Genomic DNA, 57,671 nt, shown 5'->3' on the forward strand with positions numbered 1-57,671 from the left:
CGAGATGATGTCGGCGATCTTGCGCGAGGAGGCCTGGATGTCGGCCATGGTGGTGACGACCTGGCCGACGACCTGGCCGCCCTGGGAAGCCACTCCGGCCGCGCCGATGGCCAGCTGGTTGGCCTGGCGGGCGTGGTCGGCGTTCTGCTTGACGGTGGAGGTGAGCTCCTCCATCGAGGCGGCGGTTTCTTCCAGGTTGGCGGCCTGCTGCTCGGTGCGGCGGGACAGGTCGTTGTTGCCGGAGGCGATCTCGGTGGAGGCGGTGGAGATGGCCGAGGAGGCGCCCTGGATGCGGGAGACGATGGAGGTGAGCTGGGCCACGGTGGCGTTGGCGTCGTCGCGCATGCGGGCGAACACGCCGTGGAAGTCGCCGTCCATGCGCGTGGTCAGGTCGCCGTCGGCCACCGCCTTGAGCAGGGTGGACAGCTGCCCCAGGTTACGGTCGCTGGTGGCCATCATCGCGTTCAGGCCGTCGACCATCGCCCGGAAATCATGCTGGTAGCGCGTCCGGTCACCGCGCGCGGAGAAGTCGCCGGCGGCGGCGGCATCGGCCAGCCGCCGGATCTCGGCGTTGATGGCCAGCAGGCTGGCCTTGGCCGCGTCCATCGCCTCGTGCAGCACCGCGCGGGACTGGGGCAGGCGCCGCGCATCGCGCGAGAGGTCGCCATTGGCGTACTCGCCGAGGATGGCGACGGCGTCGGCGATCGCATCCAGGTGCTCGAACATCATGGTGTTGATGCCGGCCGCAAGCTCGCCATAGACGCCGGGGAAGTCCTCGGGCATGCGGTGGCCGATGTCCGGGCCGGCATGCTGGTCGATCATGTGCCGGGTCTGCCGCGAGAACCGTTCGAGCATGTGCACCATCTCGTCGGTGGCCTTGAGCATCTGACCGACTTCGTCGCGACCGTGCTCGCCGGTGCGCACGGCCAGGTCGCCGCGCGATACGCCCTTGACCGCGGCCAGCGCGCGCCCGACCGAGTCGAGCACGGTGCCGCCGATCAGCCAGCCGATGGCCAGGTTGAGCAGGACCAGCACGCCGCCGGCCAGGGTCATGATCCCGGTGAACTGCAGCGCCTGCGCCTGGGTATCGTCCATGTACACGCCCGTGCCCACCACCCAGCCCCACGGCGCATACAGTGCCGCGTAGGAGGTCTTGCGCACCGGCTCCTTCTCGCCGGCCTTGGCCCAGGCGTAGTCGACGAAGCCGCCGCCGCCCTGCGCGGCGCGGACGAAGGCCGGGAAGATCGCCTTGCCGTCCGGGCTGAGCACGTCGGCGACCGACTGGTCCTTGAGGTCCGGGCGGGTGGGGTGCATCAGCATGCGGGGCTGTTCGTCGGTGACGAAGAAGTAGTCCACGCCCTTGGTGGCCTGCATCGCCTTCAATGTCTCCAGCGCGCCGGCCTGCGCGGTGGCCAGGTCCAGCTCGCCGCTGGCGGCGCGGTCGGCGTAACGCTGGATCACGCCCATCGCCATTTCGGTCTGCGCCTTCAGGCCGGCCTGGCGGGTCGAGTTCAGGTCCAGGTACTGCATGCGGGCGGCGACGACCGCCAGGGCGATGATGCCTGCCGCGACCACGGCGGTCTGCAGCAGGAACTTGCGCTTCATGGGGAGGTTGGAAAGCAGGCGGTGGATCGCTTGCACGGGGCTCATCGGGGACGTCCGGGTAATTCGAAGGGGGCTCTCCCGTTAGCGGCTGCGCAGGAGCGTTCTTTGGCCCGCGGGCGGTCCGCAGCGGCGAACGCGGTCACGGAAACGCCATCACCGCGGTCGAAGACGGCGGCATAAAAAAGCCCCGGCCGGAGCCGGGGCTGGAAGTACCGCGATGCACCGGGTCCTAGAACTCGGACCACTCGTTGTCGGCCAGGGCGGTGTTGCCGGCGATCCGCGAGGCGGGGACCGTGCGTGCCGCCTTGCGCACCGGCACGAACGCCGGCCTGGAGGTGGTGGTGGAGGGGGTGGGCGCAGCGGGCGCCGCGGCGGTGCCGGGGGCGTGGCCGCCCTCGATCCGGAACACGGCGATGGCCTGGGCCAGGCTGGCGGACTGTTCCTCCATGGCGCGGGCGGCGGCGGTGGCCTCCTCGACCAGGGCCGCGTTCTGCTGGGTGGTCTCGTCCATCTGCACGATGGTCTGGTTGACCTGCTCGATGCCGGCGGCCTGTTCCTGCGAGGCGGCGGAGATCTCGGCCATGATGTCGGTCACCCGCTGCACCGAGGCCACGATCTCGCCCATGGTCTTGCCGGCCTGCTCGGCCAGCGCGGCGCCATCGGCGACCTTGCCGGTGGAGTCCTCGATCAGCGACTTGATCTCCTTGGCCGCGGTGGCGCTGCGCTGGGCCAGCGAACGCACCTCGGTGGCGACCACGGCGAAGCCGCGGCCCTGTTCGCCGGCGCGCGCTGCTTCGACCGCGGCATTGAGCGCCAGGATGTTGGTCTGGAAGGCGATGCCGTCGATGACCGAGATGATGTCGGCGATCTTGCGCGAGGAGGCCTGGATGTCGGCCATGGTGGTGACGACCTGGCCGACGACCTGGCCGCCCTGGGAAGCCACTCCGGCCGCGCCGATGGCCAGCTGGTTGGCTTGGCGGGCGTGGTCGGCGTTCTGCTTGACGGTGGAGGTGAGCTCCTCCATCGAGGCGGCGGTTTCTTCCAGGTTGGCGGCCTGCTGCTCGGTGCGGCGGGACAGGTCGTTGTTGCCGGAGGCGATCTCGGTGGAGGCGGTGGAGATAGCCGAGGAGGCGCCCTGGATGCGGGAGACGATGGAGGTGAGCTGGGCCACGGTGGCATTGGCGTCGTCGCGCATGCGGGCGAACACGCCGTGGAAGTCGCCGTCCATCCGCGTGGTCAGGTCGCCGTCGGCCACCGCCTTGAGCAGGGCCGAGACTTCGTCCAGGTTGCCGTCGGTGGTTTCCATCAGCTGGTTCAGGCCCGCGACCATGGCCCGGAAGTCGTGCTGGTAGGCCTGCGCATCGCCGCGCTGGGAGAAGTCGCCGGCGGCGGCGGCCGCGGCCAGGCGGGTGATCTCGGTGTTGATCGCCGACAGGTTGCGCTTGCACAGGTCCATGGTGTCGGTGATGACCGCCTTCTCGCCGGGCAGGCGGTCCATGTCCACCGACAGGTCGCCGGCGGCGTACTGGCGCATCACCTCCACCGCGCGGGCGTTGACCTGGATGTGCTGGGCGACCAGGGCATTGGTGTCGCGGACCATGCGACCGTAGTCGCCGGGGAAGCCGCTGTCGTCGATGCGATAGCTGATCTGGCCCTCGTCGTGGCGGACGGTCATCTCGGCCTGTGCGGCGAGCACTGCCTTCAGCTGGTCCTGCATGGTGCGCATCGAGGCCAGCAGGCGGCCCGCCTCGTCGCGGCCGTCGGCGCTGATCGCATTGTCGAGGCGGCCCTGGGCGATCTCGCCGGCCACGCGCGTGGCACGCTGCAGCGGACGCGACACGGCGCGGGCGATGGTCCAGCCGAGCAGCCCGGCGAGCAGGCCGAGCAGGCCCATGCCGATCCAGATCGCGGCCACGGTGCGGGCATGCGCGCTGTCGGCGGCCGCCACCTGCGCATCCAGGCCGTCCACGTTGTACTTGATCAGCGCCTTCAGCGCGCCGGCGAACTCGCGCCGCGCCGCCCGCGACGCATCTTCGGAGATCGCCGTGGCGGTGGCGAAATCGTCGGCCGCGATCGCCTGGGCGATGTTGTCGTGCGAGCTGAAGTAGGCCGCGCGGGCTGCCTTGACCTTGTCGTAGAGGGCGAGCTCATCGGCCTTGGACTCGGCTTCGATCGCGTTGTACTCGGCCTCGGCCGCCTCGATGCTGGCGCGGGTGGTGGCCAGGCGCTTGTCGTAGTCGGCCAGCTCCTCGGCGTTGCCCTGCCGGCCCAGCTGCGCCAGTTCGTAGGTGCGGTATTCGTTGAGCAGCGAGAGCATCTCACCCAGGTGCACGACCGCTGGCATCCAGTTGCTGCTGGTCTGCTTGATCTGGTCGTGGGCGGTGTTCAGCCGGAGCAGCGAGAACAGGCCCAGGGCCACGGTCATCGCCGTGGTGGCGACGAAGGCCAGGGCCAGCTTGCGCGCGATTGGCAGGTTGTTGAACCACTTCATGTCGGTATCTCGTCTCGGTGGCGGCGCACCGCGGGGCGGGCGCGCACGGATCGATTCCGTGCATTCCGGATAGCGGCGCCGTGCACGGCGACTTGACAGGAAAATGCTGAACGTGGTCGCGCCGCCGGCATGCGTCGTTTCGCTCTCCCGCGTGCGATTGCCACCAGATAGCGGCGGATGCGCTGAAGGGCAAAGCGCGATGCGTCACCGCAGCAGAGGCGGTGGGTAGTCGTCGCCAGAGCAATCTCGAACGGGAGCCGCAGTACAGCCGGGCGTCGCCGGGAGTGGCGCGGCGGCTGGCAGTACCGGCCGGCGTATGCGGGTCTGCCGGGCTCAGGCCGCCTGCGGCAGCTGCTGGCGCAGGCGGACCAGGCCGCCGACGTCGACGATCAGCGCGACATGGCCATCGCCGAGGATGGTCGCGCCGGAAATGCCGGGCACTCGCCGGTAGTTGCGCTCTAGGTTCTTGACCACGACCTGCTGCTGGCCCACCAGCTCCTCGACCTCGACCGCCAGCTTCTGCCCGTCGCCCTCGACCACGACCACCAGCGGCTCGGGTCCGGCGTCGCGGAAGCCGTAGTGGTCGGCGAGCGAAAGCATCGGCAGGTACTCGCCGCGCACGCGCAGCACGCGGCCTTCGCCGGCCACGGTGCGGATGTCCTCGGGCTGCGGCTGCAGCGCCTCGAGCACGTGGTTGAGCGGCAGGATCAGGATCTCGCCGCCGGTCGAAACGACCATGCCGTCGAGGATGGCCAGGGTCAACGGCAGGCGGATCACCACGCGGGTGCCGCGGCCGATGCCGCTTTCCAGCTGGACCTCGCCGCCCAGCGCCTGGATGTTCCGGCGCACCACGTCCATGCCCACGCCGCGGCCGGACAGGTCGGTGACCTGGTCGGCGGTGGAGAAACCGGGCTGGAAGATCAGGTCCCACACCTGCGCGTCGGTCGGATTCTCCGGCACCTGCAGGCCGCGCTCCTGGGCCTTGGCCAGGATCCGAGCGCGATCGAGGCCGCGACCGTCGTCGGCGACTTCGATGACGATGTGCCCGCCCTGGTGCGAGGCAGCCAGGGTGATCGTGCCGGTTTCGTCCTTGCCGGCGGCGCGGCGCACGTCCGGTGCTTCCAGGCCATGGTCGATCGAGTTGCGGACCAGGTGCACGAGCGGGTCGGCGATCTTCTCGATCAGGCCCTTGTCCAGTTCGGTGCCTTCGCCGACCGTGCGCAGGCGGACCTGCTTGCCCAGGCGTGCCGAGAGGTCGCGGACCAGCCGCGGGAAGCGACGGAACACCGCGTCCACCGGCAGCATGCGCACGCCGATCACGGCTTCCTGCAGGTCGCGGGTATTGCGTTCCAGCAGCTCCAGGCCGGCGGTGAGGCGCTCGGACAGCGACGGGTCCAGCCCGCCGCTGACCTGCTTGAGCATGGCCTGGGTGATGACCAGTTCGCCGACCAGGTTGATCAGCGCGTCGACCTTGTCGACGCTCACCCGGATCGAGGATTCGGCCTCGGCGGTGGCGGCCGGCGTGGCCGGCGGCGCGCCGGTACCGGACGCCGCCGGAGTGGCCGCCACGACCGGCGCGGTGGCAACCGCGGCGGCCGCGGCGGCCGCCTGCGGCCGGATGTCCAGCTCGCAGTCGTCCACCACCCAGGCGAACACGTCGTCGATGGCGCTGCGCGGCACCTTGCCGCGCAGGCCGAGGTCCCAGGCGATGCACGCTTCGAGCGGATCGAGCTGGGTGAATCCGGGCAGGCGTTCGAGCCTGGCGTCGACCTGCAACGGGCCCAGGTGTTCGAGCTCGCGCAGGATGCGCAGCGGATCGTTGCCGCTCATGAACAGCGAGGGCGCCGGGGTGAAGGCGATGTCCCAGCCGTCCGGTTCGGGCGTGGCGGCGGCGGTGGCCTGCGCGGTGCCGGCGCCGGCGCCCAGTTCGCGTTCCAGCCGTTCATGCATGGCGGCCACCGTGGCCGGGTCTGCCGGCTTGCCATGTTCGGCTTCGGCCAGCAGGGCGCGCAGCACGTCGACCGAACCGAGCATCGCGTCGACCGCGCTGGCGGCCAGCGCGCGCTTGCCGCCACGGACCTCGTCCAGCAGGGTTTCGAGGACGTGGGTCAAACCGGCCATCTTGCCGAAGCCGAACGTCGCGGCGCCGCCCTTGATCGAGTGCGCGGCGCGGAAAACCGAGTTCACCACTTCCGGATCGACGCTGCCGCCCTCGAGCGCGAGCAGGCCGGACTCCATTGCGTCCAGGCCTTCGCGGCTCTCCTCGAAGTAGGTGGCGTGGAAACGTTGCAGGTCCATGCTCATGGCGACGCGGCTCGTGGGGGCGGGTGGCGGCGGAACTCAGCCGAGGACTTTCTGGACGGTGGCGACCAGCTGCTCGGGGTTGAACGGCTTGACCAGCCAGCCGGTGGCGCCGGCGGCCTTGCCTTCGGCCTTCTTGTCGGCCGCCGATTCGGTGGTGAGCATCAGCATCGGCGTGAAGCGGTAGTCGGGCAGGCCGCGCAGCGCCCGGATCAGCGAGATGCCGTCCATGTTCGGCATGTTCACGTCGGTGACCACCGCATTGAAGCGCTGGCCCTGGGCGCGGCCCAGCGCGACCTGGCCGTCCTCGGCTTCGTCCACCGCGAAGCCGGCGGAAGTCAGGGCGAAGGAGACCATCTGGCGCATCGACGCCGAATCGTCCACTACCAGGATGCGTGCGCTCATGCGGCTTTCTCCACAGGGTTCTTCGTTTCCCGTCCATCGACGGTCGGTTCGTTGCTTGCCAGCCCGAGCGTGCCGCCCAGGCCGAGCAGGCGCGCGGCGTCGCGCAGCGGTTCGCTGCAGCTGGCCAGTTCGGTGCTGCGCCCGTGTTCGGCGCGGCTGCGGAAGAAGGCGCAGAGCACCTGCATCGCCGCGGTGTGGACGCGGCGCACCGCGCCGCCGTCCAGCGCCACCGCCGGGTCGTCCAGGTGCGCCGCCAGGCGCTCTTTGAGGTCGGCGCTGGCCTCGATGCCGAGGTCTTCGCCGAGGGACACGGTGTTCATCGCGTCTCCGCAATCGGGTTCAGGACAGGTAGCGGCCGGCACGGGCCGGTCTTTAGCGTGCACCGGCGCGGGCCGGGTCGAGCAGGCCGGAGGCGTCGAGCAGGATCACCGGATCGCCGGACTGGCGGGCCACGCCGCGGAACAGGTCGCTGTGGATGCGGCCGGCGCGGGTGCGGTCGGGCGCTTCGATCTGCTGCTCGGTGAGGTTGACGACATCCTCGACCGCCGAGACGCGCAGCCCCAGGGTTTCGCCCTTCTCCTCCAGCACGACGTAGCGGGTCGCCGCCGTGGCCGGCTGCGGCGCCTGGCCCAGGTGCACGCCGAGGTCGAGCACCGGCACGACCTGGCCGCGCAGGTTCATGACGCCCAGCATCGCCGGTGGCGTGCCGCGCAGCGGCAGCAGCGGCGTGGGCAGCACCACTTCCTGCACCTTCAGCAGTTCCAGGCCGTAGGCCTGGCCGGCGCAGCGCAAGCGCAGCCAGCGCGAACTGCGGTCGGCGGCGCGGCGGTGCGGCAAGCCCGGCTCCTGCGCCGACAGCGCGGCGATGGCCGCCAATGCCGGAGGGGCGGGGGATGCCGCTTCCGCGGAGCGCGGCGCCATGGCGGGCGTCGCCGGGGCCGGGGCCAGGGCGACCACCGCGGTCGGGGCGCGGGCCGGAGCGGGCGGCGGACGGTCCACGAGCAGCCCGTCCAGGTATTCGTCGAGGGCCGCCACCGCGCTCATGCGGCACGCTCCATGGGTTCGGCGTCGCCAGCCAGGATCCAGTCCAGCGCCCGGCGGTAGCTCGACAGGGCCCGGCCCGGATAGCCGCCGTCCTCGCCCACCGGCTGCACCAGCAGCTCGGCGTTGCACAGCCGGGTGTCGACCGGGATCGCGTCTTCCCAGACCCGCTCGCCATGGTCGTCCTGCATCTTCCGCAGCGCTTCCTGGCCGGCGCGGGTGCGGCGGTCGTACAGCGTCGGCAGCACTGAAACCGGCAGCGGCCGACGGCGCGAGCGCTCGACCATCTCCGCGGTGCGACGCATGCCGGCCAGGCCGTGCAGCGCCAGCGGTTCGGCCTGGGTGGGAATGACCACCCGGTCGGCGGCGGCCAGTGCGTTGATCATCAGCAGGCCCAGCGTGGGCGGGCAGTCCAGCAGTACGTAGTCGTGTTGCCCGCTGTGCCGGGCCAGCGCCTGCGACAGCGCCAGGCCAAGGCCGGGCTGGTTGGCGCTGCGCCGCTCCAGCGTGGCCAACGCGGTCTGCGCGCAGACGTGCGACAGGTGCTCGATCCGGCTGGGCCGGGCCAAGTCCGCCAGCGTCTGCGGCGGGGTGGAGAACAAGTCCAGCACCCCTTCCGGCGCCGGGTCCGCGGCGACGCCGAAGGCCCGGGTCAGCGAGGCGTGCGGGTCCAGGTCGACCAGCAGCACGCGCTGGCCGCGCAGGGCCAGGCCGCGGCCCAGGGCCAGGGTAGTGGTGGTCTTGCCCACGCCGCCTTTCTGGTTGGCGATCGCCCACACTCGCATCGGTCAGGTCCTCGTCCTAGGGATTGGCGCCGACCGCCACGCTGCCGGCACCGGCGACGGGGGATGCGTCCATCGTGGATATCGGCGCGGCCGCGGCGGTCTTGACCGCATCGTCGCGGCCGGCGTCGTCCGGCGCGGCCAGCACGATGAGCACCACCCGGCGGTTGCGGTTGCGGCCTTCGTCGGTCAGGTTGTCGGCCCGCGGCCGGTATTCGCCGTAGCCGACCATCGCCAGCCGCTCGGGCGCCACGCCCTGGGCGGCGAACAGGTGCACCACGCTGGCCGCGCGCGAGGCCGACAGCTCCCAGTTGGACGGGAACTGGGCGGTGGCGATCGGCTGGTTGTCGGTGTAGCCCTCGACCCGCACCGGGTTGGGCGTGTCGTGCAGTACCGCGGCCAGCTTGGCCAGGACGCCGCGCGCCGACAGGTCCAGCGACGCCGAGCCGGTGTCGAACAGGATGTCGCTGTTGATCTCCACCTCCAGCCACAGCTCCGACCGCTTGACCGTGATCAGCCGGGCCTCCACCAGCGAGGCCAGCGCCCCTTCGATCTGCGAGGCGATGTCGCCGAGCTGCCGCTGCGCCCGCTGCACGGCGCGGGTGTCGGCCACGTCCATCGGCTGGCCGGTGCGCAGGTGCGAGGCCAGTGAAGGCAGCAGCGTGGGGTTCGGTGCGGGCGAGGGGGCCGACGGCCCCTGCTTGGCGCCGGACTTGATCGGCGAGGGCCGGTCGTAGTCCGAACCCTGCTGCTGGTGGTTGCCCACCTGCACCGGGTTGATCGTACGCGGCGCGCCGCCGAAGGCCGCGGTCAGCGCATCGGCCATGACCCGGTACTTGCCCTCGTTGAGCGAGGAGATCGCGTACATGACCACGAAGAACGCCAGCAGCAGCGTCATCAGGTCCGCGTAGGGGATCGCCCAGGCCTCGTGGTTGCCGTGTTCCTCGTGCTTCTTCTTGCGCGCCATCGCTGCCGGGCCTCAGTGCAGGAAGCCGGCGAGCTTGGACTCGATGTTGCGCGGATTCTCGCCCTGGGCGATGGCGATCAGGCCTTCGATGATCATCTCCCGTTCGCCGGTGCGGCGTGCGATCACGCTCTTGAGCTTGGACGCCATCGGCAGGAAGAACAGGTTCGCCGAGGCGATGCCGTAGATGGTCGCGGTGAACGCGGCGGCGATGCCGTGGCCGAGCTTGCTCGGGTCGGCCAGGTTCTTCATCACCGCGATCAGGCCGAACACCGCGCCGATGATGCCCAGCGTCGGCGCGTAGATGCCCATGCCTTCGAACACCTTGGCCGCGGCCAGGTCCTGGTGCTCCTGGCTGTCCAGGTCGATTTCCAGCATGTGCCGGATCTGCTCGGGCTCGACGCCGTCGACCAGCATCTGCAGCCCCTTCTTCAGGAACGCGTCGTCCTGTTCGGCCACCTGCTGCTCCAGGCCGAGCAGGCCCTGGCGGCGGGCGATGTTGCTCCACTCCAGGATCTGCGCCATCAGCGCCTCGCGGTCGGCGGCCGGCGGCTTGAGGATCCAGCCGACGATCCGCAGCGCCCGCTTGAACACCGTAGGCGGGGTATGGACGAAGATCGCCGCGACCGTGCCGACGATCACGATGACGAAGGCGGCCGACGACCACAGCGAGCTGAGGCCGGCACCCTTGAGGATGCTGCCACCGACCAGTGCGACCAGCGCCAACAACAGACCGACAAGGCTGAGGATGTCCATGGACCCGCTATCGGCATCCCCCGGGCGGGACTTGAGCCGGCGCGGGCGTTACCCTTGCCCCGGGCCGCATCCGCGGCGTGGTGCGGAGACCGGCGATGACCCTGGAATTGCGTTGCCAGTGCGGCCAGCTGCAGGGCCGGGTGGACCTGACGCGGGCGCAGGCGCGGGCGATCTGCTACTGCAGGGACTGCCAGGCCTTCGCCCGCTTCCTCGGCCAGCCCGGCCTGCTGGACGCGGCCGGCGGAACCGAGATCCTGGCCATGGCCCCCGATGGCGTGCACATCGATACCGGTGGCGAACACCTGGCCTGCATGTCGATGAGTCCACGGGGGCTGCTGCGCTGGTACGCGGCGTGCTGCCGCACGCCGCTGGCCAACACCTCGCGCGACCCCGGGCTCTATTACACCGGCCTGGTGGCCGCCTGCGTGCATGCGCGCCCGGGCGAACTCGACGCCGCGCTCGGCCCGGCCGACCGCCTGGTGGCCAATACCGGGTCGGCGACCGGCCCGGTGAAGTCGGCGCCGCTGCGCTTCCTCGTCGGCGGCGTGCGCATCTTCGTCCCGGCCATCCTTGCGCGCCTGCGTGGCCGCCGCGCAGGCGCGCCGTTCTTCGACGCCGCGGGGCAGCCGGTGCGCGAACCGCAGGTGGTCAGCCGCGAGCAGCGCGAGGCTTTGCAGCGCGGCTGAAGCCAGCGGCGGACCCTTCTGCTGCATCGCGCCCGCTTCGGGCACCGGTGCGCTCGACCCGTGATCGGGTCAGCCCGGGTCCGCGGGCGAGTGCGCCTCAGCTTGCGTCGCGGTCGTAGAGCGGGGCTTGCCCCGCTGCGCGGTGCGGGCGGCGCGGCCAGCCGGGCAAGCCCGGCTCTACATGATGCGCCCTCAACGGTGGCCGCCCGGCTCGTGCGCCCGCAGCCAGGCGGCCGCGGCACGGCCGGCGCGCAGGCCGCTGGCGAAACAGGCGGTCAGCAGGTAGCCGCCGGTCGGGGCCTCCCAGTCGAGCATCTCGCCGGCGCAGAACACGCCGGGCAGCGCGGTCGCCATCAGTCCCTCGTCCAGCGCCTCCAGGCGCACGCCACCGCCGGTGCTGATCGCCTCGGCGAGCGGCCGCGCACGCTGCAGCCGCAGCGGCAGGCGCTTGAGCGCGGCGGCCACGCGGTCCATGTCCGCCAGCGAAGCGGCATCGAGCACCTCGCGCAGCAGTGCGGCCTTGACCCCGTCGACGCCGGCCTGCCGGCGCATGTGCTCGCTGAGGCTGCGACCGTTGCGCGGCCGGCCCAGCTCGCGTCGCAAGCGCGCCAGGTCGCGGCCGGGCACCAGGTCCAGCCACAGCGTCGCCTGGCCATCGCGGGCGATGGCCTCGCGCAGCGGCACCGACAGCGCGTACACCAGGCTGCCTTCGATGCCGCTGGACGTCGCCACGCACTCGCCCTGAAGCGCATGTTCCCTGCCGTCCGCGCCGATCCAGTGCGCGATGACCGGCTTCAGCGGCGCGCCGGCATGGCGTTCGGCGAAGTGCGGGCTCCAGTCGACATCGAAGCCGCAGTTGCTCGGCAGCAGCGGGGCCACTTCCAGGCCGCGCCCGGCCAGCAGCGGCACCCAGGCGCCGTCCGACCCCAGTTGCGGCCAGCTGCCGCCACCCAGGGCCAGGACCGTCGCTGCGGGGCGCGCGCGACGCTCGCCGTCGGGCGTGTCGAATCGCAGCGTCGTGCCGTCATCGTCCCATCCCAGCCAGCGGTGCTGGACATGGAACCGCACGCCCTGGTCCTTCAGCCGGCGCACCCAGCCGCGCAGCAATGGTGCAGCCTTGCGGTCCAGCGGGAACACCCGGTCGGAGCTGCCCACGTAGGTGTCCACGCCCAGGCCGCGCGCCCATTCGCGCAGGTCGTCGGCGCCGAAATCGCGCAGCCATCCGGCCAGCGCTTGCTCGCGCGCTCCGTAGCGTCGGGCGAAGCCGGGCATCGGTTCGGCATGGGTGAGGTTGAGCCCGCCCTTGCCGGCGATCAGGAACTTGCGCCCGACCGAGCCCTTGCCCTCGAACACATCGACCTCGACCCCGGCCGCACGCGCGACCTCGGCGGCCATCAGTCCGGCCGGACCGCCGCCGATGATGGCCAGCCCGGGCAGTTCGGATGGGGATCCGGGCGCGGCCATGGCGTCAGTGCGGCTTGACGGCCAGCAGTTCGACCTCGAACACCAGCGAGGCGTTGGGCGGGATCACCCCGCCCGCGCCGCGGCGCCCGTAGCCGTAGCCGGAAGGAATCAGCAAGGTGCGCCGGCCGCCGACCCGCATGCCGGCCACGCCGTCGTCCCAGCCACGGATGACCTGGCCGGCGCCGAGCAGGAAGGTGAACGGCTCGTTGCGGTTGCGCGAGCTGTCGAACTGGGTGCCACGCCTGTCGGGGGCACGTTCGTCGTAGAGCCAGCCGGTGTAGTGCACGGTGACGTCGCTTCCGGCAGTGGCCGTCGCACCGGTGCCGACGCGTTCGTCGATGCGCTGCAGCTCGGCGACGCTGCCTCCGGGTGGGACGCTGTCCGGTCCCTCGCATGCGGCGAGCAGCAGGGTGGGAAGCAGGAGGAGCAGGGCGGCGAGGCGGCGCATCGGGGCAGGTCTGTTCGCGGGGCGGCAAGGGTAACCGATGGCGGCCCGGGCGCCGCCGGCCGCTATGATGCGCCGATGGCGAAACTGCTCTTCCACCTGCGCAACGTGCCCGACGACGAGGCCGACGACGTGCGCCAGTTGCTCACCGCGCACGGCTTCGACTGGTACGAGACCCGGCCCGGACCCTGGGGGATCTCCGGTGGCGCGCTGTGGCTGCGCGACGCCGACGCCCATGCCGACGCGCGCCGCCTGCTCGACGACTACCAGCGTCGCCGCCGCGAGCAGGCCCGCGAACTGGAGGCGCGCGAAGGCCGCCAGGGCTTCCTGGAGCTGTTGCGCGAGCGTCCGGGGTTTGTGCTGCCGCGGCTGGCGGCGATCGTGGCCCTGGTCCTGCTGGTGCTGGCCTTGCCCTGGCTGCTGCTGCGCTGACCCGACCACCGCGGCACGCGGCCGCTGCCTGCGTCGGTCGCGTCCTGGTCAGGTCTGCCGTGGAGCGCGGCCCTACAATGCCGCCATGCTCAACCTTGCCGCCTACCACTTCGCCCCGGTGGACGACCCCCGGTCCCTGGCCGACCGCCTGCATGAGGCCGCCTCCCTGGCCGGACTGAAAGGCACGATCCTGGTGGCGGGCGAGGGGATCAACCTGTTCCTGGCCGGCGAGGACGCGGCCTTGCGCGGCTTCGTCGCCGCGCTGCGCGAGGACCCCCGTTTCGCCACGCTGCAGGCCAAGTACAGCCACAGCGAGCGGGTGCCGTTCGCCCGGCTCAAGACCAAGGTCAAGCCGGAGATCATCAGTTTCCGCGACGACCGTGCCACGCCGCTGGCGGCCGGCCGTCGCGCGCCGGTGGTCGATCCGCCGACCCTGGCCCGCTGGCTGGCGCAGGGCCGGCGCGACGATGCCGGCCGGCCGGTGGTGCTGCTCGACACGCGCAACGCACAGGAGGTCGAGCACGGCACCTTCGCCGGTGCGCTGACCCTGCCGATCACCCGCTTCACCGAACTGCCCGGGGCGCTGGCCCCGCACCGCGAAGCGCTGCGCGGGACGACCGTGGTCAGCTTCTGCACCGGCGGCATCCGTTGCGAGAAGGCGGCGCTGTGGATGCACCAGGACGGCATGGACAACGTGGTCCAGCTGGACGGCGGGATCCTCGGCTATTTCGAGCAGGTCGGCGGCGCCGGCTACGACGGCCGCTGCTTCGTGTTCGACGACCGCGTGGCGCTGGATCCGCAACTGCAGCCGCTGGCGGACTGAGCGCCGGCCGGGCGCGGACCGGCGCGGCACCGCACCCGCGAAGTTTTTTCAGGGGAAGGCTTGCGCGTTCACGAAAGCCTGCATACAATTTCGCTCCTCAGCTCGTGGGGCCATAGCTCAGCTGGGAGAGCGCTTGCATGGCATGCAAGAGGTCGCCGGTTCGATCCCGGCTGGCTCCACCAACTCCTCGCCGCGTGCGGCAGGAGGGGCAACAGGTTCCAAGTCCCCATCGTCTAGAGGCCTAGGACATTACCCTTTCACGGTAGCGACCGGGGTTCGAATCCCCGTGGGGACGCCAAACGGCAGACGGGCCCGCAGAAATGCGGGCCCGTTTTCTTTGGTGGCATCCGTCCGTTCGGGCGGCTTGCCGACCGGGGCTTGCCGGCTACCAGGCGTCAGCGCTGCTGGCGATGCTGTTCGTCCTGCGGACGCTGCTGCTGGTTGTCGCCCTTCTTCTGCTGATCCGGATCCTGCCACTGCTGCTGCTGGCGATTCTGGTCCGGCTGGCCCGGGGTCTGGTTCTGGCGGTTCTGATCGTTCTGGTTCTTCTGGTTGCCCATGATCGTCATCTCCGATGGAGCGGTCGGGTGACCGCACGGACAGGCTAGGGCGATGCGGGTAAAACGCAGGTCGACCGTCCGCTAGCGTGGCGTGATGCGTTCATCCGCGCGCGGCGTGCGCTTAAGCATTCAGTCGCCACAGCCGTCATTCAGCCCGGGCCTGAACGGTGGTTCAGGCGCGTTGCTTGATCCCCAGGCTGTAGCGTCCTGCCGCACCGGCATCCTTGTGCCGGACCGTAAGCCAGTAGTGGCCGGGCTGGAGCTTGCGCACGAGCCGCGCGTTGCGGCCTCGACCCAGGTCGTCGTCCCAGGCCAGCACCGCGCCGCGGTCGCCCGGGCCGTGCAGGGTAAGCACGGTATCGGTCGGTCCTTCGGTAGTGATGATGAAGGTCGCCGCCGCGGCGACCTCGAAGTGGAAGCTGTCCACCTCGCCGGCCAGAGCCAGGTCGGTCTCCACCCGCGCCCCGCCGATCTGCAGCTCCTGCATCGCCGGCGCGTTGCGCGGGTACTGGCGCCTCATGAACTCGATATCCGTGGCCGAGAACTCGGTATTCCAGCCGATCGCGTAGGAACCGACGGTCAGCGAGTCGGGCACCGCGTACTGCATGATCGAGGCCGGATCGAAGGCGCTGTGGTTGGTGCTGTCCTCGTCGTAGACCTGGAAGATGTTGAAGTCGACGTCGTCGCGGTCCCAGCCCTGCTGCGCGTAGTAGGCGTAGACCTTGGGGCGGTCCCAGGGGATCTTGCCCGACGCCGCCGGATTCTGGTGCTCGTGGATCATGCCGAGCGCGTGGCCGAATTCGTGGCGCACCACGCGCTGGTATTCGCGCAACGGGGTGTCCGGCTCGAGCCAGCCGTAGTTCATGGTCGCCTCCGATGCCGGTACGGTCAGCGCATCGGTGCCCACCGTCGACCAGGAGAATCCTTCCTCGGCGAAGCTGATCCGGATCTGCGCCGGGCCGCTGTCGACGAATTGCAGCTGCAGGTTCGCCAGCGCCTCCCACTCCCTGGCGATGTCGCGCACGCGCGCCTGCACCTCGGGACGGCCGTCGAGGAAGCGGACCCGCAGCGTGCGCCCGTTCTGCCACAGCTTCATGCGCTCGACCGCGGCGCGGGTCCGCCCGGACCCGGCGCGCATCGGGGTGATGCGCAGGTTGTCCACGCGCTCGGTGCTGGCCGCTTCGTCGGATGCTTCGCGCGCGGTGTCGGCGTGGGTCAGGCCGGGGACATACGGCGAGCAGATCCTGCAGGTGTGGGCCATGGGAGTCCTCGATGCGACGATGAGCGAGTGCGGCGACGCGTGATGCGGATCAGGCGTCGTCGTTTCCCGTATCCGGTGCGACCCGGATCCAGCCTTCGCGCAGTTCGGCCGGGCTCTCGGGCAGCAGGGCGGCCTGGGTGGCCGCCAGGATCGCATCGGTGCGCCAGGTCGCGGGCGTGTCGCGCCAGAGGAAGTTCTGGTCCTTGCCGAACACCGACACCTTGGGCAGGCGCACCTGGCCTTCGACCGCCAGGTCGGTCTCCACCAGCACCGGCCCGGTGCGCAGCGAGGGCGCGATCGCCGCCAGCCCGGGACCGACCCAGTCGCGCGCCAGTGCCAGCTGCTTGCGCGGCAGCACGCCGGAGGTCAGCGTGGCCTTGCCCGACGGCTGCATCAGCAGGGTGAGGGTGACGCGCTGGCCGATATGCAGCTGCAGGGTATCGGCATCGTCGCTGCCGGCGATGTAGGGATGGGCCAACGGTTCGTTGGCCGGCATGCCGGCCGGCGGCGGATAGAGACCGAGCTGGCCGCGGCTGCGTCCGGACTCCGTCGCCGCCCCGGCGATGGCCTTGTCGACCAGGCGGAAACGCGAGTAGTCGTCGTCGACGAAGAAGCCGAGCACGCCGTCGTCGCTGCGGGTGACCTCGCCGATCCGCACCGGGAACGCGTAGCGCGCGGCATCGCGTTCGGCCCGCTGCCATTGCTGCGCGTGCACCGGGTCGGACAGGTCGATGTCGTCCGGCGGACGCAGTTCCAGCCGCAGCTGCGCGCGCACCACCGCGATCGGGCGTCCGACCAGCCCCGCCACGTGCTCGCTGCCCAGCGAAGCGAAGCTGTCCACCGACCACAGGGTGGTGTCGATCGCGCGCAGCATCGCCGACAGGGCGCTCTCGCGTGGCCCGTCCGGGTCCAGCGCCGCACCCTCGCGAGCGGCGGCATCGGCGGCCACCAGCGCGCTGGCCAGGTCGCCCAGGGCCTTTTGCGCCGGTGCCAGGCCGTAGTGTGGCCCGGCATCGGCCGGGCCTTCGCGGCCAGCGGCGATTTCCCACATCACGCCACCGCTGCCCGGTTCGTGGAGCAGCTCGCCTACCGGCGCGCCGCTGGCATCGAATACCTCCAGGCTTTCGTCCAGGTGGTCGGGCATGAGGAAGCCGGCGACCGGATTGACCTGCAACGCCGGTTCGATCTGGTCCACGCGCGCCTCGATGCCTTCGGCAGCGGGCGGGGTGCCTGCCTCGACCAGCCGGAACAGCCATCGCGCCGGCCGCAGCAGGCGCGGCGGCAAAGCCAGTGCGCCCGGCTCGCCCTCCAGCGAAGCGCGTGCCGGCGTACGCACGCCATCCACGGGCACCTCGAGCGTGCGACCGAACGCATCGAGCAGGCGCGCGCGGCTGAGCTTCAGCTGGCCGGCAAGCAGGGCATGCGGCGCATCCTCCGGCACCGGGTTGGCCACGCCGGCAGGCGTGGCCGGGCGGCGCAGGCCGTCGCTCGAGCGCAATCCAAGCAACTGGTGGCGCAGGCCGTCGAGCGTCGCGGTCACCACGTCCAGGCCTTCGACCGCATCAGCCAGCGTGCGATAGCTTTCCTCCAGGGCATCGTCGACCTGGCCGGCGTCGGCCCGGTCCAGCGCCTCCTCCTTCTGCAGCCAGTCGTCGATGGCCGAATGCAGCGTCTTGGCCGCGCCCGTGGTGAGGGGCGAGCGGCCGCGCACGTAAGCACTGGCGCCCTCGATCGCCATGCTGGCGTTTTCCAGGTCGACCGCGCCCAGCGACCAGGCTTGCAGGCCGGGCGGATCCAGTCCGTCGACGGCGACTTCCCACTCCAGCCACAGCGGAATCCACGGCTGCGCCCAGGTGGTGACGCCGACCGGATCCGGATCGGCGCCCTTGAACAGCGAGAAGCGGCGCATCTGGTCGGCGACCTGCTTCTGCTGCTGCCAGGCGCCAGTGCGCGCCTGCTGGCGCGCGGCCATCGCACGCGCCGGCGTGGCCCGCGCCAGCACCGGATCGAAGGCGACAGTGGCGCCGTCGTAGGTGCCGTCGCGCCCGTAGCGCAGCACCGATTCGGCCTTGAGCCGTTTCAGCAGCGCGGTGCGCCCGGTACCTGGCGGCGCGAGTGCCGCGGCGATCCACTCGTCGTGGTACGGGTCGTGCAGCAGGGCCTCGCGCGCCAGCGCCAGCACCTCCGATGGCAGCGAGCCGTTGCCGAGCGAGGGGATGAAGCGGTCGGCGGCGATCACCCCGTCGATGGAAGCGACCACGTGGCTGGGCCAGCGGCAGGTGAGCTTGCCATCGGCCGAGAAGCGGCCGTCGCTGCCGTGGCGCAGGCTGCGTCCGGCGCCGCGCACGGCCAGCATCGGCTCGGTCGGGAACGCATGGCGCGGCGCGGGCCGATCGACGACGCGCGCCTCGGTGGGTGCCAGGACGTCGCCGACGCGGGAGCGGGCCAGGTCGCCGATCAATGCCTCGCTGGCGATCATCAGCGACGGGCGCGCCTGCAGCGAGAAGTGGGTGCGGGCCTGCAGCATCGGGCCCTGCGCCGCAGCCCCGGTTTTATTCAGGCGCGTGGCGCTGTCCTTGGCGCGCTTGCGGCCCATGCCCAGTCCGCCGACGCCGCCGGTCTGCACGCGCTTGAGGTAGCGGTCGTTGCCGGCCGAACCTGCGGGCAGGGACGCGAACGCCGCGCCGTGTTCGTGCTCCTCCAGTTCCACCGCGCCGTCGGCCGCGCCGAGCCGGTCGACCTTCTGCGCGGTGAACGCGGTCAGCAGGCGATCTGCGCTGCGCCGCTCCTCCAGGCTCGCGCTGGCGGGCACCGCGAGCGCGGCGACCAGGTCGTCCTCCTGCAGGCCCAGGGAGACCTCCAGCGAACGACTGTCCGGGCGCCGGTCCAGTGCCGGTGCGCCGCGTACCGGCACGCCGTGGATCACGCCGTGCAGCAGGCTGGAACGCAGTTGCCAGGCGGGTGCGACGAAGCGCTCGACCGCATCGTTGGCGAAAATCGAGGCGGCCACGTACGGCTGCACCGCCAGCACGTTCCTGTCCACCGGCACGAAGGCGCTGGCGCTGGTCGCTTGCGCGGCGGCGCGTGCCCGCCCGGCGGACTTCTTCGTCGGCCGCGGCGTGTCCCGGCGCCCTGCGCTCGACAGGCCCAGCGCCTTGCGCAGGTCGTCCTGGGCCTGCTGGCGGCTGCGCTCCCCGGCCTCGTCGCCCCATTCGTAGAGCAGGCGCCAGCGCAGGCCCTCGAGCAGTTCATGCAGGCTGGCCCTGTCGCGCGCCGCATCGAGCGGATCGCGCGCCGCGTCGCTCCACCAACCGGCGACCAGGTAGCTGGCGCAGTCCTCTTCCACGCCCGGGCGCGCCAGTGCGTCGGCATCGTCGAGCGGATCGTGGAAGGCAAAGCGGTTGAGCACCGCGTCGTAAACGCCGGACCAGGCCACCGAGCCGCCGACGGTACCGGTCAGCGCTTCGGCGTCGATCGGCGTTCCGGCCGGCGTGGCTGCGTTGGAAGCCTGGCCGTCCTCGGTCCATTGCGCCAGCGGGACCGCGACCGCGCGATCGGCTTCCAGTACCCAGCCGGTCACCACGGGGCGATCGGCGCCGCTGGGCAGCAACAGGCGCAGCACGACCCAGCGGTCTGGCAGCGGCGGCAAGGCCAGCCGGTTGGCGCTGCCGTCACCGGCTTCCTTCAGTTCGCCGCGCAGCAGCGCGTCGGGCATGGCCCAGTGCAGGTGCACGCCAGCCGGACGCGGCTGCCCGGGATCGAACGGATCGGGCATGCCGTCCTCCACGTCCTCGACGGTCGTGCCGCCGGCGCCCGCGACCAGCATCGGCAGGCGCACCATCGGCTCGCTGCTGCCGGCGGGCACGTACAGGGCCTGCACGTCCACCGGCACCAGCAGGCGCCGCTCGCGCAACAGGTACTTGTCCCAGGTGGCGATCTCGCCCAGGTCGATGGCGGCGCGGTCGGCGGCCAGGAAGCGCTTGCTGCGCAATGCCGCGATCGTGGCGGCGTTCGGGTTGGCGGCCGCGCCGGCGGGTACGGAAGCGGCGTCCTTGCGGGTCCTGCGGCTCATCACGGACCTCCGTCGAGCTTGGACAGCAGCGTGGTTTTCCAGGTGTCCAGGGCGACGGTCACCTTGAACTTGTCCAGCGGATAGAACCGCTGCTGCTCCTGGTTGTCGGGATCGCCGAACACCTGCCGGTACGGGAAGCGCAGCATCTGCAGGGCGAACTCGTTGGATTCCAGGGTGCCGCCGGAGTTGGGCGCCTTGGCCGCCAGGCGCCTGCGCAGCTCGTGCAGGTTGATCACGCCCGGTGCGTTGGCCCGGAACGGAACGGCCACCGAGTTGGCGTCCACCAGCGAGGTGAGCGGTGGCACGCTGTCGCCGTTGTCGCAATCGCGCACGTGCAGGCGCGACTGGCTCGCGCCCTGGCTGTTGCGCGTGGTGCGCACGCCGAACTGCAGGCCCTGGCGCGGCTCCTCCACGTGCACCACCGCCGGCACGCCATCGAACAGGACCAGCAGCACCGACGGCGCCAGCCGTTCCATGCGCAGCACCTTCATCCGGTACGGGCTGGACTCGGCCAGGGTGGTGAGCTGGTTGTCGGGCATCGAGTCGACCGAATAGGCGCGTACGTGCAGGTTCGGCCAGCCGGATACCAGCCGCGAGCGCATGACGAAGCCGGTGATCGCGCCGCCTTCGGCCTTGAGCAGCTTCTCTTCCTTCGGGCGGCGGATGTTGCGCTCGGCTTCGTCGACCTCCTTGCGGATATGCGGATAGACCGCTTCGAGCTGGGCGCGGTCGGCGCTGCTGATCGTGCCCACGCTCAGCGCGCCCTGAACCAGCGCATCGGTCCACGCACGGTCCAGGTGGAAGAAGCGGACCGACTCCAGCGGCAGCAGTCCGGCGTCCGGCACCAGGTAGCTGAACGGCACGCCGTGCAGCAGGCGCAGGCGTCCAAGGAAGCGGCGCAGTTCGCCGGGGACGACATGGGTGCCATCCTCCGGGTCCTGGTCGGTGACCAGGTCGGCATACTGCGTGGCCTTGGTCGCGGCCTTGAGCACCACGTTCGCGGTGACGGCGAATTTCATGGCGTGCCCTCCGTGCCTTCATCGTCTGCCGGCTCGCCGGCCAGGGCGTCGAGCAGGTCGTCCAGCGCGTCGCGCGCGGGCGTGGCAGCAGCGGCCACGCGGCCGCGGGCGGCGCCACGCAGGACGGCCTTCTTCGGCACGGCCACTTCGAGCGTGCGTTGCAGCTCGCCGCGCAGCGCGGCCTGCAACGCCGGCAGCATGATCTTGTCCGATGGCGCGCGGCCGGGGCTGGCCAGCGGCGCCGCGGTGGAGTCCAGTGCGGCCAGCACGCCGACGCTGTCGGCCTGCTTGCGAAGGGAAGCCAGGTCCAGCCCGAGGCCCTCGGCGATGACGGCGTCGAGGTCGCCCGACACGCGCAATGGCCGGCCCGGATCGGCAACAGGACGGCGCGTGCCGAACGTGGCCACGGTGTCGCGCGCGAATCCCTCGAGCGCGTGCAGGGCGACCAGGCGTCCCAGGTCCACGCGCGTCCCGGCCAGCACCGGCAGGTCGAAGTCGACCAGCTCGGCGAGCAGTTCGCGCACGCGACCGGCGCCGAACTGCTCGCCGCGGAAGCGCAGCAAGGCCGAGACCACCGACAGCTGCGACAGGGCCATCAACCGGCCGATCTCGAATGCCGAGGCCAGGCCCAGGTCTTCGCGCCCGTCGGGAATCACCCTGCGCAACTGGTCGGCCGAATGCGCCAGCGGCGCGGCGCCGGGGCCGGCCTCGCCATTGCGCGCAGTGGGGAAGGGCACGCACGGGCCGCGATACCAGGCGCGCACCGGATCGCCGCGACGGGTACGGTGGTCCAGGCCGATGTGGCCGGTCTGCACCAGCTCGGGTGTCGATGCCGTTGCGGGCTGCTGCTGGGGCAGGGTACCGAGCAGGCCCACGTCCAGGTCCTGCATCAGGGTTTCGAAGCTGACGTCGCCAGCGGTGGTGAACGACCAGTGCGCCAGCACCGGGAAGCGCAACACCTTCTCCCGGGCGTACAGCTCGATCGGCAGGCGGAAGCCCCTGGCCATGGTGTCGCGGACCAGCCGCCTGGCGTCGGGGTCGCTGGCCGCGGCGGCCACCTGGGCGGTGACCGGCGACCATTGCCGGGTTACCGGCACTTCCTGCATCGCGGCCGCGCCATCCAGCGCGGCGCCCATCGCCGAGGCGTGGACCTTGGGTGGATTGGCCGCGGCGGCGATGGGCACCTCGCGCGAGTCGCGGTGCACCGGCTGCGGCAGCGGCAGGCCGCCGAGGACGCGCAGGTCCGGACTCTGCGCCTGCAGCTTGCCCAGCACCGACCAGTCCTGGGCCAGCTCGAACACGAAGCTGTCGGCGATGGCCTGCGGCGGCGGCAATGCATCCAGCTGGCCTTCCAGGTTGACCAGGCACGCCATGTAGCGCACCGCCTTGCCGTTGGCGTGGTCGAACACCGGCAGCCGGTTGGCCAGCACGACCGCCAGCCAGCCATCGTCGTCGCCGTTGGCCAGTTCGGTGTCGTTGACGTCCACCTCGCGCACGTGCGCCAGCAGCGGCAGGTCTTCGCGGGTCGGAAAGATCTTGCGCACCACCGTTTCGGTCACCGCCAGGTAGAGGCCCTGTTCGACGTCGCGGTCTTCGGGGTGGGAAAGCGTGGTGCCGGGCGTCACGCACTCGCCGACCGCGGTGGCGGTGGAGAGCTCGGCCTCGCCCTCGGCCACCACCACCAGCGCCAGCCAGGGCGTATCCGATGGATCCAGACCGCCGGCCGGATTGCGCTCCCACGGCAAGGTGCGGCGCTTGAGCACGACCTGCGGCAGGCGTTCGCCGAACGCGCCCTCGGCATTGGCCGGCGGGAAGCTGGACAGGATCTGGTCGGTGGGCATCGTGTAGCGCGGCGAGGACACCTGGATGTGGGTGACCTCCGGTTCCACGTCGAACGGCGTGCCGTCCTGCCGCGTCCGCAACTGGTAGCGACCGGCGGTGAGCCGTGGTATCACGTTCGAGTGCAGGATGAAATGGCCTGTCTGCGGGGGCATCAGCGTCGCGCTCCGTTCTTGGCTGTCTTGCCGGGTTTCCCGCGCCGGTTGGCGGCGGGCTTGGCTGCGGACGCCTCGCCACTCTCGAGCGGACGACCGGACTGGGCGCGGGCGGCGATGCGCGCCTGGCGGCTGCGCACCGGTCCACGCCACGCCAGCCGGCTGCTCGTGTCGGTGCCGGCCACCGGCGTTGCCGCGAACGGGGCGACCACCGCATCCAGTCCGCGCGCACCGATGCTGGCCACCGCAGAACCTGCATCGATGCCGGTGGACGCCATCACTCCGACCAGCGACCAGTCGTCGTCGCTGGCGATGGTGACGACCACCGGCCTGTCGCCGTCGGCGACGATGTCGTAGGCCAGCACGCTGCGGTTGTCCATGACCAGCAGCACCGGCGGCCGGTCGCCGATGGCATCGCGCGCTCGCACCGCGCCGTCCAGGCCCAGCAGCAGTTGCCGCGCCGCGGACGGATCGCCGGCCAACGCCGGATCGTCGAGCACCACCAGCACCATGCGCACCGGATCGACGAACGTGGTGGCCACCGTGCCGGTCCCGCGGGCCAGCTCGGCACCGCCGACCCAGCCGGCGTGGTGGCGTTCGCGATGCAACGCCAGGCGCTGTCCGCGCGCGCGGACGACGCAGCCCGGGCCAATGGCGGTGGACCAGCCGGCGTAAGGCAGTTGCATGCCGGCATGCCAACCCGACAGCCCGTGCGCGGCAACGGTGTCGACCTCGGGTGTTCCCAGGCCGATCGCGACGATCCGCTCGGTGCCCACCGGCACTTCCAGCGTCGCCGACGCCTGGCCGCTGCCGACCCGTGCATCGGCCAGCCAGCGTCCGCCGTGCGCGAGCAGGACCACGCGTGCCGGCATGCCACTGACCGCCAGGTGCGGTCGCGGCCCGGAGCCGGCGACGTCGGCGCGTGCATTGGGCAGCTGCAGGACCACGGTCTGGCCGGCGGCCAGCGATGCGCCGGCAGGCGCGGAGGCGCGCCGGCGGCGCGTGGCCTGTGCGGTCGCGGCCATGGCCGCGGCGAATCCCTCCAGCGCCGCCTGCTGCGCCGAGCCATGCCGGGCCACACTGGCCGTGGCCGCGTGCGCGATCGCGGTAGGCGGCAATGCATTGGACGCCAGCACCGTGCCGCCGCGCAGCGATTGTGCAGGCGTGTCGATCACGGTCAGGCGCGCGGCGATCGACCGGCTGCGTCCGGCATCGACCGCGGCCAGCGTCGGCGGTGCGATCCGCCAGCCCTTGGCCGAGCCCTTGACCGTCGTGCGCGCCTTCGGCGCGACCGTCAGTCCAACGGTCGCGCCATCGAGCAGGCCGACCACGACCGGCGCATCGATGAAGTGGTCATGGTCGGCCACCGCGGGCGGGTTGGCGGCATCGGGGACGACCGTGGACTGGGCAATCTCCAGCCCTTCGGTCAACGCACCCACGCGCGGCGGGGACTGGCGTTCGCCGCGCAACGCGGCCAGTGCCGTGGGCGTGGCACTGCGCGACAGGTACTGGCGTGCGATGGCGAACGCGGCGGCAGTGTCGGCCGGCTGCTGCACCAGCGCGGCGACCGACTGCGCCGCGGCCAGCTGGGCCTGGACCGCGTTGGGCCTGCGGCTGAACGGAAGTGGCTTGCGCTTGCCGATCTCCACCTGGTGGTAGGCGATCTGCGGGCCGCCGCCGGAGGGCAGGGCCTTGCACATCAGCTCCAGCTCGTTGAGCGCCTTGACCATCTCGCCCTTGGGCACCTTGCGCGCATTGGGATCCTGTTCCGGCCCCCATACGCCCAGTGGGAAGCTGCCGTAGGGGCGTGCCTTGTCGTCGAATGGGAAGCTGCGGTCGGCGCCGTCCGCGCGCCATGCCAGGGCGATGGTGGAGGTGGCCATGGCCGCGCCCATCGGCGCCACGCCCAGCCCGCCACTGGGCGGGTGCGGGGTCGACGCCTGCTGCCCGGGCTGCGGCAGGGTGCGCGCGACGCCGGTGGCCGGCACCGTGGTGGTGAAGGTCATCGAGAACTCATTGACCACCACGAACGGCCGCGACGAGGAGCCGTCCGGGGTGGAGTCTTCGCCGCGCGCAGGCAGCGCGCCGGTGTTGACCATCACCGCGTGCGGGCGCGCCTTGCCGTTGTCGGCCGCTTCCAGGTACTTGGCGACGAACGCTTCGGACCCCAGCACGTTGCGGTCGGCCTTCTCGCTGCCGCCGAACCTCACGGTCAGTTCGATCGGCCCGACCTCGAAGGTCGCGCTGCCGCGGAAGTCCGGGCCCAGCACGTGGATGCGCGCACCGATGTTGATCGAGAAGGTGACCTCGCCGAACAGCCAGGTGTCGATGGTCACGCCGGCGGCGATCCGCGCATAGGCGCTGACGTCGTAATGGAACGGATCGAAGAACACGATGCCATGCGCGCCGAACTTGACCTCGGCCCAGGCCGGGCCGAAGCGCGCTGAGACCTCGAAGTCGCCGCCGGCCATCAGCGCCTCGGAGGTCAGCGCGAAGTAGGTGCCGGCCTTGATGACGATGTTGCTGCCGATGCTCCAGCGCAGGCCCAGGCGCGGCACGACCGGGTAGCCGTCGCGGTGGAAGTCGGGGTGGTAGCCGCCCAGGGTCAGCACGAACTCGCCGGCGCGCTGTCCCTTGAACCAGATCACGTAGGCGAAGCCGCCGGTGATCTTGACGTCCTCGTACAGCAGCCAGGAGTTGTCGGTCAGCTGGCCCTGCACCCACAGCACGCCCTCGCTGCTGGAGAACCGCACCAGCAGCGCCAGCTCGATCGACACCAGCGCCGCCTGCGGGCGCGGCAGGGCCATGCGCGCCAGGCCGAGCAGGTTGATGTCCAGGCCGTCGCCGATCTGCACGCCGACCACGGCGATGCCGTCCACCAGCGCGAAGCTGTTGAACGACATGCCCGCCGCGAACCAGAACGTGCCGCGCTGCATCGGGAAGTACGAACCGAGCTGGAGCAGCTGGGTCATCGGATCGGCGGGGGAGGCGGCGATGTCCAGCGCCTGGATCAGCGGGTAGTCGCCGAACCGGGCCAGGTCGGAGGGCAGGCGCAGCTGCCGGTTGATGCCGAAGCCGCCGCCGATGCCGGTGAGGAAGAAGGCCGGCGGGCCACCGATGGGCCCGTTGACCGCGCCGATGGCGAAGAAGGCGGTGAACTTCTGCCCGTCCTGTTCGCCTTCGCCGTAGCCGCCATAGACCGTCAGTCCGTAGACGGCGAAGCGGCCCAGCAGCATGCCGAGGTACTCGACGCCTTGCGGAGTGGCCTGCTTGAGCAGGCCGCCGGCGAGGGAGACGCCGCCGATGTCGGCCGAGACGGCCAGCCCGGCCAGGTCCACCTGCCAGCTGCCCGGGTTGAAGAAGTCGTCGTTGCCGGCCAGGTAGGTGATCTGCAGGTCATCGACCGCGCAGGTCAGGCCGAACATCGATACCGACCCGTCCATCAGCAGCGAGATCCGTTCCAGCCGGCCCTGCAGCGAGGTCGCGCCGAATCCGACCTGCTCCAGGTACAACGGGCCGAAGCCGCGGCGGATGCCGATCCACCACGGACCCGCCCCGTCGCCGGCCGACAGCGACACGTTGACCGCACCGCCGTCGTGCGCCTGGATCGCCAGCGCCGGCGAGAACGCCGGCTTCGGCGGCGTCGGCCCGGTGTCGCGCATGATCCCGGCCGCGATGCCGTTGCCGCCCTGCGCGCCGGAGGCGGCAACCGCCAGCTCCGAGAACTGCAGCTGCAGGCCCCAGTCCGCCGGTGTGTCCCCATCGACATTGGCGAACACGTGCAGCGCCACCGAGCCGATGCCGATGCCCGCATCCAGCAGCGGCGCGCCGGAGCGGCCCACGCGCAGGCCGACGCCGCGCACCGCCAGCGAAGGCTTGAACGCCAGCGGACTGGTCTTCACCAGGCCCACGAACAGCCCGCCATCGTCGCCGCCGGCGCTGGACGTGATCCAGTCGGCATCGGTTTCCAGCCAAAGGCAGACATCGCCCTCGACCAGGGCGAAGCGGTCGGCGATGCCGACCTGCAGTCCGATCCGGCCGCCGTCGCGGGCGATGCCGAGGGTCAGGCCCTCGACCGTGACCTCGAACTGCGCGTCGGCGATGTTCCCGAACAGCACCTGCACGCGTTCGAGCAACGTGTCCGGGTCGAACACCCCGTCGATGAGCTGGTCCGGATCGGCGGCATCCAGCAACACGCCCTTGAGCAACGCGCGCACGTCCGCCCCGCTCGTCGTGCCGAACGGCGTGTCGAGCAGGTCCTGCACCGGCTGCTGCTGCATCGCCATCGCGGCGACCACGTCGGCGACGACATCGACGACGCGCAAGGCCACCTGCGCCGGGTCGGCCGTGGCGATCGCCTCGGCGAGCAGGCCATCGCTGGCGACGATGTCGAACCCGCCGCCATCCAGGCGCCAGCGTGCGGCGAAATGACGGGTGTCGTCGGCCGACAGTCCGACCATGACGCGCTTTCCGCCCACCGGTGCATTGCCCACGGCCAGGCTGGCGAACGGACGCAGCAGCACGCCGCCGGCATCGATGCGGGCCGGCCCGATTGCCACGGCCAGTTCGTCCAGGCCGGCGGCGCTGACCGCCAACGCCAGGCCCAGCGTTTCGATGCCTGGTACCGCGATCGCCGGCGCATTCACGCGCACGCGGCCTTCAGCCGGGCGCCAGGCCAGGGTCACGCCGGAGACGGTGACGTCCAGCTGGGCCGGTGTCGCGGTCGCCTGCACGGCAGCGGGCAGGAAGTCGTCGAGCAACGGACCGATCGCCTGCAGCGCGCTGCCGGTGAGGGTCGGGATCGCACCGGCCAGCGCGGCGGCCGGATCGGCGGCCCACGCGCGCAAGGCCTGCGTGTCGAAACGTGCCGGCGTGCCGCGGCGCAGCGCCAGCGCATCGCCGACGGTGCGCACCAGGTTGCCGGGCGTGCCGGACAGTCCGGCAAGCTCATCGAGCAGATGGGGCAGGGCGGCTTCGGCCACGCTGGACAGCCCACCCAGTCCGGCGAATGGCACCAGCGAGATGTCGCCGCCGCTTTCCGGCCGCAGCAACACGCGCAGCTCGCTGCCATCGAGTGCGACGACCAATGACTGCCGCCCGCCGATCGCACCGGACAAGCCCAGCCGCGATTCCAGTCCGACCCGCGGCGCACCGGTTGGCGTGATCGCCAGAGCCGCACCGATACCGCACGCCAGCCGACCGGTAATGGCAGGCGCGGCAGTCCAGCTCGAAGAATCCACGTTCAACGCCAGCCGTGCGCCGCTGCCATCGACCGCCACGGCCAGGGCCACGCCAGGTGCCAACGCGAGTGGTTGGCCGTTGCTGCCGGGCAAGCCGAGCAACGGCCGCAACGAATCGAACAACGCCTGGATCCGCACCGGATCGGTCGCCAGCGCGCTGCTGCTGCGCAGCCAGGCAACCGGATCGGCGAACATTCCGGCCAGCGGACGCAACGCACGCTGCGCATCGCTGGCTGCTCCAGCCAGCATGCCCAGCGTATCAAGCACCCCATCGAGCATCGGCCGCACCGCTTCGTCGGCGCGGCGCATGGTTTCCACCGCCGCCTGCGCGGCAAGACCCGGTGCCGCACGCGCGGCCATCCGTGCCAATGCCTGCGGATCGGGCGCCGGCCACAGCTCGACGATCTCTTCGCTGCCGCCGGGCAACTGCCAGTCCAGTGCGATGCGCAGCGGCGCCAGGTCCAGGTGCAGTTGCAGGCCGCCGACCATCGGCAAGGCCGCATTGCCCAGGCTCGCATGACCGGCGATGCCATCGGGGCCGGCGGACAGGTCCAGCTCCCAGTCGAATCGGCCATGGCCTTCGCCTTCGACATAGGCCCGGCGTGCGGGCAGGTCGATGCCGATGCCGCGCTGGCCCAGCAACGAGGCCACGGCGATGGCCAGTTCCACGCCTTCGCTGGCCAGGCGCTGGCGCAGCAGGCCCAGCGGGTCGTGGACGAACTGGTCGAGCGCGCCGCCGACCAGGCTGCCGGCGGCATCGAGGATGCCGAGCGCCTTGAGTACCTGCGACAACGCCAGCGAAGCCTGGCTGGCCAGGTCCTGGGTCAGGCGTTGCATGGCCGCCGACAGCAGCACGCGTGCCTCGGGCAGGATCGCGGCGACCGCATCGGCCGCATCGCCCGACCTGCCCAAGGTGAGCGCTTCCCAGGCCTGGCCGTAGATGCGCGCGTCGTGCAGGACCACGCGCGAAACCGCCTGCGCATCGCCCACCAGCGGCACGGTCAAGGCCACCGAAACCGCGCGCAGTTCGATGTCGTGCGCGCCGACGATCCAGCCGGTCGCGTCCTCGATCCGCAGGCGCACGTGCAGGGCGCGGGCCAGTTCCGGCAGCCCCTCCAGGTCGCACGCGGCCAGCTCCAGCTCGGCGCTGCCGCTGATGCGCAGCGTGCCGGCAGTATTGGTCGGCAGTGGCCAACGCAGGCCGGCGCGGATGCCGGCTGCCGCGGCTGGAGCCGATGCGGTGCGCACACCCAGTGCGGCCGACACGATCGCGGTGAGCGCACGGGTAACGTCGGCTTCGGCCACCACGCCGAAGATCGCCGCCACGCGCAGGCCGGCACGGGGATCGGGCAAGGGGTCGGCCGGCAGGCGCAGGTCGATCCCCGGATCGGCCTGCGTGGCCAGCTCCATCAGCGATTGCACCAGGCCGCGACCAAGCTTGAGGTCCGTCGAATCGGCGCTGTCAGGCGCGGGCAGCAGCCGCTGCAGCAGCCGCAGTGCATCGGCGGTGGGCTGGATCGCCAGGGCGGTGAGCGAGACCGGCGAAAGCGGCGTGCCGAGTGTGACTACATCGGTGACATGCGCGCACGCCGGGTCCTGCGCAGCCAGGCGCGCAGCATGGCCGGCGCCGGCCACGGCGACTAGTGCGACCTGGCTGTCGACCCCATCCAGCTCAAGCAGCCAGCGCTGCAGGCGCTGCGCCTGTTCGGGCGTGCCGTCGCTGCTGGCATTGCTGCCGCGGCAATCGGCGCGCGTGCCCAGGGCCACGAACCACTCACCGCTGGCCGCGGCCGGCAGCGCGAACATCGACGCATCCAGGCCCGCCCCGCACAGGTCGATGCGGCGGCCGGCCGGCGCGTCGGGCCAGGCGTCGCTGCCGATCGCCACATGCACGACGGTGGTCAGCGTCCGGCCCAGCAACGTCGGCAGGTCGATGCGCCCGTGCAGCTGCACCGACGACAGCGGCGCGGTATGCAGGCTCACGCCCGGCGGCGCGGTCGCCGGCATCACGATGCGTCCGTCGCCGCCGGCCCAGCGCTGCACCAGCGCGGTCAGCCCGCCTTCGACATCGCGGCCCTGCAGCAATGCCTGCAGGTCGGCCGACAGGACCGAGCGGGCGAGCAGGGCGGCATGCAATGCCGCAGCCGACAGCCCGTCGTCGCCGGCTTGCCACCCATCCAGCAGCTCGTCGATCGCCGGCACCACCGGCGGCATGCCGTCGGGCGCGAACCACAGCGCCAGCTCGGGCAAGGCATCGTCCAGCGCGATCCGGTACGGATCGTCCGGGCGTCCGATGCCCTGCAACGCGCCGGGCAGCGAGGGCGTGCCGGCGAACAGGTCCGCGGCCACGGCCAGTGCGCGCTCGCGCAGGTCGCCGCTCAGCAGCGACGGCAGCCAGGTGCGCAACGCGGCGGCCGGATCGTCGACGAGGTCGGCCAGGCGCAGCCGATGCGATGCCGGCGAGTCCGGCGGCGCATCCCAGCCCAGTACCGCGGCCAGTTCGGCGGGGAACCCGCCGGCCAGTCGTCCGATCTGGCCGGCGAGGGCTTCCACGCCATCCCAGTCGGCCGGCGTCAGATCGACGCTGCCATCGGCGGCGATCGCCGGCAGCGGGATCGGCCAGTGGCTGGCACTGCGATGCAACGCCAGTTCGGGCGCGTCGGCCGTCACCGACAGGCCAGCCGCAGGCGACCAGCCCACGCGTAAGCCGGCATGGCCGGCTTCCAGCGCCAGGCCATCGGCCAAGGTCAGTCGTGCCAGCGGCGATCCGCCATGCGAACGCGTGGCCAGCAGCGCGTCGACCTGCCCGAGCAGTTCGATGCCGCGCGCCGCCAGGTCGATGCGGGCCAGGCGCGCGGCGATGCGCGATTCCACCGTCGAGACCGGACCGAGCGAGGCCACGCGCGTTTCCACGCCCAGGTCGACGAACAGGACATCGCCATCGCGCCACAGCTCCAGTTGCAGCGGCCCGGCCAACGCCAGCCGCCAGGGCTGCGCGCGCGTGCCTGCACCGGTCACCGGCAGCGCGTCCTGCGCGGCATCGGCAACGGCACGGCGCAGTTCTTCGAGCACGCTGGTCGCCGCCGCGGGCACCGCCAGCAGCGAACGCCAGTAGTCGGCGACGGCGGCGAGCGGGTCGCTCAGCAGTTGCTGCGCACTGATCGCGCCCACGCCCGCCGGCGGCGCCAGTCCGGTCAGGCGACGCACCAGCGCCAGCGCGTCGCCGAGGCCTTCGAATATCTCCTCGGCGATCTCGTCCAGCGCGTCGGCGGCGATCTGCCCGGCCGCGCCCATGACCGCGTCGGGCGTGCCCAGGTCCAGGGTGCCGTAGGAGGTGCCGCGCAGGACCACGCCATCGGCGGCCAGTACGAAAGTCAGCCGGCGCGAGGCGTCCAGGGCGAAGCCCAGGCGCAGCGTTTCCGCGCGGGCTTCGGGGGTGTCCAGCAGCGGGCTGGCGGCCGTGCCTGCCGCCGCCCACAGTCCCAGCGAGGGCAGGGCGAGGGCCTGGCCGCTGACCAGGTCCACCCGCATCAGGTCCGCGCGCGCTTCCACCCGCGCCGTGCCGTCGCCCAGCAACACCGACAGCGCCGGGGTCAGGCAAGGGTTGCCGGTCGGGCCATTGTCCACGCGCAACGCCAGTTCCAGTTGCGCCGCACCGCCCAGGTCGAAGCGTGCCGCACCGCCAGACACGCTGCCGCCGAGCAGCGAAGCCAAGTGGCCAAGCCAGTCGGTGCGCGCCGCGGCATCGAGCAGGATCCCACGCACCCAGTCGGCGATGGCCAGGGCGCCACGCGCCGGCAGCGCGGTGATCGGAAAGTCCGGCACCTGGTCGCCGTCGGACAGGCCCAGCAGCCCGGCCAGCGCGGACAGCTCGGCCGAGGCACCCGCCGCATCGGCCTGCGCCTTGACCAGCGACAGGACCAGGTCGAGCAGGGCGTCATCCAGTTCGTCGGCGCCGTTGGCCGACACATGCACATCGCGCGGCGCAGGCGCGCCGGGCAGTTGCAGGCCTTCCAGCAACAGTCCGAACACCGGGCCGGCCGGATCGGAGGGCGAGGTCGGCAGTTCGATTTCCAGGCCGATGCCGCCCAGCCGCGCCTGCCCGGGCACCGGAGCTGCATCGTCGAGGGTGATCGTGCTGCCCAGGCGGATCCGACCGCCGACCGAGCCCAGCAGCAGCGGCTCGACCGTCGGTCCGCCCTGCTTCTGCGCGCGGAACAGCGGGATGGCCACGGTGGTGGCCGAGGTCGGGCCGGTGGTCGAGCAGCGCAGGCCGAGGCCAATGTGCAGGCCTTCGGCAGGCCGGTCGTCCACGGTAATGGCAACCTGCAGTGGCGGGTCGTCGAGCTCGAGCAGCGGCAGCCAGGTGACGCCGTTGTCGGTGCTGCGCTCGTCGCCGCCCATCGCCTCGTCGATGAACGCCATCAGCGCTTCGCGTTGCGCCGGGTTGGCCAGCATCGACTTGAGGGATTGTTCGGGATTGGCGAACCAGTCCTGGTTCGGATCGCCGTCCGCATCGAACAGGCCCAGTGCCTTGCCGAGCTGGCCCAGCACGCCGAATTCGTCGCTGCCCAGGCTCATGGCTTCACCGCCGGGCTCTTCGAGGTGCTGGACTTGAGCGTGCTCGAACCGGAGAAGCGGAACCGGGCCATCGGCACGATCTCGATGCCCTGCCTGCGCGCCGACAGCTCCACCGGCACCAGCAGGTTGCCGCGCTGGTCCTTGCCCACCGCGGCGGCCATGCCGCCGACCAGTTCCAGCAGGCAGTTCCAGGCAAAGGCGACCAGCGCCTCGCTCCACGCTGCAACCACCGGCTCCGGTCCGCTGGGACGGCCGGCGGTGGCCGCATACAGCCCGGCCGGTGCATTGGGCGAGCCGACCGCGAACAGCACGCCGACATTGACCTTGCCGACCTGGTCGCAGCGCACCGGCAGGGTGACCAGCAAGGTGCCATCGCCCGCCTGCACGCTGACCGCGGCGAAGTTCACCGCCAGTTCGCTGTCGCCCTGGACCCAGACCACCTCGGTACGCTTGGTGGCGCGGAAGAACCCGGCGGCGCGCCGCGCGGCCACGCGCAACAGCGGGTCCAGTCGTGCCGCGGCGATGAACACGCCGGGAAACACGTCGCCCTCGGCCATCCTGGTGCGCGTGGCCGCCTGCGGCAGGCGGCTGGCCTGGCGCTCGGCCCGGATGAAGTCGGCGAATTCGGGAGCGACGGTCTCGGTCATCCGCGGAGCCCTCCAGTGGCAAGCGGGCAGACAGGCAGACATGCGGCGCATGGCGTCGCAGGTCTTGCAGCAGGGGGAGCAAACGACAGTTGCCCTCTGTCCAACGCAGGGTCGCCGGCCGTCCGGCCAACGGCCGCATAACCATTCATTCCGGTGCTTTTGCGTCGCGCGAACGCCTTGGACCGCATGCGGTTCTTGCGGATTCCGGGCGCGCACGCCGCGCAGCGGCGCCGGCGTGCCCGATTTGCAATCGGGCGGGGCGGGGCACAGGATGGCCCGGACCGCCGCGACCGCGGCCCATGGGATGGGGTGGGGTATGGCATCCGCCGACGCGAAGATGTCCCGGTTCCAGCTCACCGCGATGGTGGTGGGCAGCATGGTCGGCGCGGGGATCTTCTCGCTGCCTCGCACGTTCGCTGGCGCCACCGGTCCACTGGGTGCGGTGATCGCCTGGATCATCGCCGGCACCGGCATGTACATGCTGGCGCGGGTGTTCCAGTTCCTGGCCGAGCGCAAGCCGCACCTGGATGCGGGCGTGTTCGCCTACGCAAAGGAGGGATACGGCGACTATCCGGGCTTCCTGTCGGCGTTCGGCTACTGGATCGGAAGTTGCATCGGCAACGTTTCCTACTGGGTGCTGATCAAGTCGACCCTGGGGGCGTTCTTCCCCGTGTTCGGCGACGGCAACACGCTGGTGGCGATCCTGGTCGCGTCCGTGGGCATCTGGCTCTTCCACTTCATGATCCTGCGCGGCATCCAGCAGGCCGCCGCGCTGAACATGATCGTGACCATCGCCAAGATCATCCCGATCCTGGTGTTCATCGCCATCCTGTTCGTCGCCTTCAAGATGGACATGTTCCGCTTCAATTTCTACGGTGGCGGACTGGAAGGCAACATCTTCGACCAGGTGCGCGCGACCATGCTGGTGACCGTGTTCGTGTTCCTGGGCATCGAGGGCGCCAGCGTCTACTCGCGCTATGCCAAGGAGCGCAAGGACGTCGGCTTCGCCACCATCGTCGGCTTCGTCGGCGTGACCTCGCTGATGGTCCTGGTCACGCTGCTGCCGTACGCGGTGCTCCAGCGCGAGGACATCGCCGGCATCCGCCAGCCGTCGATGGCCGGCGTGCTCGAGGCGGTGGTCGGCCCATGGGGCGCGGTGTTCGTCAGCGTCGGCCTGCTGATCTCGGTGCTGGGCGCCTATCTGGCCTGGGCGCTGATCTGCGCCGAAGTGATGTCGGCCGCCGCGCGCACGCGCGACATGCCGGCGATCTTCGCCCGCGAGAACAAGGCCAAGGTGCCGGCGGCGGCGATGTGGGCCACCAGCATCGTGATCCAGGTGATCGTCATCACGACGTACTGGTCGACCGATGCCTTCGCGCTGATGCTCAACCTCACCAGCTCGATGGCGCTGATCCCGTTCCTGCTGGTGGCCGGCTACGCGATGCAACTGACCACGCGCGGGGAGACCTACGAGACGAGTGCTTCGGGGATCCGCACGCGCGACATCGCCATCGCCGCGGTCGCCACCGTCTACACCGGTTACCTGGTGTACGCGGGCGGACTCAAGTTCCTGGTCCTGTCGGCCATCCTGTATGCGCCGGGCAGCCTGCTGTACGTCTGGGCGCGTCGCGAGCAGGGCAAGAAGGTGTTCGAGCGCACCTCCGACATCGTGATCCTGGCGCTGGCCACGCTCGGCGCGATCGTGGGCGTCTACTGGATCGCGACCGGCTACATCGTCCTGTAAGGCGGCATGGCCGCACCGGCCCCGCAACGAACCGCCCCGGCCGAGGCCGGGGCGGTGGTTTGCGGCTCTGGCCGGCCTCTGACGTTACAGGCGGGTGACGCGCGTGGTGACGCCGTCGGATGCGACGTTGACGCGATCGCCGGCGCGGAACTGGTCCGGGCTGCCTTCCTGCACGACCGCCACGGTGCGGCCGTTGTCCAGCTGCACGGTGACTTCCACGCCGGGACGGGTGGTGCCGGCCATGGCATTGCCGGCCGCGCCGCCGGCGACCACGCCGCCGACGGTGGCAGCGGTCTGGCCGCGGCCGCCACCCACCGTGTTGCCGGCCAGGCCACCGAGCACCGCGCCGGTGGCGGTGGCCACGCCGCGCTGGTCGTTCTGGATGTTGACGGCTCGGACCGCCGTGACGGTACCGGCTTCCACGTTCTGCGCACGCCCCGCCTCGGAGCGGGTGAACGTGTTGGGACTGCTGCTGGTCGCGCATCCGGATGCGACCAGCACGCCGATGACCAGGAACGCGCTGCCGATCGTTGCCTGAAGCTTCATATGCTCCTCCTTGCGTTGTGGAAGTGGAACCGCGGTGGGTTGGGACACTTCGGCCACGCCTGCCAGCGGGCATGGGGCGTGGATCTGCGAGGGCGACGGCGCCGCAGGAATGGGCGGATGCACCCTTCATACTCGCCATGCACCGGGTGCACAAGAGCCGCCGCAGCATCGTTGCAGCGCGGCAATCGACACGCCGCCGCCGCCGGTGTAAACATGGCTCCCGGCACGACCCGCCGCGCCGCGGCCCTCGCGCCGGCCGGTTCCAGCAAGGATGCCGGCGGCCGCAAGCCACACATCGCTAGGGAGACTCGAAATGTCCGGTCACGCGTATGGCGTCCATTCGGAAGTCGGTGTTCTTCGCAAGGTGCTCGTCTGCTCCCCCGGCCTGGCGCACATGCGCCTGACGCCGCGCAACAAGGATGACCTGCTGTTCGACGATGTGATGTGGGTCGACAACGCCAAGCGCGACCACTTCGACTTCGCCTCGAAGATGCGCGACCGCGGCGTGGACGTGGTGGAGATGCACCAGATGCTGGCCGAGACCGTGGCCATGCCCGAGGCGCGCAAGTGGATCCTCGACCACCAGATCAACGCCAACGAAGTCGGCCTGGACGTGATGGACGACGTTCGCGCCTACCTGGACAGCCTGCCGCCGCAGGAGCTGGCCAACGCGCTCATCGGCGGGCTCAGCGTGCTGGAGGTGCCGGACGAGTTCGCAGGGCCCGTGCTCAAGGCCGCGCGCGCGGCGCCGGACAAGTTCGGCTACCTGCTGCCGCCGTTGCCGAACATGCTCTATACCCGCGACACCACGTGCTGGATCTACCAGGGCGTGACCCTCAATCCGCTGTACTGGCCGGCGCGCCACGAGGAGACCATCCTCACCACGGCCATCTACCGGTTCCATCCGGACTTCACCAGCGCCGACTTCCCGGTCTGGTACGGCGACCCGACCATCGACCATGGCAATGCCACGCTGGAGGGCGGCGACGTACTGGTGCCGGGCAACGGCGTGGTGCTGGTCGGCATGAGCGAGCGCAGCTCGCGCACCGCGATCCTGCAGATGGCCAGCTCGCTGTTCGCCAACGGCGCGGCCGAGAAGGTGATCGTCGCCTCGATGCCCAAGCTGCGTTCGGCGATGCACCTCGATACGGTGTTCACCTTCGCCGACCGCGACGTTGCAACCTACTTCCCGGGCATCGTCGACCAGATCACCCCGATCACGCTCCGGCCCAGCGACAAGAAGCCCGGCTTCGACGTCACGGTCGAGAAGAAGCACTTCAACGAGGTGGTCGCCGAGGCGCTGGGATTGAAGACGCTGCGGATGGTTCCTGCCGGCGGCGACCACTACGCGGCCGAGCGCTCGCAGTGGGACAGCGGCAACAACCTGGTCGCGATCTCACCCGGCGTGGTCCTGGCCTACGACCGCAACGTGACCACCAACACCGCCCTGCGCAAGGAAGGCATCGAGGTGGTGACCATCGTCGGCGCCGAGCTCGGCCGCGGCCGTGGTGGCGGCCATTGCATGACCTGTCCACTGATCCGCGACCCGGTTTCGTTCTGATGCGGCCGGCCAGGTCCGGCGCAACAGGGGAGGGCGGTTTCATTACCGTCCTTCCCCGCAGCGTGTCCTCCCGGGTATTTCCAGGGTCCAGATGAACAAAGCCACGCGCGCCGACTCCCGTTCCATCCACTTCCGCCGGCATCCCAAGCGCCTGGGGCCAGCCATGCTTGTCGCGCTGGCGACGACGGGTGCGCTGGTCGCCACGCCGGCCATGGCCCAGGTCGACACCGATCCCATCGCCGACCTGATCGACGAACCGGGCAGTGCCGGCCTGGGCTTCCTCTACCGCTTCGAGGAGTCGCCGTACCTCGATGCCGGGCAACGCACCGACCTGCTGCCGCTGTACCTGTATGAAGGCGAGCGCTTCTACCTCAACGCCGACCGCGCCGGCATCAAGTTCATCGACGACGACACCCACCGCTTCGATGCATTCCTGGCCCGACGCCTCGAGGGCTTCGCCGAGGACGACATCCCCGACGTGCTCGAAGGCATGGAGCCACGCAACGCCGGTGCCGACCTCGGACTGCGCTACCGCCACCACCTGCCCTGGGGCACGCTGCGCGCGACCGCGCTGCGCGACGTCATCGACACCTCCAACGGCAGCGAACTGCGCCTGGGCTACTCGTACACCTGGGCCGGTGACCGCTGGAGCCTGCGCCCGGACATCAGCGTTTCGTTCCGCGATGCCGACCTCAACAACTACTACTACGGCGTGGAGCCCGACGAAGCCACGTCTGACCGCCCGGCTTACGCCCCTGGCAGCGGCGTCGACTTCACCATCGGTCTGTACGGCACGTGGAGCTTCTGGCAGAACTGGCGGCTTATCGGCGGCGTGGCGGTCACCAAGCACGACAGCGCGATCGAGGACAGCCCGATCATCCGCGACGGCCTGCAGCCGGCGGTCTTCGCCGGCGCGGTCTACGACTTCGGCACCGCGATCGCCCGCTGGGACGACGCCGACGTGCCGCTGCTGGCCAAGGTGTTCTACGGGCGCGCCGCGGGCGACGGCTGCCACATGGTCAAGATCATGACCCTCAGCTGCACCTCGCTGGACCACGACATCCCGAGCAGCGTCACCGGCGTGCATGTGGGCCGGCCGTTCGTGGAGCGCATCAATGGCTGGCCGATCGACTTCCACGGGTACGCCGGGTTCTTGTACCGCAACGAGATGAACCGCATCTCGCCGGACGCCTGGCAGTTCGACGCTTACATGAAGGGGTTCTTCTACGGCTTCCCGTGGAGCGACCGGGTCAATACCCGCATCGGCATGGGCGCCGGCATCTCGTATTCCAACCACGTGCCATCGCCGGAAGTGGTGAGCCAGGCCCGGCGCGAGCGGCCGACCTCCAAGCTGCTCAACTACCTCGACCCGAGCATCGACATCAGCCTGGGCGACCTGTTCGGCAACAAGGACTGGAAGCAGACCTACTTCGGCCTGGGCATCTCGCACCGCTCGGGCATCTTCGCCAGCTCGCGGCTGCTGGGCAGCGTGAACGGCGGCTCGAACTACATCTACGCGTACGTCGAGACCACGCTGTAGACGCAGCAGCGCGGCAGCGTCGGTGGGTGGCGAGCCTCGCGACCACCGGGCCGGGGAGCGGTTGCAGCACGATCACTGACACGAGCATCAGGCGCTTCTGACCCGGTACGCGGGCGTTTCCCGCAGGCGCCCGCAGGTGGTGGTGCATACGCTGTGGGCATGCGAACCCATGCGCGCCGCGCGATCCTGCTGACCCTCGCCTGGCTTCCTGCCGCCGCTGCTGCGCAGCAGGTATTCAAGTGCGTCGCCGGGGACGAGGTCGCCTACCAGTCCGCCCCATGCGTGGCGGGGCAGGCGACGGAGAAGGCCTGGGAGCACGGCACGTATGCGCCGCCCGACGAAACCCACCTGCAGCGCATCAGGCAGATGGAGGCGGCCAGCCGCCAGCGGGACATGGAGCGGCGCAATGCTTCGAGTCCCGCGCGATCGAACTCCTCGCGACGGGGGACCAGCACCGGAACAGCAGCGAGGGGCAAGTCGTCAATCGGACGCTGCGACGCAGCCAAGGCGCAGCGCGACCGGGAGCTCTACCAACTCGGTCCGTGGCGGAAGATCGAGGACCTGCGACGGCAAGACAAAGCGGTGGCGGAGGCGTGCAAACCCTAGGGAGGCGGCCAATCCTGTGGAGCAATACGACTGTAGGAGATCCTAGTTGGCGTCAAAGATGTTTTTGCTTATAAATCAATAGCTTAGAAATTTCCCCGTTTTGGATGATCAGGTCGCTGCCGGATTGGGACACGAATGCGGCACAAACTGAGCCGCGTGACACGATCTAAGCCCAATCTAGGCTGAGAACGGGGGACGCGGCCAGCGCGGACAAGCATGAGCGACCAGCCCAGCGCGGAAGCCAGTATCTCCAGCCGCACTAAGAGTGGGTACGATCGAGGGTTAGAGAAATCGATGACACTCGACCGATGCGCGAGAAATTCCTGGTTGTTCAGCTTGTTCGACATGCGGAAAGTGCGGCAAACGCAGGAGGCGTCACTAAGGATCCTGCAGAAATTCCGCTGAGCGCCAAGGGTGAGAAGCAGGCGTACGACTTCGGTCAGGCGATCCCGAAGGCGCCTGCCCAGATCATCTGCTCGCCATTCCTACGTGCCAGGCAAACGGCAGCGCCAATCGCTCGTCGATTCGGTCTATCGCTGGAAATCTGGCCGGTCCAGGAATTTACGTATCTAGCCCCCGAGCGGTGTGTAAACACCACAGTCGTCCAGCGCCGAGCATGGGTAGAGGACTACTGGCGTCGAGCGAATCCAGACAGCGTTGATGGGCCTGGAGCGGAGTCTTTCGCCCAATTAATTGGGCGCATTGAGGCGACTCTGACCCGTCTTGCTGAATCCCAGATCAGTGGATGGATCCTGATGGTGGGCCACGGACAGCTCATGCAAGCACTGCGTTGGTACATCGCGCAGCGGCCCGGGCCCTTGACGAAAGAGCACCTCGATTCGTTCCGACAACTAGATCATGCGGCGCCGATCGAGAACTGTAGCGGTTACGAACTTCGACGCCGTTTTCTGTCCGATACTGCCAAACCATTTGGTTGGTACGTATCCAGTGGTCGACAGCTTTGAGGTGATGTCGGCGATATCTGACAGAGCCGGGCGCGCTCCTGCGAGCTTCCATGGCGCCGCCTCACCATCGCAGGGAGGGCATCGAATGCGACTTCGGGCAATCGAGAGAGTCTGATATTTTTATATCAAACTCTATGTAAAACAGTCAGTTGCGGGATTTTTGCCTACTGGATATCGGGCCCAAAAAGGCGTATTAGTCGGCCAACTGGGACTACCCGACGAGCCTGACGACGATACAGCAGCCCCCCGCATCCCCCTCCTGACTGGGAAAAAAGAAAGCCCGAGCGTGCGGCTCGGGCTTCCCATTTGGTAACCGGCTTGGTCTCCGATTACCCCCAGCCTGCTCCTTTGAATCCTTGTCGTCAAGAGGAGGGTGGCGTGCGGCCTGCGTTTGACCGGAGGCCATATGCAGCACGCAGATATCGCAAGACGCCCGCCCATCGATGATCCACAAGATGGCCGTGTGCGGCAGCAGATTGAGCAGACGATCGATCAGGCGTCGCTAGTCGACGAATGTGCTGGGCGCGACCGTCTATCGCCACCTAGTACCGAACTGGACGCGGATCCGGGGCCCTCAGCCGGAACCCCAGGAGCGCGCGACTCCACTAAGGCTAGGGTGCCTCAGGAGCTCGACTTCGGCGTGGCGAATAGTTCACCCAAGCAACCCCGTTCGCGTATCAGGGCGTCGGTCGCAGCTTTCCGTATTGTCCCCGGCGTTTCAGCGGTAATGAATGGCCGTGCGGTCCGGGTGATGGACGTCTGCAGTCACTCGAAGATCCAGGTACGCGTGGAGGGTACAGGGGAGTTGGCGTGGGCGCGGCCAGAGGAGCTGTCTGCACCTGTGCCCCTCTCCGATTCGGCACGCGTGCTTACCCATCCACACGAAGCTGATCCGGCGGCGGAATCACATGCCAAGGCTTGGTGCGATGCCTTGGCTGAGCTACCACTACGCCCTGCCGTGCGGGAAGTCGACCTTGTAGCCGTGGCGATGGGTGTTCATCGTCGAACGGTCATCAGGCGGCATGCACTCTATCTCGCTGATCCAACGCCTATATCCCAGCTTAACTCTTCCCCAGGACCGGCGCCGGGATCTAAGCGGTTGCGTCCAATAGTCGAGGCAGCCGTTGCGCGGGCCATCCAAGAAGTTCACCTAAAGCGTCCTGAGACGCCCATCACGGCAGTGCATAAGCGGGTACGACAGCTGTGCGCAGAGAAGGGTGAGAGATCACCTTCCTACAAGGCAGTCAGGCGGCGTGTCCATGCCGTTGATCCGATGCTGACGGCCAGGAAGCGTCTAGGTGTAGACCGCGCGCTCGCAGTCCAAGCGCCCTCCGTCCGCGGAATCACGACCCATCGTGCCTTGGAGATGGTGCAGATCGATCATGCCCTGGTCGATATGATCGTAGTTTGTCCGGAGACACGTCTTGCGATTGGACGTCCCTGGATAACGTTGGCCATTGATGTCCATACTCGATGCGTAGTGGGCTATTACCTCAGCATGGATTCGCCCACTCAAACGTGCGTGGCGTTGTGCTTGGCCCACGCCTGTCTCCCCAAGGGCGATTGGATGCGCCGTCTTGGAATTGAGCATGAGTATCCCATGTTCGGCAAGTTCGAGACCGTTAGTTGGGATAATGCCAAGACATTTCGTGCACAAGGCATCCAGACGCAGTGCGAGCGATACGGAATCCATGTCCACCTGCGTCCTGTGCGGAAGCCACATTACGGTGCCTTCATTGAGCGATACATCGGAAACCTGATGGGGAAGATTCACCTTCTCCCTGGAACGACATTTTCCAATCCCCAGAAGCGCAGCGACTATGACTCTGAGCGACACGCAGTCATGTCGTTCAAGGATCTGGAAGCCTGGATCGGCCAGGAGATTGTCGGGGTCTATCACCATACAGAGCACCGCGGCCTCGGGGGGGTGACACCCTTTCAGAAGTGGCAATCCAGTTGGATCACCAGAGGGGGCCAAGTCGAACTACCCACCATGATCGCTAATCCGCGCCAATTTCTGGTCGGGCTGTTGCCGCGACAGTTGCGGGCGGTAACGCGTGAGGGCGTCGCGCTCATGGGACTCAAGTACTGGGACCCTGCGATTGCTCAGCTCATCAACGATGGTCGCCGTCATTACGTTCACTACCATCACGGCGATCTGAGCAAGGTGTACCTGGCTTATCAAGGGGACTACATCGATATCCCACTGTTAGATCGTTCACGGCCACCTTTCTCGGTCTATGAGCTGCGTGATGCAAAGCGGTCGCTGAAGGCTCAGGCCGCAGGGCGGAAGTCGGAAGAAGTGTTGTTTGAAGCGATGATGCAGCAACGGAAGATTCAGGATGAAGCAGCTGTCACAACAAAGTGGGCACGTAGGAAACGGGCCCGTCGGGCGGAATCTCCTGTGTCCGCGCCTCCATCCAGCTCAGTCGATTACAGCCTTCCGGTCGGTCGAGTCAACTTCGATGAGGCAGACAAAGTATGAAGATTCCGTCGCATTTGCATCCGAGTATTGCCGAGCAATTGCACTTGGATCCACAGGCGCGCTGCGATCTCATGAAGTCGCAGCGGTTCATTCCGTATCCAGCTGGGATGGCCGCGTTGCGCTGGATGAGATACTTGTATACCAACGAGTGCGGTCGTAGCCGCCCGCGCAGCTTGCATCTGATTGGCCAAGCTGGCATGGGTAAATCATGTGTGCTTGAGCACTACGCTAACCTACACGGACAGGAACAGCGAGACACAGAGGGGCATCGCGCCCGACCGGTAGTTCTGGTTGAGATGCGTCATGTGGATGCAAAGTCGCTTTGCACGGACCTCATCAAGGCCTGTATCCCCGAGTTCCGGACGACAAGGCCTGCCAACTACTTGGATCGCCTTGGTCCGGCGCTAGTTCAGTGCGGGGTGCGTCAGATTCTGATTGACGAGGCAGGAAACCTCCTGTTGGGAGGTAAGCACACTCAACAGCAGTGTCTCGCGCTACTTAAGTCAATCAGCAACCAGGGGATCACTATTTGTATCGCGACTACCGAGAAAATGAAAGCGGTGCTGGCGGCAGATGAGCAGCTGTACTCCAGATTCAGGCAGGCGCAATTGCCACATTGGTCCGAGTCTCAGGAATTCCGACAGTTCTTGGCTGGCCTTGAGGCGCAGCTGCCATTGCCGGAGCCTTCCTATCTGGATCGCGTCCAAGTCGTTCGTTGGCTGCTGTCTCAGGGCTTCACGGTCACATCCGCCATAGTGGACCTTCTAAGGGACGCCGCAACCTCGGCGATCATGGCTGGCCGCCCCCATATCACCCTTGACCTACTCCGGGAAACGGCCACAGCAGTCATGCCTCCAGACTCGACAGGCTGATGGACTTCTCGACCTTGCCAAAGTGGCCTCAGGTCTTCCGGGGTGAGACTAAGCAGTCTTGGATGATGGCCGCTGCTAGCGAACAACCCATTGATGAGGCGGACTGGCTGGAGCTGGTCAAGCCGTCTCATCGCGAGCCAGAGCGACCTGCTGACGGAGCACGGTGGGATGGTCTGCCGAGCGGGCTAGGGGAGATCAGGTCCGTTGAGCCCGCGTGGCGCCTGGCACCCGGTCGGAGGCGTGTCTTCTGCCCGCAATGCACTGTAGGCACGGGCGACGGGCAGCGCTGGCCTACCCATGTACGCTGGCTTGATGTGCGACGACTGCAGTGTGGCCAGCATGGATGCCCGCTCGTCTATCGCAATCCTATGCTCGGTGTCGATCCAGGGCACGCTGGTTTCCAAACGAAACCAGAGGCGTTGAGCCTGTACGAGTGGACGCGAAGCTGGATACTCCTAGACTACTCAGTCCTGCCCGAGGCGCGGCTTGAAGGCCTATGGCGCCGCGATCTCGTCCATATGGTGTGTCGCAACTGGACGCCGGCCCGGTCTCACTCGGCAGCGGGCCTCGGTGCTTGGGAGCTTTACCTGATGGGGTGGTACGCGCAGGAGCAAAGTGGGCCATTATCAGCAGGTTGCCCTGGGCGCCTCGGTGAGCTATCAGCTCCAGAGCGCTTAGGCAGCCTGCTGCTAGCCTATCGAGCCTGGCGTTGTTTTCGCAAGGAGCCTGCGCCAATTCCATCGTTGCCGCGTATTGCATGGATGTGGCTTGGACGCAGGTGGGACGGGAGGTTTCCCTGTGAGCGACGTGAGTCGTTTGAGGAGATAGTGATTAATTTGATCACGCATGCGTGATCTCTTGTTCGAAGCTGCGATAGATGGTCGCGATTAGGCGCCGTTATCGAGGGTGGGCGGGCTGGATTGCCAACCCGAGCGGATGTTCAGTTGAGGCATCACGCCCTACCTCTGTCTTCTTCGAGAAGCGGCGCTTGTCCTGAGAGCAGATAACATGACTGCTGGGCGGGATCGATGCAGCAGCGCAGCAACCAGGCTGCGTCGAGGCGTAAACCTAGGGAGCCCCAAGAATGGCTGGCGAGTCAGGCTGCAATATCAACTGTGCCACTTCAGTGGGTGCCTCGCTCAACCAGCGGTGTGCATGCGAAGTAGTCGACGTCTTGCGGCTGCACGAGTCGATCCGGGCCGCCTTCTCGGAGTCCATGTCTGACCCGGCCGTTCACGCACATCTGTTCTCTCGGTACGCCCTGTTCGTCGACCGTGCGGCGTTGGACGCCATGGGGCGAGTCGCGGCGGCGCTCTTCGAAGTTGCAGAGAATCCACGATACCGCGAGCGCGTCCTGCAATGGGCCCCCGACATCGCAACCCATTACCCGGGTTCGGCGGGTGGCGTCCTGGGGCTGGACTTTCACCTGACCGTCGACGGCCCGCGGTTGATCGAGGTCAACACCAATCCAGGCGGGCTGCTCCTCAATGCCGTGCTGCTCGATGCCGTGAGATCTTGCGCGCCGGCTGCGTGGACCACCTGGACCACGGCGACGGAGGCCCATAGCGCGGCTGTAGCCGCCTGGCTTGACGATGCCCGGCAGCAGTCGGGCCGCGCGCCGTCCCGTGTGGCCATCGTGGACAGCGCCCCGCGGGAGCAGTTCCTCTACCCCGAGTTCGAGCTGTACGCGGACGCATTCCGGGAGCACGGCGTGGACTGCGTGATACGCGCGCCCGAGGATCTGAGGTTCGGCCCGGAGGGGCTTGCAGATGCCGACGGCCCGATCGACATGGTCTACAACCGGTTGACCGATTTCGCGCTTGAGGAAGCTTCGCATGCGGACCTTCGTCAGGCTTATCTCGCAGGGGACGTCGCACTCACCCCGCATCCGCGTGCGCACGCGCTGTTCGCCGACAAGCGCAACCTGGCGGTGCTTGGAGACGCGGCTTTGCTCGGCGGGTTTGGGGTCGATGCGGGTTTGACAGCCCTGCTGGCCGAGGTGATCCCGACAACGGTTGAAGTCGTCCCCGGAAACCGGGATGCGCTGTGGGCAGCGCGCAACGGCTACTTCTTCAAGCCTGCAGCAGGGTTCGGCAGCCGTGGCAGCTATCGGGGCGACAAGCTCACCCGGCGAACGTGGGAGTCGATGGCGTCGGCGACCTACATCGCACAGGCCTTCGCGCCACCGAGCATGCGGATCGTGCATGGGGGCCAGTCCCTCAAGGCGGACGTGCGCTGCTTCGCGTCCGAGGCGGGTGTGCTGTTGTTCGCGGCCCGGCTTTATCAGGGCCAGACTACGAACATGCGCACCCCAGGTGGTGGATTCGCAGCGGTACTCACGACGCCACTGATCGGCGAGTAATCCTGGCTGGGGCCGCCCTGGCGGTATGCCGTGGACTACAGCCAGGCCAATGCTGATTCGGCCAGCTCGCGTTCCTCATCGATCGCGACGTTCCAGATGGCCGGCCCGCTCGCGGCATCGATCCGCGTGGCCCCAGCATCGTTGTCGTCAGGTGCCAGCGCCAGGCCAAGCCAGCCCAAGCGCGCGATGATCCGCGCCCGCAGACCCGGCGCGCGGTGGCCGATGCCGCCGGAAAAGACGACATGGTCGAGTCCGCCGATTCCCGTGGCCATGGCCGCGATGGACTGCGCGATCCGGACTGCGAAGAGGTCCACGGCAAGCTGGGCCTGCGGGCCAGGATCGGCAAGCAGCACGCGCATATCGCCGTGCCCGGCGATGCCGGCAAGACCTGCAGTGCGGGACAAACCATCTTCAATCGCTTGCGCGTCCAGCCGTTCGTGCCTGAGCAGGTACAGCAACGCACCGGGATCGAGATCCCCGGAGCGGGTAGGGCTCGGGATTCCCCCCAGCGGAGTGAGCGCCATGGTGGTGTCGCGGCTCCGACCGTCCTCGACGGCGCAGACGCTGCAACCACCCCCCAGATGCGCGAAGACGGCGCGGCTCCGCAGGATTCCGGCGTCCTGGCTGGCCACGACTCGCAGTGCAGAGGCGAAGGCGAGTCCGTGGAAACCGTAGCGGCGGACGCCCAGCGCATCCCATGCTTCGGGGATGGGCAGGCGCTGGCTCCAGGGTGCGAGTGTCACGTGGAAGTCCGTGTCGAAGGCCACGCCCTGGCGGGCTTGCGGCCAACGCAGGCGCGCGGCACGCGCGAACGCGAGGGCGACCGGCTGGTGCAAGGGTGCGAATGGCACCAAAGCATCCAGTTTCGCAAGTACATCTTCGTCGAGCTCGCTGGCGTTGCGCAGGTCGCCGCCATGTACGATTCGGTGGACCACCACGTCGGGGCCGGGCGCCGGTATCGACAATATTTCGAGCAGGGTGGCAAGTCGCTCTTGCGCATCCGCGCCGACGGCAATCTCGGCCCGGGAGCGCTCCACGACGCGTGGCTGCGCGCCTGGCCCCTCAGCGTGCAACAGATAGCACGCGCCCTTGAGGGTGGACGAGCCAACGTTGAGTGCCAGAAGCCGGCGCGTGGTCATAGGTGTCGCCAGTTCATGTTCATGGGGACCGTACCGCCCGGCGCAACAGCTGCGCATTGATCGCCACCACGATGGTGCTCAGCGACATGAGCACTGCACCAAGCGCGGGTTGCAGCATGATCCCCCATGCAGCGAGAACGCCGGCAGCGAGCGGGATGGCGACGATGTTGTACCCGGCGGCCCACCACAGGTTCTGGATCATCTTGCGATAGGTCGCCTTGCTCAATGCAATGATCGCCGGCACGTCGCGCGGGTCGCTGCGCACGAGTACGACGTCGCCGGCCTCGACCGCGACGTCCGTCCCTGTGCCGATGGCGATGCCGACGTCGGACGTGAGCAGCGCCGGAGCGTCATTGACACCGTCACCCACCATCGCGACGCGCTTGCCCTGGGCCTGCAGCTCCTCGATCTTTGCCACCTTGTCCTCGGGCAATACCTCGGCGAAGACGGTGTCGATGTTGAGTTCCTTCGCGACCGCGTTTGCGACCGCCGTGGAATCACCCGTCAGCAGGACAACCTCCAGTCCTTCGTCGTGCAGCCGCTTGACCGCGTCGAACGATTCGGGACGGATGGCATCCGCGATCGCAAATACGGCGAGCACCCGGTCGCCTTCCACCAGGTAGGTTGCAGATTGACCATCGGCTGCCGCTGATTCGGCAGCCCGCCGAAGCGTCTCCGGCGGTTCGACCGCGAGCATTCTCAACAGACCCGGCCCGCCAACGTGAAGCGAGCGTTCCTCGACGACTGCGCGCACGCCGCGTCCCGGCATGGACTCGAAGTCCTGCGACATCGGAACGTCGATGCCATGTTCCTTGGCGCTGGTCATCAGCGCCTGCGCGATCGGATGTTCAGCGTCGCGCTGGACCGACGCGGCCACGCGAAGCACCTCGTCGTCAGTGAGTCCATCGGCGGCAGTGGTCTTCACGACGCGGTGCGAACCGAGCGTGAGCGTGCCTGTCTTGTCGAACACGACCGTGTTCAGCAAACGGGCCTCTTCCAGGCCGCGTCGATCGCGCACGAGCAGGCCGTTCCGTGCGCCAATCGTGGTCGAGATGGCGGTCACCAGCGGGATGGCCAAACCTAGCGCATGGGGACAGGCGATCACGAGCACGGTCACTACGCGCTCGATCGTGAAGCTCCACGGTCGACCGAGGAGTGGCCAGACAATGGCGGTAACCGCGGCGGAGACGATGGCGATGATCGTGAGGTAGAACGCCGCCCGGTCCGCCAGGGCCTGGGCGCGCGAGCGCGACGTCTGGGCCTGCTCGACGAGCCGCATGATACCCGCGAGCGCGGTCTCGTCGCCGGTTCCCGTCACCTCGACACGCAACGAGCCCTGTCCGTTGACGGTGCCGGCGATCACCCGGTCGCCCGTCGACTTGTCCATCGGCTTGGACTCGCCGGTGATCATCGCTTCGTTGACGGCGCTGGTCCCTTCCTTCACGACGCCGTCGGCGGGAATGCTCGCGCCGGGCCTGATGAGCAGCAGGTCGCCGCGCTTCAGTTCCGCGACAGGGACTTCCTTCGCGGTACCGGCCTCATCCAACCGCACCGCCATATCAGGCAGCAGCTTCGCGAGTTCCTTGAGAGCGCCCTGTGCCTGGTTGATCGAACGCATCTCGATCCAGTGGCCGAGCAACATGATCGCCACCAGCGTCGCCAGCTCCCACCACAGGTCCAAGCCCTCGACAACGCCGAGCGTGACCAACGCGCTGTAAAGGAAGGCGACGGTGATCGCAAGCGAGATCAGCGTCATCATGCCCGGCAGGCGATTTCTCAGCTCGTGGTATCCGCCGCGGACGAACGGCGAGCCGCCGTAGAAGTACACGATCGTGCCGAACACCGCCGGGATGTACGCCGACCCCGGGAACTGTGGTGCGGTGTAGTCGAACCAGTGCTGGATCATCCCGCTCCAGATCAGAGTGGGGATGGTCAGCAGCAGCGTGAGCCAGAACTTGTCGCGGAAGCTCGCCACGCTGTGGCCGGCATGCTTGTCGTGCCCGGCATGGACGTCGCCGTCAGCACCCTTGCGGGAATGCGGCGGTTGCCCGCCATGCGCCTGATGATCGTGCTGATGATGGTCGTGTTGCGTCATGGGTCTGCCTTCCTGGATGCACTGATGCACTGGGCATCAGCGGGGAGATAGATCAGTGATTCTGCAAGGGACTGTCTGAAATCGCGATCCCCAATGGTCGGGGCTCCAGCTGCTTACAAGTGCCCCGATCTGGCGATGGCCGTCACCAGCCGCAGCGAGAGCAATGCCGCAGCAGCGAAAGCCACGATAGCCAGGAAAGGCATGTGACCGAACACTTGCGGGCCGTCGGAGTGCAGGCTCAACAGCGCACCACATACATACAGGCCCAAGGTGACCAGGGCCAATGCCAGCCGATTGCCCGTGCGGGCGATTGCCTCCTGCGTCGAACTCAGGCCATGGTGATGTACGGAGAGGGCGGGCCGTCCGTCGCTCAGTTGCGCCTGCCGCAACAGGTCGGTGGCGATCTGGGGCAGCTGGCGGGCGGTGCGGGCCAGCCGCATGGCGAGCGGCCTGTTGCCGCCGGGGCGGCTGGCATCGGCGATCTCGGCGATCTCGGCGGCCTGTGCCGACAGCGTCCCCAGCAGATCCAGATCCGGATCCAGTGCCCGCAACGTGTTCTCGACCAGGAAAAGCGTCCGGATCAGGGACAGCAGGTGGGCAGGAAGCCGGAAGCCCGCGCCTTGGCCAATGCGTGCCACGCGCCAGATCGCCTCGGCAATGGACCACGCCGCCAATGGGCGGCTGGCCATCTCGGCCAGGATCAGGTGGATCTCGCGCACATGCGAGCGTCGCTCGACCTGCGGAGGGAAGAAGCCCAGGGCGATTGCCGCATCCAGGACACCCTCGGCGTCGTCGGCTGCAATGGCCTCGACCATGCCGCCAAGCGCGAGCCGCGATGCCGGGTCGAGCACACCGATCGAGCCGAAGTCATGCAGGCACAGGCGACCGTCGTCAAAGAAGAACAGGTTTCCCGGATGGGGATCTGCATGGAACACACCGGCGCCGAAGAGCTGATGCACGTAGGCATCGAGCAGCGCGCTCGCCAGCGCGGGAGCGGCCCCGGTTCCGTAAGCGGTCTCCAGGCGGGTGCCGTGGCTTCGGTCCTGGACCAGCACGTCGCGGGTAGCGTAGGGCTCGACGACGTGTGGCTGGGTAATGCCGGGCAGTGAGTCAAGCACCTTGGCCATGCGCCGCATGTTCTGTGCTTCGTGACGCATGTCGATTTCATCGCGCATGAAGGCGCCCAGTTCGTCCACGAGTTCGAGCGGCCGGTGTCGCTTGAGGGGCGGCCAGATCCACTGGGCCACGCGCATCGTGCGCCGGAGCAGCCGCAGGTCGGCCTGCACCTGGGCATGGATGCCGGGGCGGGTGATCTTGACGACCACGTTGCGACCGTCGTGCATGCGCGCAGGGTGGATCTGGGCGACTGAGCCCGCGGCCATCGGCTTGTCATCGAAACTGGCGAAGAGCGCGTCGACCGGTGCGCCGAACGCCTGTTCGACCATGTGCCTGGCCTGGTCCGCAGGAAACGCCGGCACGTCGCTGTGCAGCTGCGACAACGCATCGCGATACGGCGCAGGCAGCAGGTCCCAGCGCAGGCTCAAGCCCTGGCCCAGCTTGACGAAGGTGGTGCCGAGCCCCACCAGGGTGGTGCTGATGTAGGCGGGAAGCCGATCGGGTGCACGCCGGCGCAGGCGCAGCACGGCGACTCCGAGCTTCAGTCCGGCCCAGGCGATCTGACCTCCGCGGCGCACCGTGCCGGCCATCAGCGCGAGGTCCTGGCCGGCACGCTCACGACGCCTGTCCCGTTTCCGGGCGCAGGACGGTGGCCGGATCACCCCGCCCATCCACTGCCGCCAACTCGGCTTCGGACAACAGGCTGCCACGGGGCTGGCCGAGGACGCCCGCAGCCGCGTCGACCACGTGCGCCCAGGTGCTGCGATTGGCGAACAGCAGGCCCGGCACGTCCAGCGTGCCGCCGCGGTTGACGAAGCCCAGTGCCGCAGTGGTGGCCGGGCCGGTGTCGAGCCGGCGCAGCGCGCCGAGGAAGGGCTCGGGCCGGGTGTGGGTGACGAATACGCGCGGCCGCTCCGCCGGGAACAGCGTATGGACCTCGCTGTCGGCGTGCACGTAGCGCGCCTCCTCCGGATCGCGCGGCGCGCGGAACCGGCCGGGCTCGCCGAGATAGACGATCGCTGCCGACGCACCGCGTTCGACCAGACGCGCCTGCGCGCGACGCACTTCCTGCAGCTGGTAAGCGCCGGTGGCGACCAGCAGGATGGCCGCCGTCGCCGGATCGCCGGCCAGGCACGTTGCGCCGGTCTCTGCCAGCGCCTTGGCCTGCTGTGGCGTCAGCTCATGCGACACCGGGCGCTTGGGGACAATCAGGGTGGTGACCGTGCCGCGCTGCGCGTAGGCGTGGGCGAGGGCGGCTGCGGCGCCGTTGGCGTCAGGCGGAAACACCACGCGCGAGATGTCGGCCATTTCGCCCAGCAGCGTCTCGGCCATGGTCGGATCCTGGTGGGACTGCTCGTTCTTCGCGTTTTCCCAGGTGTGCGAGGTCAGCACCAGAGGCACGCCCAGCCAGCCGGGTGGACGTCCGGCTTGCTTCTGATGGCGGGCGAGAATCAGCTCCTGGCGCACGGCACCGAGCATCTTCGGCGCGAAGGCCTCGTACGTCACCACCAGGTTCAGCCCGCCCTTGTTGCCAAGCGCCGCGCACACGACAGCCTCCTCGTTGAGCGCGGTGATGACCGCGCCGGTCGTCGATTCGGCGACGCCGGGCTCGGGCTCGTGCACCCGGTGCTTCATCGCATCGAGGGTGCGGTCGAGCTTGTTGCTGCGCAGCTCGTCGGGATTGCCCACGCGCACGCGCAGCCCCGGGTTCGCTTCGGCGATGGCGACGAACTGTTCGTCGAGCGCGGTCATCGGTGAGCTCTTGCCGCCGACGCCGCGATCGGCAATGGCTGGAACGCGGGGCGGGTCTATCTGGCGATCGGCGAGCGCATGGTCGCGCTCGCGCACACGCTGCTGCAGGTCGTGGCTGTTGAGTGCGGCAATGGCCTCATCCAGTTCGGACGCGGCCACGAACAGCGCCGCGGCGCCTTCATTGAACAGCGCGCGTGCCGCGGCATCCTTCGCCGGATTCCCGGGCAGGGGCAGGTTGTGCGAGGCGTTGGTCCCGGCGCCGGAGAAGCCGAAGCCCTTGACGGTTTCGGCGATGCCATAGGGCAGCCGCACGTGTGCATCGGGGACGGCGGCACCCGCCTGCAGGCGCGACTCCATCACGTGGATGCCCCAGGCGATGCTGGCCGGATCGCGCCCGTCCAGCGCGATCGGATCAAAGCCGTTCAATCGCAGGTGCCGGTCCAGCCACCGCTCGCCGCCCTGCTGGGTGATCTGACTGCGCTGTTCGATGCGCCGCCCGTTGAGGATGATGATCGGGCTGACCAGTCCGCTGTCCTCGGCACGCCACCAGCGCGGCGCCCAGTCGCTGCCGCGCTGTTCCTCGAACGCACCGTCGCTGAGGAACGCCACCAGGCGTTCGTCCTTGAGCGGCGCATGCACGTACTGCAGCTCGGCGAAGCCGAGATAGCCGCCTTCCATCACGCCGCCGGCGGTGTGCGCATTGACGTGGGAGCCTAGGGGCGACGCCGGCGTGCCGTCTGGATTGAGCGTGTAGGCGTAGAAGTCGCCGACGAGCCGGCTCAGGCCGTCGTCCGATCGGTCGTAACGCTCCGCGTGCCGGTCGGTCATGTTGCCCACCAGCACGTTCAGCGCGTCGATCGCGGCCACGCAGTGTCCCTGGCCCATCATCCATGCGCGGGTGACGCCATCCAGGGCGTCCATCAGCAGGTAGCCGGCATAGGCGGGCACCATGTTGAGGGACCCGCCGGTGTGGCCTTCGGGGGTGATCTTGAAGTCATCGGACTCGAGGGCCGCACCGTCGGTACGGACCCGCTGGCTGTAGGTCATGTGCGCCACCAGCCACATGCCGGCGCTGGTGACGCGGTCGGCCGCGGCGAGCCGCTGCCAGGCGGTGCCGGCATCGGGCGTGCGGCCCAGGGTCACCAGCTCGTCCACCATCTGGCGGACCCGGAGCTGGGTGAGCGGGTCATGCCGGATCACGCCGTAGCCGGCAGCCCAATGGGCGAACGCGGGATCGGTCTGCCGGTGGGCGTCGGCCAGTTCAAGGATCCGCTGGCGCTCGGCGGCCGACAGCTGGTCGGCGGTGCAGCAGTTGAGATGCAGGTTCATGGGTCCTCCGGGGAATCGGTCGAAGCGCGCATCAGGGTCGATGCCGCGGCGGCGAGGTCGGCGCCCAGCGCGATCGCGTTCGACGGGTGGGGAATGGTGTCGGTGCTGACGATGCGGGCCAGGCCCGCCTCCTGCAGGCGGGCGTAGGCATCGCCCGCGAACACCGGATGGAGGGCGACCAGCAGCGGTGGCGGCAGCGACAGCTGGCGCAGGTGCGCGAGGGTCTCCAGGATCGTATGGCCGGACGACACGATGTCGTCGACCAGGACCGGGGTCCGGCCGGCCACGGCCGCCGGGTCAGGCAGGCTCACGCGCACGTCGTAGTCGCCGTGGCGTTCCTTGGCCAGCACCTGCCAGTGCATGCCGGAGCGGGCGGCGATGTCGGCGACCCATTGCTCGCTCTCGCTGTCGGGTCCGATCAGCACCGCGTCGGGGACGGTCTCCGCGATCCAGCGCGCCACGGCCGGCGTCGCCGACACGTGGGCCGTCGGAATCCGGTAGAGCGACTGCAGGCGCTCGACGCGGTGCAGGTGCGGGTCCACGGTCACCAGCCAGTCGAACGTCTCCTCCAGGAACTGGGCAAACAGCGGCGTGCTGACCGCTTCACCACCATGGAAACGCTTGTCCTGGCGCATGTACCCCAGGTAGGGCGCGATCAGGCCGACCGAGCGCGCCCCGAACTCGCGCGCCGTTCGGGCGGCGAAACGCAACGGGAGGGCCAAAGCATCGGCGTGGCGCAGGCTGGCCAAGATGGCCACATCCGCGCCAGCCAGCGAGTCCTCCAGGGTCACCAGCGACTCGCCATCGGGAAAGTGCCTCCAAGCCACAGGTGCAATGCGCGCCTGCATAGCCTGGTTCATGGTGCTGGCCAATGCTGCATCGGCCGGGAAAGGCATCAGCACACGGGTCATGGAACCTCTCCAAGGACGAAGGGTTGCAACGTGGCGGCGTGCTCCAGCGCATAGGCCAGCTCGCCCGGAGACTCCGCATGCAGGGTCAGCAGAGGCTGTCCGCGCTCGACCGCATCGCCGACGCGCAGACTCGTTTCCAGGCCGGCGGTGGGGGATGTGGGTGCGCCGGCCAACTTGGCCAGCTTGGCCAGCCTGCGGTTGTCGATTTCCGTGATGCGGCCCGACGCGGATGCCGGAACGTCGGCGGTGAATGGCGCCCGCGCCGGTTCGCGGAAGCCTCCCTGGGCTTCGCAGATCGCCAGGAACTTGGCCAGCGCCCTCCCGGAATCCAGCACGCTGCGCGCGCGCTCCAGTCCGGTGCCGGCGCTGCTGCCCGGTGCCATGTCCAGCAGCGCCGCCGACAGCGCAAGCGCGCGTTCGCGCAGGTCGGCCGGTGCGTCGGTGGCGTTGCGCAGCACCTTGAGCACATCGTGCGCCTCGAGCGCCGGGCCGATGCCCCGACCCACCGGCTGGGTGCCGTCGGAGCGATGGATGGCCAGCTGCAATCCAAGCGCGCTGGCGGTGTGTGCAAGCCGCGAGCCGAGGCTGTCCGCCGCAGCCTCACTGCGCACCTTGGCGGTCGGACCCACCGGCATGTCGATCAGCACGTGGGTGGAGCCCGCCGCGATCTTCTTCGACAGCACGCTGGCTACCAGTTGTCCGTCGCTATCGAAGTCCAGCGGGCGCTGGACCCGGATCAGGATGTCGTCGGCCGGGCTCAGGCGCACGTTGCCGCCCCAGACGATGCAGCCGCCCTCGCGCTCCACCACCCGCCGCATCGCCGCCAGGTCGAGCGCCACCGGCGCCATCACTTCCATGGTGTCGGCGGTGCCCGCGGGCGATGTGATGGCGCGCGAGGACGTCTTCGGGATGCGGTAGCCCAGCGCGGCCACGATGGCCACCACGATCGGGGTGGTGCGATTGCCCGGCAGGCCGCCGACGCAGTGCTTGTCCAGCACCGGCCCATCGCCCCAGTCCAGGCGCTGGCCAACCGCGATCATGGCCCGCGTCAGCGCGGTCGTCTCGACGTTGTCGAGGCGGTCGCCCGCGCTGGCCGTGACGAAGGCGGCAAGCTCCAGGTCCGACAGCCTGCTTTCCATCACGTCCTGCAACAGGGCGAGGTACTGCGCGTCGTCCAGCCGTGCCCCGAACACCTTGGCGCGGAGCGCGCCTGCCGACGCCGCGGGTTCCGCGTGCCGGACCCGGGCAAGGACATCGGGCATGGGATCGAGCAGCGTCCACGCGGTCTCCGAGAGCGCCACCTCGTCCAGGCCGAGCCGATCGTCCACGACCACGTTCAGCGTCGCCACCAGCGTGCGCGAACCCACGTCTAGCCTCACGCGAGTCATCGCGGCAAAGCCTTCCGAGCGGCAGACTTCACAGTCGCGGTGCATGTACACCACCGGCTGCTGGTAGGTGTCGATGCCGGCACGGGTGACGCGCAGCAGGGTGTGAGCAGCGGCCAGCTCGCTCATCGCGCATCCTCCAGCCCAACGCGCTCCAGGTGCTCCGGAACGCGCGCGCGCCAGCCCAGCTCGCGCTGCACGCGCCCGCGCAACGTGTCGGCTGCATCGGGCTCGCCGTGGGTGAGGTAGACGACGCGCGGCGCGGACGGCGCGGTGCGCATCCAGTCCAGCAGTTCCCCGGCGTCGGCGTGGCCAGAAAAGCCTTCCAGCTGCACTACCTCGGCGCGAATGGGGACCTCGCGGCCAAACATGCGCAAGGTTCGCTTTCCTGCCGCCAGCGCGGCACCGCGTGTTCCGCCGGCCTGGTAGCCCGCGAGCAGGATCGCGTTTCGGTCATCCGGACCGAACGCCTCGATGTGGTGCAACACGCGCCCCCCGGTCGCCATCCCGCTGGCGGAGATGATGATCATCGGTCCGCGCTGGCGGTTGAGCGCCTTCGACTCTTCCACCGTGTTGACGAAGGTGGCCAAGTCGAACATCCGCTGGCAGTCCTCTTCGGACACGTGGTGCTCGGAATGGTGGGCGTGGTAGTGCCGGGTCGCGTTGATCGCCATCGGGCTGTTGAGGTACACCGGCACGCGAGGGATCTCCTTGCGCTCACGCAGCCGGGCGATATGCAGCATGAGCGCCTGGGCGCGTCCGACAGCAAAGGCGGGGATGACGATAACGCCCCCGCGCGCGGCAACACGGCGGATGATCGGGGCCAGTTCCGCTTCCTGGTCGATGGGAATGTGTTCGCGGTCGCCATACGTGGACTCGCAGACCAGCACGTCACAGGCGGGCAGCGGCGTGGGCGGATTCATCAGCGATTCCTGCTGACGCCCCAGATCGCCACTGAAGTGCAGACGCTGGCCCTGGACGTCCAAGCTGAGGTGTGCGGCGCCCAGGATGTGGCCGGCGGGATGGAAGCGGACCTTGAAGCCCGACGCGACCTCGATGTCGCGCTCGTAGTCATGCCCCTTGAGCTGCTTCAGGCTGCGGCGGGCGTCCTCCTCGGTGTAAAGCGGTCGAGTTTCCTTGTGCTTGGAGTACCCCTTGCGGGCTGCGTATTTCGCCTCTTCTTCAAGCAGGTGCCCGCTGTCGGGAAGCAGCAGGCCACACAGGGACACGCTGGCGTGGGTGCAGTGGATCCAGCCGCGGAATCCCTGTTTGACCAGCGCGGGCAGGTAGCCCGAATGATCCAGATGGGCGTGGGTCAGGACCACCGCGTCGATGGACGCCGGATCGACTGGGAACGGTGCCCGGTTGCGGTCGCGCAGCTGCTTGTAGCCCTGGAAGAGACCGCAGTCGACCAGCACGCGCTGGCCATTGGCCTCGACCAGGTAGCGCGATCCGGTGACGGTACCGGCGGCACCGAGGAACTGCAGCGTCGGGCGGGAAGTCGAGGTCATGATGAGCTCCGGTTCTGGCAGGAAGTGATGGCGGACAGCGGGCACACGTCCGACGCAGATCGCGCCGGACGCGTGGCTTGCTCACGGTCGAATCAGCTCGACGATGTCATTGACCTTGGGCTTTCCGGAGATCACTTCAGCCTCTGCGTAGTGGTCGTCGAACAGCCCGGTGATGCGCACCTG

At 69.2% G+C, this 57,671-nt stretch carries 37 protein-coding genes, 2 tRNA genes and 1 pseudogene (1 of these 40 running past the window's edge); 13 read left to right on the plus strand and 27 right to left on the minus strand.

Annotated elements, in window-relative coordinates:
• The 9 genes and pseudogenes from ABKA19_RS09030 to ABKA19_RS09070 all read right to left on the minus strand — a co-directional run.
• The coding region (locus tag ABKA19_RS09030) for a cache domain-containing protein (protein WP_353688629.1) at window positions 1-1,650 on the minus strand (1,650 nt) is incomplete at its 3' end.
• Between the two features lie 184 nt (window positions 1,651-1,834).
• Window positions 1,835-4,096 (minus strand): methyl-accepting chemotaxis protein, encoded by a 2,262-nt coding sequence (locus ABKA19_RS09035; RefSeq protein ID WP_353688630.1) that lies wholly within the window; start codon window positions 4,094-4,096, stop codon window positions 1,835-1,837.
• Window positions 4,097-4,429: 333 nt separating this feature from the next.
• Window positions 4,430-6,400, minus strand: coding sequence for a chemotaxis protein CheA (locus tag ABKA19_RS09040; protein WP_162375502.1), 1,971 nt, complete (start codon window positions 6,398-6,400; stop codon window positions 4,430-4,432).
• 36 nt (window positions 6,401-6,436) lie between these two features.
• Entirely contained in the window at window positions 6,437-6,802 is a 366-nt protein-coding gene (locus ABKA19_RS09045) for a response regulator (protein ID WP_162375500.1), read from the minus strand.
• Window positions 6,799-7,122, minus strand: a complete 324-nt coding sequence (locus tag ABKA19_RS09050; RefSeq protein WP_353688631.1) for an STAS domain-containing protein — start codon at window positions 7,120-7,122, stop codon at window positions 6,799-6,801. Before ABKA19_RS09050 ends, ABKA19_RS09045 begins: the two co-directional genes overlap by 4 nt.
• 52 nt (window positions 7,123-7,174) lie before the next feature.
• A pseudogene (locus ABKA19_RS09055) lies at window positions 7,175-7,771 on the minus strand (chemotaxis protein CheW); the annotation flags it as partial.
• Between the two features lie 71 nt (window positions 7,772-7,842).
• Window positions 7,843-8,628 carry a ParA family protein gene (locus ABKA19_RS09060; protein WP_162375495.1) on the minus strand — a complete coding sequence of 262 codons (786 nt, stop codon included), beginning with the start codon at window positions 8,626-8,628 and terminating at the stop codon, window positions 7,843-7,845.
• A gap of 16 nt (window positions 8,629-8,644) precedes the next feature.
• Window positions 8,645-9,592, minus strand: coding sequence for a flagellar motor protein MotD (motD, locus tag ABKA19_RS09065; protein WP_353688632.1), 948 nt, complete (start codon window positions 9,590-9,592; stop codon window positions 8,645-8,647).
• Window positions 9,593-9,604: 12 nt separating this feature from the next.
• On the minus strand, window positions 9,605-10,345 hold the full coding sequence (locus ABKA19_RS09070; RefSeq protein WP_162375491.1) for a flagellar motor protein: 741 nt from the start codon (window positions 10,343-10,345) through the stop codon (window positions 9,605-9,607).
• Between the two features lie 95 nt (window positions 10,346-10,440).
• On the opposite strand from ABKA19_RS09070, the gene ABKA19_RS09075 reads away from it, so the two are divergent.
• Entirely contained in the window at window positions 10,441-11,031 is a 591-nt protein-coding gene (locus ABKA19_RS09075) for a DUF6151 family protein (protein WP_353688633.1), read from the plus strand.
• Window positions 11,032-11,223: 192 nt separating this feature from the next.
• Here ABKA19_RS09075 and ABKA19_RS09080 read toward each other — a convergent pair whose 3' ends face one another.
• The gene (locus tag ABKA19_RS09080; protein WP_353688634.1) at window positions 11,224-12,495 is read right to left on the minus strand and encodes a TIGR03862 family flavoprotein; all 1,272 of its coding nucleotides are present in this window, start codon (window positions 12,493-12,495) and stop codon (window positions 11,224-11,226) included.
• Window positions 12,496-12,499: 4 nt separating this feature from the next.
• On the minus strand, window positions 12,500-12,943 hold the full coding sequence (locus ABKA19_RS09085; protein WP_353688635.1) for an FKBP-type peptidyl-prolyl cis-trans isomerase: 444 nt from the start codon (window positions 12,941-12,943) through the stop codon (window positions 12,500-12,502).
• Window positions 12,944-13,018: 75 nt separating this feature from the next.
• Between ABKA19_RS09085 and ABKA19_RS09090 the strand changes: the two genes are divergently transcribed.
• From ABKA19_RS09090 to ABKA19_RS09105, 4 genes are all read left to right on the plus strand, one after another.
• Complete coding sequence (locus ABKA19_RS09090; RefSeq protein ID WP_353688636.1) at window positions 13,019-13,372, plus strand: DUF6164 family protein; 354 nt, start codon at window positions 13,019-13,021, stop codon at window positions 13,370-13,372.
• A gap of 85 nt (window positions 13,373-13,457) precedes the next feature.
• Window positions 13,458-14,195, plus strand: a complete 738-nt coding sequence (locus ABKA19_RS09095) for a sulfurtransferase (RefSeq protein WP_353688637.1) — start codon at window positions 13,458-13,460, stop codon at window positions 14,193-14,195.
• 106 nt (window positions 14,196-14,301) lie between these two features.
• A tRNA-Ala gene (locus tag ABKA19_RS09100) sits at window positions 14,302-14,377 on the plus strand.
• A gap of 40 nt (window positions 14,378-14,417) precedes the next feature.
• Window positions 14,418-14,493, plus strand: a tRNA-Glu gene (locus tag ABKA19_RS09105).
• Between the two features lie 97 nt (window positions 14,494-14,590).
• Here ABKA19_RS09105 and ABKA19_RS09110 read toward each other — a convergent pair.
• The 7 genes from ABKA19_RS09110 to ABKA19_RS09140 form a co-directional block, all read right to left on the minus strand.
• Window positions 14,591-14,755 carry a hypothetical protein gene (locus ABKA19_RS09110; RefSeq protein WP_353688638.1) on the minus strand — a complete coding sequence of 55 codons (165 nt, stop codon included), beginning with the start codon at window positions 14,753-14,755 and terminating at the stop codon, window positions 14,591-14,593.
• A 172-nt stretch (window positions 14,756-14,927) separates the two neighbouring features.
• On the minus strand, window positions 14,928-16,016 hold the full coding sequence (locus ABKA19_RS09115; protein ID WP_353688639.1) for a M12 family metallopeptidase: 1,089 nt from the start codon (window positions 16,014-16,016) through the stop codon (window positions 14,928-14,930).
• A gap of 49 nt (window positions 16,017-16,065) precedes the next feature.
• Complete coding sequence (locus tag ABKA19_RS09120) at window positions 16,066-20,088, minus strand: hypothetical protein (protein WP_353688640.1); 4,023 nt, start codon at window positions 20,086-20,088, stop codon at window positions 16,066-16,068.
• On the minus strand, window positions 20,088-21,107 hold the full coding sequence (locus tag ABKA19_RS09125; protein ID WP_353688641.1) for a hypothetical protein: 1,020 nt from the start codon (window positions 21,105-21,107) through the stop codon (window positions 20,088-20,090). The genes ABKA19_RS09120 and ABKA19_RS09125 overlap by 1 nt, the downstream gene beginning before the upstream one ends.
• Window positions 21,104-23,101, minus strand: coding sequence for a hypothetical protein (locus ABKA19_RS09130; protein WP_353688642.1), 1,998 nt, complete (start codon window positions 23,099-23,101; stop codon window positions 21,104-21,106). Before ABKA19_RS09130 ends, ABKA19_RS09125 begins: the two co-directional genes overlap by 4 nt.
• Window positions 23,101-32,922, minus strand: coding sequence for a DUF6603 domain-containing protein (locus ABKA19_RS09135; RefSeq protein WP_353688643.1), 9,822 nt, complete (start codon window positions 32,920-32,922; stop codon window positions 23,101-23,103). Before ABKA19_RS09135 ends, ABKA19_RS09130 begins: the two co-directional genes overlap by 1 nt.
• The gene (locus ABKA19_RS09140; RefSeq protein WP_353688644.1) at window positions 32,919-33,569 is read right to left on the minus strand and encodes a hypothetical protein; all 651 of its coding nucleotides are present in this window, start codon (window positions 33,567-33,569) and stop codon (window positions 32,919-32,921) included. Before ABKA19_RS09140 ends, ABKA19_RS09135 begins: the two co-directional genes overlap by 4 nt.
• Window positions 33,570-33,885: 316 nt before the next feature.
• Between ABKA19_RS09140 and ABKA19_RS09145 the strand changes: the two genes are divergently transcribed.
• Complete coding sequence (locus ABKA19_RS09145; protein WP_353688645.1) at window positions 33,886-35,313, plus strand: basic amino acid/polyamine antiporter; 1,428 nt, start codon at window positions 33,886-33,888, stop codon at window positions 35,311-35,313.
• A gap of 84 nt (window positions 35,314-35,397) precedes the next feature.
• Here the strand turns inward: ABKA19_RS09145 and ABKA19_RS09150 are convergent, their stop codons facing one another.
• Complete coding sequence (locus ABKA19_RS09150; protein WP_353688646.1) at window positions 35,398-35,859, minus strand: outer membrane lipoprotein; 462 nt, start codon at window positions 35,857-35,859, stop codon at window positions 35,398-35,400.
• Window positions 35,860-36,172: 313 nt separating this feature from the next.
• Between ABKA19_RS09150 and ABKA19_RS09155 the strand changes: the two genes are divergently transcribed.
• From ABKA19_RS09155 to ABKA19_RS09185, 7 genes are all read left to right on the plus strand, one after another.
• Window positions 36,173-37,420 (plus strand): arginine deiminase, encoded by a 1,248-nt coding sequence (locus ABKA19_RS09155; protein WP_353688647.1) that lies wholly within the window; start codon window positions 36,173-36,175, stop codon window positions 37,418-37,420.
• A gap of 91 nt (window positions 37,421-37,511) precedes the next feature.
• Window positions 37,512-38,960: a MipA/OmpV family protein gene (locus ABKA19_RS09160; protein ID WP_353688648.1), complete on the plus strand. Its 1,449-nt coding sequence runs from the start codon at window positions 37,512-37,514 to the stop codon at window positions 38,958-38,960.
• Between the two features lie 159 nt (window positions 38,961-39,119).
• Entirely contained in the window at window positions 39,120-39,566 is a 447-nt protein-coding gene (locus ABKA19_RS09165) for a DUF4124 domain-containing protein (protein ID WP_353688649.1), read from the plus strand.
• 308 nt (window positions 39,567-39,874) lie between these two features.
• Window positions 39,875-40,531 (plus strand): histidine phosphatase family protein, encoded by a 657-nt coding sequence (locus tag ABKA19_RS09170; RefSeq protein ID WP_353688650.1) that lies wholly within the window; start codon window positions 39,875-39,877, stop codon window positions 40,529-40,531.
• A 1,366-nt stretch (window positions 40,532-41,897) separates the two neighbouring features.
• Entirely contained in the window at window positions 41,898-43,016 is a 1,119-nt protein-coding gene (locus ABKA19_RS09175; protein WP_502945754.1) for a TnsB C-terminal domain-containing protein, read from the plus strand.
• A complete protein-coding gene (locus tag ABKA19_RS09180; protein ID WP_353688652.1) occupies window positions 43,013-43,888 on the plus strand; it encodes a TniB family NTP-binding protein in 876 nt (291 codons plus the stop codon). The genes ABKA19_RS09175 and ABKA19_RS09180 overlap by 4 nt, the downstream gene beginning before the upstream one ends.
• Before the next feature lie 1,216 nt (window positions 43,889-45,104).
• Window positions 45,105-46,250: a hypothetical protein gene (locus ABKA19_RS09185; protein ID WP_162407204.1), complete on the plus strand. Its 1,146-nt coding sequence runs from the start codon at window positions 45,105-45,107 to the stop codon at window positions 46,248-46,250.
• Window positions 46,251-46,285: 35 nt separating this feature from the next.
• Here the strand turns inward: ABKA19_RS09185 and ABKA19_RS09190 are convergent, their stop codons facing one another.
• The 8 genes from ABKA19_RS09190 to ABKA19_RS09225 all read right to left on the minus strand — a co-directional run.
• Window positions 46,286-47,389 carry an acetate/propionate family kinase gene (locus ABKA19_RS09190; protein ID WP_162797638.1) on the minus strand — a complete coding sequence of 368 codons (1,104 nt, stop codon included), beginning with the start codon at window positions 47,387-47,389 and terminating at the stop codon, window positions 46,286-46,288.
• 19 nt (window positions 47,390-47,408) lie between these two features.
• Window positions 47,409-49,484 (minus strand): heavy metal translocating P-type ATPase, encoded by a 2,076-nt coding sequence (locus ABKA19_RS09195; protein ID WP_225763777.1) that lies wholly within the window; start codon window positions 49,482-49,484, stop codon window positions 47,409-47,411.
• Between the two features lie 113 nt (window positions 49,485-49,597).
• Window positions 49,598-51,190 (minus strand): ABC1 kinase family protein, encoded by a 1,593-nt coding sequence (locus ABKA19_RS09200; protein WP_353688653.1) that lies wholly within the window; start codon window positions 51,188-51,190, stop codon window positions 49,598-49,600.
• A gap of 25 nt (window positions 51,191-51,215) precedes the next feature.
• Entirely contained in the window at window positions 51,216-53,510 is a 2,295-nt protein-coding gene (locus tag ABKA19_RS09205; RefSeq protein WP_502945755.1) for a phosphoketolase family protein, read from the minus strand.
• 167 nt (window positions 53,511-53,677) lie between these two features.
• Window positions 53,678-54,592, minus strand: a complete 915-nt coding sequence (locus tag ABKA19_RS09210; RefSeq protein ID WP_024867878.1) for a ribose-phosphate diphosphokinase — start codon at window positions 54,590-54,592, stop codon at window positions 53,678-53,680.
• Window positions 54,589-56,106, minus strand: a complete 1,518-nt coding sequence (locus ABKA19_RS09215) for a thymidine phosphorylase family protein (RefSeq protein WP_353688654.1) — start codon at window positions 56,104-56,106, stop codon at window positions 54,589-54,591. The genes ABKA19_RS09210 and ABKA19_RS09215 overlap by 4 nt, the downstream gene beginning before the upstream one ends.
• The gene (locus ABKA19_RS09220) at window positions 56,103-57,488 is read right to left on the minus strand and encodes an MBL fold metallo-hydrolase RNA specificity domain-containing protein (RefSeq protein ID WP_353688655.1); all 1,386 of its coding nucleotides are present in this window, start codon (window positions 57,486-57,488) and stop codon (window positions 56,103-56,105) included. The genes ABKA19_RS09215 and ABKA19_RS09220 overlap by 4 nt, the downstream gene beginning before the upstream one ends.
• Window positions 57,489-57,569: 81 nt before the next feature.
• On the minus strand, window positions 57,570-57,671 hold the final stretch of the coding sequence (locus ABKA19_RS09225; protein ID WP_024867875.1) for a hypothetical protein. 318 nt of this gene lie beyond the right edge of the window; only the last 102 of its 420 coding nucleotides appear in the window; the start codon falls outside the window, past its right edge — the gene reads right to left on this strand; it ends in the stop codon at window positions 57,570-57,572.

The sequence above is a fragment of the Pseudoxanthomonas sp. Soil82 genome (assembly GCF_040446535.1).
In the GTDB taxonomy this organism is placed as follows: domain Bacteria; phylum Pseudomonadota; class Gammaproteobacteria; order Xanthomonadales; family Xanthomonadaceae; genus Pseudoxanthomonas; species Pseudoxanthomonas kaohsiungensis.

What these genes read in the sequence shown, in the direction of transcription:
- ABKA19_RS09035 (WP_353688630.1), bottom strand. Translation starts at nt 4,096, where the DNA reads ATGAAGTGGTTCAACAACCTGCCAATCGCGCGCAAGCTGGCCCTGGCC.
- ABKA19_RS09040 (WP_162375502.1), bottom strand. Translation starts at nt 6,400, where the DNA reads ATGAGCATGGACCTGCAACGTTTCCACGCCACCTACTTCGAGGAGAGC.
- ABKA19_RS09045 (WP_162375500.1), bottom strand. Translation starts at nt 6,802, where the DNA reads ATGAGCGCACGCATCCTGGTAGTGGACGATTCGGCGTCGATGCGCCAG.
- ABKA19_RS09050 (WP_353688631.1), bottom strand. Translation starts at nt 7,122, where the DNA reads ATGAACACCGTGTCCCTCGGCGAAGACCTCGGCATCGAGGCCAGCGCC.
- ABKA19_RS09060 (WP_162375495.1), bottom strand. Translation starts at nt 8,628, where the DNA reads ATGCGAGTGTGGGCGATCGCCAACCAGAAAGGCGGCGTGGGCAAGACC.
- motD (WP_353688632.1), bottom strand. Translation starts at nt 9,592, where the DNA reads ATGGCGCGCAAGAAGAAGCACGAGGAACACGGCAACCACGAGGCCTGG.
- ABKA19_RS09070 (WP_162375491.1), bottom strand. Translation starts at nt 10,345, where the DNA reads ATGGACATCCTCAGCCTTGTCGGTCTGTTGTTGGCGCTGGTCGCACTG.
- ABKA19_RS09075 (WP_353688633.1), top strand. Translation starts at nt 10,441, where the DNA reads ATGACCCTGGAATTGCGTTGCCAGTGCGGCCAGCTGCAGGGCCGGGTG.
- ABKA19_RS09080 (WP_353688634.1), bottom strand. Translation starts at nt 12,495, where the DNA reads ATGGCCGCGCCCGGATCCCCATCCGAACTGCCCGGGCTGGCCATCATC.
- ABKA19_RS09085 (WP_353688635.1), bottom strand. Translation starts at nt 12,943, where the DNA reads ATGCGCCGCCTCGCCGCCCTGCTCCTCCTGCTTCCCACCCTGCTGCTC.
- ABKA19_RS09090 (WP_353688636.1), top strand. Translation starts at nt 13,019, where the DNA reads ATGGCGAAACTGCTCTTCCACCTGCGCAACGTGCCCGACGACGAGGCC.
- ABKA19_RS09095 (WP_353688637.1), top strand. Translation starts at nt 13,458, where the DNA reads ATGCTCAACCTTGCCGCCTACCACTTCGCCCCGGTGGACGACCCCCGG.
- ABKA19_RS09110 (WP_353688638.1), bottom strand. Translation starts at nt 14,755, where the DNA reads ATGGGCAACCAGAAGAACCAGAACGATCAGAACCGCCAGAACCAGACC.
- ABKA19_RS09115 (WP_353688639.1), bottom strand. Translation starts at nt 16,016, where the DNA reads ATGGCCCACACCTGCAGGATCTGCTCGCCGTATGTCCCCGGCCTGACC.
- ABKA19_RS09120 (WP_353688640.1), bottom strand. Translation starts at nt 20,088, where the DNA reads ATGAGCCGCAGGACCCGCAAGGACGCCGCTTCCGTACCCGCCGGCGCG.
- ABKA19_RS09125 (WP_353688641.1), bottom strand. Translation starts at nt 21,107, where the DNA reads ATGAAATTCGCCGTCACCGCGAACGTGGTGCTCAAGGCCGCGACCAAG.
- ABKA19_RS09130 (WP_353688642.1), bottom strand. Translation starts at nt 23,101, where the DNA reads ATGCCCCCGCAGACAGGCCATTTCATCCTGCACTCGAACGTGATACCA.
- ABKA19_RS09135 (WP_353688643.1), bottom strand. Translation starts at nt 32,922, where the DNA reads ATGAGCCTGGGCAGCGACGAATTCGGCGTGCTGGGCCAGCTCGGCAAG.
- ABKA19_RS09140 (WP_353688644.1), bottom strand. Translation starts at nt 33,569, where the DNA reads ATGACCGAGACCGTCGCTCCCGAATTCGCCGACTTCATCCGGGCCGAG.
- ABKA19_RS09145 (WP_353688645.1), top strand. Translation starts at nt 33,886, where the DNA reads ATGGCATCCGCCGACGCGAAGATGTCCCGGTTCCAGCTCACCGCGATG.
- ABKA19_RS09150 (WP_353688646.1), bottom strand. Translation starts at nt 35,859, where the DNA reads ATGAAGCTTCAGGCAACGATCGGCAGCGCGTTCCTGGTCATCGGCGTG.
- ABKA19_RS09155 (WP_353688647.1), top strand. Translation starts at nt 36,173, where the DNA reads ATGTCCGGTCACGCGTATGGCGTCCATTCGGAAGTCGGTGTTCTTCGC.
- ABKA19_RS09160 (WP_353688648.1), top strand. Translation starts at nt 37,512, where the DNA reads ATGAACAAAGCCACGCGCGCCGACTCCCGTTCCATCCACTTCCGCCGG.
- ABKA19_RS09165 (WP_353688649.1), top strand. Translation starts at nt 39,120, where the DNA reads ATGCGAACCCATGCGCGCCGCGCGATCCTGCTGACCCTCGCCTGGCTT.
- ABKA19_RS09170 (WP_353688650.1), top strand. Translation starts at nt 39,875, where the DNA reads ATGCGCGAGAAATTCCTGGTTGTTCAGCTTGTTCGACATGCGGAAAGT.
- ABKA19_RS09175 (WP_502945754.1), top strand. Translation starts at nt 41,898, where the DNA reads ATGGTGCAGATCGATCATGCCCTGGTCGATATGATCGTAGTTTGTCCG.
- ABKA19_RS09180 (WP_353688652.1), top strand. Translation starts at nt 43,013, where the DNA reads ATGAAGATTCCGTCGCATTTGCATCCGAGTATTGCCGAGCAATTGCAC.
- ABKA19_RS09185 (WP_162407204.1), top strand. Translation starts at nt 45,105, where the DNA reads ATGTCTGACCCGGCCGTTCACGCACATCTGTTCTCTCGGTACGCCCTG.
- ABKA19_RS09190 (WP_162797638.1), bottom strand. Translation starts at nt 47,389, where the DNA reads ATGACCACGCGCCGGCTTCTGGCACTCAACGTTGGCTCGTCCACCCTC.
- ABKA19_RS09195 (WP_225763777.1), bottom strand. Translation starts at nt 49,484, where the DNA reads ATGACGCAACACGACCATCATCAGCACGATCATCAGGCGCATGGCGGG.
- ABKA19_RS09200 (WP_353688653.1), bottom strand. Translation starts at nt 51,190, where the DNA reads ATGGCCGGCACGGTGCGCCGCGGAGGTCAGATCGCCTGGGCCGGACTG.
- ABKA19_RS09205 (WP_502945755.1), bottom strand. Translation starts at nt 53,510, where the DNA reads ATGGTGGACGAGCTGGTGACCCTGGGCCGCACGCCCGATGCCGGCACC.
- ABKA19_RS09210 (WP_024867878.1), bottom strand. Translation starts at nt 54,592, where the DNA reads ATGACCCGTGTGCTGATGCCTTTCCCGGCCGATGCAGCATTGGCCAGC.
- ABKA19_RS09215 (WP_353688654.1), bottom strand. Translation starts at nt 56,106, where the DNA reads ATGAGCGAGCTGGCCGCTGCTCACACCCTGCTGCGCGTCACCCGTGCC.
- ABKA19_RS09220 (WP_353688655.1), bottom strand. Translation starts at nt 57,488, where the DNA reads ATGACCTCGACTTCCCGCCCGACGCTGCAGTTCCTCGGTGCCGCCGGT.